This window comes from Streptomyces sp. NRRL S-378, assembly GCF_000720645.1.
Lineage (GTDB): Bacteria > Actinomycetota > Actinomycetes > Streptomycetales > Streptomycetaceae > Streptomyces.
Genome location: NZ_JOBX01000044.1, coordinates 1 through 55,384, shown reverse-complemented (window position 1 = coordinate 55,384; position 55,384 = coordinate 1). Strand labels below are relative to the sequence as shown.

The window sequence follows — 55,384 nt, the reverse complement described above, 5'->3', positions numbered from 1 at the left end:
ATCTCGTCGGTGGGGACGTCGAGGTCGAGGAGTTCGCGCAGTTCCAGGAGGCGGGCGTCGGCGGGGTCGCGGTCGTAGACGCCGACGGCGATGTGGTGGGGGCGGGTGCCGGTGCGGTCGACGGTGAGGGTCCAGCCGTTGGTGCCCTCGGGGGCCTCGATGCGGGGGGTGAGGGTGTCGGTGCCGGTGGTGCGCAGCCATGCGTCGGCCCAGCCGCGGACGTCGCGTTCGGTGTGGGCGGCGAGGGAGTCGATGAAGTCGGCGAGGGAGGCGTTGGCGAACTTGTGGCGGGCGAAATGGGTGTTGATGCCGGCGAGGAAGTCCTTCTCGCCGAGCCAGGCGACGAGCTGGCGCAGGGCGGAGGCGCCCTTGGCGTAGGAGATGCCGTCGAAGTTGAGGAGTGCCGAGGCGGTGTCGGGGACGTCGTCGGGGGCGACGGGGTGGGTGGAGGGGCGCTGGTCGGCGTCGTAGCCCCAGGGTTTGCGGGTGACGCCGAAGTCGGTCCAGGTGTCGGTGAAGCGGGTGGCTTCGGTGAGGGTCTGGTAGCCCATGTATTCGGCGAAGGACTCGTTGAGCCAGATGTCGTCGAACCACGCGAGGGTGACGAGGTCGCCGAACCACATGTGGGCCATCTCGTGGGCGATGACCATGGCGCGGGACTGGCGTTCGGTGTCGGTGACGGCGGAGCGGTAGATGAATTCGTCACGGAAGGTGACGAGGCCGGGGTTCTCCATGGCGCCGGCGTTGAATTCGGGGACGAAGGCCTGGTCGTAGGAATCGAAGGGATAGGGCTCGGTGAATTTGACCTGGTAGCGGTCGAAGCAGGCCTTGGTGATGGAGAGGATTTCGTCGGCGTCGGCGTCCATGTGGGGTGCGAGGGACTGGCGGCAGTGGATGCCGAAGGGCAGTCCGGCGTGGTGGGTGGTCACGCTGTGCCAGGGGCCTGCGGCGACGGCGGCGAGGTAGGTGGAGATGACGGGGGTGGGGGCGGACTGCCAGATGCCGGCGCCGTCGATGTCGCGGTCGGCGAGGCGGGTGGTGATGCCGTTGGCGAGGACGGTCCAGTCTGCGGGGACGGTGACGGTGAACTCGAAGACGGCCTTGAGGTCGGGCTGGTCGAAAGCCGGGAAGACCCTTTGGACGTCGTCGAGGAACATCTGGCTGTAGACGTACGTCTGGCCGTCCGCGGGGTCGGTGAAGCGGTGCAGGCCCTCGCCGGTGCGGGAGTAGCGCATGCGGGTGTCGAGGTGCAGCTCGTGGGGGCCCTGGGTGAGGCCGGTGAGCGGCAGCCGGTTGTCTTCGAGGGCGGCCGGGTCGAGGGGGCTGCCGTCGAGGGTCGCGGAGCGCAGGACGTCCGGCTTCAGCTCCACGAAGGTGTCGCCGGCGGTGCGGGCGGTGAACCGGATGACGGTGGTGGAGTCGAAGGTGTCGTCGTCGCCGGTGAGGTCGAGGGTGACGGCGTAGTGGTGGACGTCGAGGAGCTGGGCTCGGAGCTGCGCTTCGTTGCGCTTCAGTGCGGACATGGGGCCATGCTGCCGCAGTGGGCGGCCGGACCCCGGGCTACTGCTCTTCGCCGGCGGCGATCGTCTCGTGGTGGCGGATGACCTCGGCGATGATGAAGTTGAGGAGCTTTTCGGCGAAGGCGGGGTCGAGCTTGGCGTTCTCGGCGAGCTGGCGGAGCCGGGCGATCTGGCTGGCCTCGCGGCCGGGGTCGGCGGGGGGCAGCTGGTGGCGTGCCTTGAGGTGGCCGACCTGCTGGGTGCATTTGAAGCGTTCGGCGAGCATGTGGACGACGGCGGCGTCGATGTTGTCGATGCTGTCCCGCAGGCGGGCGAGTTCGGCGGTGACGTTCTCGTCGATGCCGTCGGCGGTGGCGTCCTGGCCGTTGCCCGTGCCGTTGTCGAGGTCGCTGATGTTCATGGTTGTCGAGAATACGTGGCGTGGGCCCGCAGGTCGCGGGGGTAGTCGGCCTGTGAGACGGGGGCGGGTCAGGAGGGGATGGCCGGCCAGGGGACGGGGCTGAGGCGGACGAGGATGCCGGAGGTCCACAGGGCGGCGTGGGGGAGGCTGGGGCGGCCGGCGAGGACGACGCCTTCGAAGGTGACGAGGGCGGGCAGGGTGAGGGTCAGCAGGAGGCGGAACCAGGGGGCGGCGTGCGGGTGGGTGCGGACCCATCCGTCGACGGGGTTCACGGGGTGACCCCCGTATGCCCGGCCGTGCCGCCGCCCCCGGGGCTCCGCCCCGCCTCCCGCGCTCCGATCGTCGGCGGGGCCGGTCGGCCGGGGCGCAGCCCCGGGGCGGAACGGCCGCCGGGCCAGGCTCGCCGCTCGGCGGCGGCACGGCGCAGCGGTAGGGCAACGCCTGCCCGGCCGGGGCGCAGCCTCAACCGGCGGGCCAGGCGCGCGGCGCGCGGTCGGCGCGGGCAGCGGTAGGGCAACGCCTGCCCGGCCGGGGCGCAGCCCCAGGGCGGAACGGCCGCCGGGCCGGGCGCGCGGTGGGCGGTGGGCGCGGCGCAGCGGCCGCCCAGGGCTTCGGGTGGGTCACGGTGGTGGCGGCCAGGGCGCTTCCCCAGGCCCGTGCGGTGATCTCGACGCGGTGGCGGGCGTCGAGTTCGGTCTGGACGGTGGCGAGGTGGGTCTTGACGGTGGAGAGGGAGACGCAGACGGCGTTGGTCATCCCGCGGGCGGGGCAGCGCACGACGTCGCGTTCGCGTTCTGTCAGGGGTTCGGCGGGGCGGCGGGCCCGGGCGGCGGCTGAGGTCTTCGGGGCCGGCTCGCGCAGCAGTCGCACGGTGATGGCGGGCGGGACGAGGGAGTCGCCGTCGGCTGCCGCCCGGGCGGCCTCAACCGGCATGGCCGGGCTCGCGTCCTTCAGGAGGAAGCCGGACGTTCCGCCGTGGAGCGCTGGGTGAACGTACCCGTCGAGGTCGAAGGTGGTGACGATGACGATGCGTGGCCGGTCGCTGCCGGACGGGCGGCGGGTGACTTCGAGGCCGTCGGGCTTCGGCATGCGGCTGTCGAGGGGCAGGACGTCGGGGTGGTGTTCGGCGACGGCGGCGAGGGCGGCTTCGCCGTCGACGACGTCGGCGAGGACCTCGATGTCCGGCTGGCTTTCGTGGATCATCCGGAAGCCGGGTCGGACCATTTCCTGGTCGTCCGCGATGACCACGCTGATCGCCGTGCGCCACCTGCGCCCCTGTCGCCCGCTGCCACCGGTTCCCGCCCGTGGGACCGGTGGGCGGGTGGGCCCGCCACCGCGGGACGGGCGGCCGGGTGGGTGTCGCGAGGCCCGGGCTGCGGTGTTCCGGCTTGGCGGTACGTCGGTCGACGGTACGGGGGCGGAAGGGGGTGCGCCTCGTCCTTCCGGCGGGTTCGCGGGTGGCCGGAAGGACGAGGCGGTGGGGGGACTACAGGGTCGCCGCGGCGCTCTTGATCTGGGCGGCGAAGGTGGAGACCTCGGTGTAGACGCCCGGGTAGTCGGGGCGGGCGCAGCCTATGCCCCAGCTGACGATGCCGACCTGGATCCAGGCTCCGGCGTTGTCGCGGCGGAACATGGGGCCGCCGGAGTCGCCCTGGCAGGTGTCGACGCCGCCCTGGTCGAGGTAGCCGGCGCAGATCTCCTCGCCGGGGACGAGGTCGCTGTAGGCGGCGTTGCAGTCGGCGTCGGAGACGAAGGGGACGGTGGCCTTCATGAGGTAGCGCTGCTGGCCGCCGCCTTCGCGGGTGGCGCCCCAGCCGGCGACGGTGAAGGTGCCGTTGTCGTAGGCCTTGGTCTCGGCGATCTTGAGGGTGGGCAGGTTGATGGGCTTGGCGAGCTTGATCAGGGCCCAGTCCTTGCCGGTGCCGTTGTAGCCGGGGGCACGCAGGACCTTGGTGGACTTGACCTTGATGGCGCTCGTGCTGTTGAGGTCGACGACTCCGGCGGTGGCGGTGATGGAAGTGTTGTTGCCGGAGCCGCTGACGCAGTGGGCGGCGGTGAGGACGATCTGCTGGGTGTAGAGGGCGCCGCCGCAGCCCATGGAGAGGCGCACCATGAAGGGGAACTCGCCCTGGGCGGCTCGGGTGCCGCCCACGACGGGTGCGGTGCCGGCGGTGGCGGTGCCGGGCTGGAGGCTGACGGCCGCGAGGGCGACGGCGCCGACGGCGAGGGTGCGCTTCATGAATCGCACAAGGCTGGACACAGTCAACACACTGCCTTTCGTGGGGGGTTGGGCCGTGCGTGTCATCGGGGAATGACGGGTCCATGACACATCAGGAGGATGGCGGCCAACAAGAACGCAGTTTCGGCCAACTCCCGTCACAGCAACAGGGATTGCGGTAAAGGGGCACCGGATGGAGAAGAACGGCGGGCGGGGCGGGACCATCGAGCACGGATTTCCGCACCTGGCGACCGTGCGCGCATCGATCACCGCGCTGTTCCGGCGCATGTCGGCCGACGGGGTCCGCGCCTACGCCACGAGCCTCTCCCCCGCCGACGCAGCCTTCGACGCCTCCGACGACCTGCACCTGGGAGCGCAGCGAGTGGCCTCGGCGGTCGTGCGCGCGCTGCGGCTGCCCGATGTGCGCACGGTGGTCGCGTTCCGCCCGATGGAGGAGGCGGCCGCGGTGGAACTGGCCGCGGGCCCGGAGTACTTCATCGAGGTCAACGACCGTTTCCGCACCCATCGGCGGGACCTGGCGGCGGCACTGTCGCACGAGATCGCCCACGTGCTGCTGCACCGGCTGGAACTGGCCTTCCCCGATCCGGCGGAGAACGAGATCCTCACCGACACCGCCGCCGCCTACCTGGGGGCGGGCTGGCTGCTTCTGGACGCCTACCGGGAGGACGCGCTCACCCACCAGAGGTTCGGCTACCTGACGCCGGAGGAGTTCGGTTACGTCCTGGCCAAGCGGGCCGCGCTGTTCGGCGAGGACCCGTCCGCCTGGTTCACCAGTCCCCAGGCGTACGAGGCCTACGTGCGCGGGAGCGCAGCGGCGGCCCGGGACCACCGCCGGGCGCCGCTCGCCGCGGCCGGGCCGCCGGCGCGGCGGCGGTACGCGAGGGCGCGGCGCGGCGGGGCCGCCCCGGCCGGCGCGGCGTACCGCTTCGAGCCCGAGGGCTCCGGCCCCGGACTGCGGGTCAGCTTCCCGTGCCCGGTGTGCGCGCAGCGGGTGCGGGTACCGGTGCGCGGCCGGCTGCGGGCGCGGTGCGGCCTGTGCGGCACGGTGCTGGACTGCGACACCTAACGGGTGTCCCGGTCCGCACGCATATGGCTTGATCATTCACCGGTCGGTCGCAAAAAGTTTCCTACCGGCCAGTAGACACGGGTGCGGTTCTCGCCAACTCTGGTCACGTCCATGCCAATTCGTGTCCGAGGAGCGCCCCCACATGCTCACTTTCCGCCGCACCCGAACGACCCGCACCGCCGCCGTCGGCGTGGCCGCAGCGGCCGCCGTCCTGACGCTCGTTCCGGCCACCGCCGCCCAGGCGGCCCCCGCCGCCGCACCCGCGCCCGTCACCGCCGCGGCGAACACGTCCGCGCCGGGCGGGAACGCGGCGATACTCGGCATCGACTACGCCACCTGGCAGCGGGAGGTGGCCGCCATCGTCGACGCGGCCCGTCCCGCCATCGAGCAGCGCATCGCGAACTCGCCCGCCGGCGAGAAGCCCGCCCTCGTCCTCGACATCGACAACACCTCGCTGGAGACGGACTTCCACTGGTTCTGGACCTACCCGACCCCCGCGATCGCCAAGGTCCGCGCGCTGACCCAGTACGCCCACGCGCGCGGCGTCGCCGTCTTCTTCGTCACGGCCCGTCCGGGGATCATCCACTCCCTCACCGAGTACAACCTCAAGGCCGTCGGCTACCCCGTGTCGGGGCTCTACGTCCGCGACTTGCCCGACCTCTTCGAGGCGGTCAGCAGGTACAAGACGGCCAAGCGCGCGGAGATCGAGGCGCGCGGCTACACGATCATCGCCAACATCGGGAACAGCCCGACCGACCTGGTCGGCGGCCACGCGGAGCGGACGGTCAAGCTCCCGGACTACGGCGGCAAGCTCTCCTGACGCACCGGGGGGGAACCCACCCGGTTCCCCTTCGCGCACGCCTCGCGCACGACCTGCGCCGCGACCTCGCGCGCAACATGATGGCCTGACTGCGGTTCAGCGGGTGGACCCAGCGGGTAGTCATACCTCAACGCACCGACGAAGACTCGGGCCCGACCCCTCGCCAGGGGGCCGGGCCCGCTTCCGTTTCCCGCCTCCCAGGGCGGGTCCACTCCGGGCCGCCGGCGGGGCAGGCATGGCCACAGAGCCATTCCCCTCCGTTAACTCCATGGTCGATAGCCCATTTCGTTTGCGTTAAAGGCGATCAACAGGGTCCTGACCTGGGTTTCCATCGTTACTAAACTCTGTTAAGTTTCCTTCCGCCGATAACTCCTGAGGAGGGGGACATGGCCACAACTCTGGGCCCAGCCAGGCCCGTACCCCGATCCGCATCCGCACCGCCGGACGATCTCCGGTCCGTGATGCGGCTGTTCCCGACGGGCGTCACCGTCCTGTCGTCCGGTCGGGGCGTCCACGCGGCGGCGATGACCGCGAACTCGTTCGTCTCGATCTCGCTCGCTCCGCCGCGCGTCCTGGTCTCCGTCATGAAGTCGTCCCGCACCTACCCGGCGATCGACGAGAGCGGGGAGTTCCAGGTCCACCTGCTCTCCGACCGCCAGGGCGACCTGGCACGGCTGTTCGCCTCCCGCGACAAGCCCTTCGGGCAGGAGCTGGCGGAGCACTTCGCCACCGACGGCGAGACCTCCCACCCGTACCTGCCCGGCGCCCTGGCCTCGCTCGGCTGCCGGATCGAGGAGCGGTTCCCCGGCGGGGACCACACGCTCTTCCTCGCCCGCGTGGAACACGTACGGCCCGGCGAGGACACCGGCGGCGCGCTCCTGTTCCACCGGGGCCGGCTGACGCCCGCCCCCGCGGCCGCGCAGTGAGCCCCGGCCCGCGCCCGGCGGCCGAACCGGCACCACCGGCAGCACCAGCACCACCGGCACCACCCGCAGTACCCGCAGTACGGGCCGTACGCGGGGCGATCACGGTCGCCGAGGACACCCCACGGCAGATCGCGGCCGCCACCCGCCGCCTCGTCGGCGAACTCCTCGTCCGCAACGGACTGGAACGCGACGCCGTCATCAGCCTGATGTTCACCTGCAGCCCGGACCTCACCAGCGACACCCCGGCCCTCGCGCTGCGCGAGCAGGGCTGGGAGGTGCCCGCGCTGTGCGCGGCCGACACCGCCTGGTCCGGCGCGCCCGCCCGCACCGTACGCGTCCTGGCCCACGTCACCTCGTGCGGCCCGCTCGCACCCGTCTACCTCGGCGACTCCGCGCCCACCCGTCCCGCGCAGTCCCCGGCGTAGTCCGCACCCACCAGTCGTCCACCTCACCGACCACCCACATCACGATCGAGGTCGAGACATGCAAGACCCGTCCCCGTACCCGGATCTCAAGGCCGTCCTGGAGGAACTCCAGGAGGCCCTCGGCGCGGAGCGCGTGCGGCACGACGCCACGGCGCCGCTGCCCCCGGCCCCCAACGTCTCCGCCTTCGCGGCCCGCGACACCCGCGCCGTGCTGCGCCCCGGCTCCGTCGCCGACGTACGCGCCCTCGTCGGCGCCTTCCACCACGCCAAGGCCTCCGGCGCGGGACTCCCCGGTCTGCAGGCCGTCTCCACCGGCCGCAACTGGGGGCTGGGCTCCAAGGAGCCGGCCTCCGGGCCCGTCGTACGCGTGGAACTGGACGGACTCGACGCCCTGCGCGAGCTCGACACCGAGGCCGGCTACGCCGTGGTCGAGCCGGGCGTCACGCAGAAGGCACTGTCCGAACGGCTCGACGGCACCGGCCGGATGCTGAACGTCACCGCGTCCTCCGGCCACACCAGCGTCCTGGGCAACACCGTCGACCGCGGTGTGGGACTGCGCCACCAGCGCACCGAGGACCTGCTGGGCCTGGAGGTCGTGCTGCCCGACGGCGGACTCGCGCACATCGGCTGGTGGCCCGGCGACACCACGCACGGCAAGGGCGACGGCTTCAACCCGCTCGGCCTCGGCCCCAGCCTGTTGCACCTGTTCACACAGTCCGACCTCGGGATCGTCACCGCCGCCGTGGTCCGGCTGCTGCCGCGCCCGCGGCGCCAGAGCACCGTCCGCGCCCGCTTCCGCCGCGAGGCGCTGGCCGAGGCGGTCGACGCGCTGCGCACGTGGAAGGCGAACGGCCTGGTCTCGGGCGTGATCAAGGTGTACGACACCGCCTCGACCGCGACCTACGGCGGCGGGGACACCGCCGGCGGCTACGTCGCCCACATGAGCGTGGAGGGCACCGACCGCTCGGCCGACGCCCTCAAGGCGGCCCTGCTGGCCGAGATGGCCGAAACGGGCCTGTTCACCTCCGTCGCTCCCGGCGACGAGCAGCCTCCCACGGACGACGACGTCGTCGCCCGCGTGGTGGACGCCGCCTACCGCGGTTCGGTCGCACACAACGAGCGCATGCTCGCCTCCGCGACCGGTGCGGCCGCCGACCGGGTGGACGCCGACGGCAACGGCTGGCTGTTCTTCCTGCCGTTCCTGCCCTTCGACGGCGCCTCGGTGGTACGGGCCCTGGACATCCTGGACCGCATCCACCTCGCGACCGGCATCCGGCCCGGCTCCACGGTCAACGCCCTGGACGCCGACGTCATCGACCTCGTCGTGTCCTTCCCCTTCGACCGGGCCACGCAGGCCGAGGCCGCCCACAGCGCCCTCGACCTCGCCCACACCTGGTTCGGCGAGGCCGGCCTGCGCCCCTACCGCCTCGACTCCGGGCACGCCCGCGCCGTCACGGGCGTCACGGGCGGCGCCGCCGCCGAGGCCGCCCTGCAGCGTGCCCTGCGCGCCGCCGTCGACCCCCTCGGGGTCATGGCCGCCGGACGCTACGCGTGAGCGCCGCCGCCCCGTCCCACCCGACCCGCACCCCTGATGAGAACGTGATGACGACGACGCCCTACGTACCCGACACCGCCGAGGCGATCCTGGACCGCGCCCGCGAGCTCGTCCCGGTCCTGCGGGAGAGCTCCGCGCGCATCGAGGCCGAGCGCCGGCTGCCCGAGGACGTCGTGGAACTGCTCCGCGGCGCCGGCGTGTTCCGTGCCGCCATGCCCAAGACCTGGGGCGGTCCGGAGCTGACCTCGATGCAGCAGGCCGAGCTCCTGGAGATCCTCTCCGCCGGTGACGTCTCCGTCGGCTGGTGCGCGATGATCGGCATGGACTCCGGCATCTACTCCGGCTACCTCGACGACGAGGTGGCCCGCGGGATGTGGCCGACCCTGGACATGGCCAACTCCGGCTGGATCTACCCGCAGGGCAAGGCAGTCCGGGTCCCCGGCGGCTTCCGCGTCACCGGCCGGTGGAAGTTCGGCTCCGGCTCCTCGCACTGCGACTGGCTGGGTGCCGGCGTGCACGTCTTCGACGAGGACGGCCGGCCGGAGGCCGACCCGGTCACGGGCGCCCCGCGGCACTGGCGGGTGATGATCGCCCGGCCCGGCGAGTACGCGTTCCACGACACCTGGCACACCACCGGCCTGGCCGGCTCCGGCTCGCAGGACTACTCCTGCACCGACCTGTTCGTACCGGAGGAGCGGTCCTTCTCCTTCTCCGACCCCAAGCGGACCGGGCCGCTGCACGCCACCCCGGACGCGATCCTGCGCAAGATGCCCGGCATCCCGCTCGGCATGGCGCGGGCCGCGCTGGACCACGTACGGGAACTGGCCGCGCAGCGCACCGACCGCGAGACCGGCACCCCGTGGCGGGACGACTACCGGATCCAGTCCACGATCGCGCGCCTGGAGGGTGAGCTGATCGCCGCCCGCGCCGGGGTGTTCAGCACGCTCCAGGTGCAGTGGGACGCGCTGGCCTCGGGCGACGTGCTCAGCGACGACGCCCGGGTGGCCACCGCGATCGCCCGGCGCCACGCCTTCCGCACGGCCCGGTCCATCGTCCACGAGCTCTTCGACCTCGTCGGCGGGTCGTCCGTCTACAAGCCGAACCCGCTGGACCGCTGGCTGCGCGACGCCAACACGATGTGCCAGCACGCCGTCGCCCAGGACTCGGTCCTGCAGCTGACCGGAAACGTCCTCCTGGGCGGTACGTCCGCCTCCCCCTTCTTCTAGAGACACAAGCGAGAGAAGCGTCCAACCGTCATGGATCCCATACGTGTTGTGCTGTTCACCGAAGTCAACTCCAAACTCGGATCACCGTTCCTGAGCATCCTGCACGGCCACCCGGACGTGGAACTGGCCGCCGTGGTCACCTCGCCGCCCGGGAAGCTGTGCTCGTACTTCACCGACGACGAGGAGGCCGTCGACGTCGCCGACCAGGCGCGCGCCCTGGGCGTGCGGGTCCTGCGCCCGCGCTCGGTCAACGACCCCGACACCGTGGAGGCGCTGGCCGCCCTGGAGGCCGACTACTTCCTCGTCGGCAATTTCCAGCAGCTGCTGGGAGCCCCGCTGCTGGACCTGCCGCGCCGCACCGCCGTCAACTTCCACCCCTCGCCGCTGCCGGAGTTCGCCGGGCTCGCGCCGTTCTACTGGATGGTCCGCGAGGGCGCCTCGGCCAGCTCCGTGTCCGCCATCGAGATGGGCCGCAAGCTCGACGACGGCGACCTGCTGATGCAGCACCACGTCCCGCTCTCGGGTCGCGAGACCGGGCTGGAACTGCGCACCATGCAGGAGCGCGCCAACGTGCTGATGCTGCTCGACCTGATCCCGCACCTGGTGGAGAACACCCTGGAGCGCACGCCCCAGGACCTCTCCCGCCGCTCCTATTACGGGCGGCCGCGGGACGAGCACTACCGGCTGGACTTCTCGCTCCCGGCCGCCGTCGTGGAGCGCCACGTCCGGGCCGCCTACCGCAGCCCGGGGGCCTGGTTCACCGCGCCCGGCGGGCAGCGCGTCCGGCTGCTGTCGGCGGCGTACGGCGAGGAGGACCGTCCGGCGCTCGGCGGGCGGCCGCCCGGCACGCTGGTGCGCGACGACGGCGGGCTGTACGTGGCGTGCGCGGACGGCGACTGGCTGCGGCTGGTCACGGTGGAATGCGGCGGACGCGAGGTGGCCGTGGACGATCCGGCGCTCGCGCTCCTCGGCGAAGCGATGACGGTGGGGTGACGGATGTCCTTGTTCGAAGCGACGCAGCAGGCGCAGGTGCCGACGGAGGTGCGGCGGGTGCTGCACGTGCCGGCCGGCGGCGGGAAGGCCACCTGGCTGTCGGGTGACGTCTACAGCGTCAAGGCGGGCGCGGCGGAGACCGGCGGGTCCATCGCCGTGCTGGAGGCCTCGGTACCGCCCGGTGGGGGGCCTCCCCCGCACCGGCACGCCGACGAGGACGAGGCGTTCTACGTCCTGGACGGACGGCTGACCATCCGGGTGGCCGAGAACACCTACGAGGCGGGCACGGGCGACTTCGTGTTCGTGCCGCGCGGGACGGCGCACCAGTTCCACAACCACTCGCTGCACCACGCGAAGCTGCTGCTCATCTTCACGCCGGGCGGTGTGGAGAACTTCTTCCTGGAGGCCGGTACGGAGCCCACCGCGGGCATGCCGGTGCCGGTGGAGGACCCGCCGGGCGTGGCCGAGGTGGGAGCGCGCCACGGTGTGATTCCGGCCGGTCTCGACTGATCGCGGACTCTCGCACCGTCTTTCTGAAACGACCGGTTGGGAATGGGGTAGCCTCGTGACCATGGCCAGGCCCAAGGAGTTCGACCCGCAGACCGCCCTGGTGGCGGCGATGGAACTCTTCCGCCGCCAGGGGTACGAGGCCACCTCGATCCAGGACCTGGTGGACGCGCTGGGCATCAACCGCTCCAGCATGTACTCCGCCTACGGGTCCAAGCACGACCTCTACCTCAAGGCGCTTGACCTGTACTGCGCCGTCGAGGCGGACCGGGCCCGGCAGAGCCTCGCCGAGTCCGACGCGGGCCCGGCGCTGCCGGTCCTGCGCGCCTTCCTCCTCTCCTACGTCGACTCGGCGCTGGCCGATCCGCTGCGCGGCGGGTGCATGGTCACGCACGGCGTGCTGGAGCGGCTGCCGGGGGACGAGAAGGCGGCGCGGCGGCTCGGCGGTGCGCTGGGCTCGCTGGAGGAGGCGTTCGCCTATCTCCTGCTGCGGGCCCGGGTCGCCGGTGAGCTGGCGCCCGGTACCGACGTACGGTCCACCGCCCGCTTCCTCGTCACCCTCACCCAGGGGCTGCGCGTGATGGAGCGGGCGGCGGACCGGGACTACCTGACCCAGGTCGTCGACCAGGCCCTGGGGGGCCTGTCCCGTACCGCCTGACACGCATCCGGCGGACGCTCCACCCTTGCGCACCGCACCCGGGTCACGCCTGCCCACGTTCTGGAACGATCGTTTATTTATAGAAAGGTTGTGACGGCCGTGCCCAAGGCCGTGTACGTCCTCGCCCTCGGCATCTTCGCCATGGTCACCAGCGAATTCGTGGTGGCCGGCCTGATGCCCCAGATCTCCGAGGGACTCGGGGCCACCATCCCCCAAGTCGGCTACCTGATCACGGCGTTCGCCGTCGCCATGGCCCTCGGCGGGCCGTTCCTGGCCACCGCCGTGCTGAGGCTCCCGCACAAGAGCGCCCTGATGGTCCTCTTCGCCGTCTTCCTCGGCGGCAACGTCCTGGCCGCGCTGTCCACCGACTACGTGACGATGGCCGTCGGCCGCGTCATCACCGGTGTCGCCTCCTCCGCCTTCTTCGGCGTGTCGCTCTCGGTCGTCGCCGAGATCACCAAGCCCGAGATGCGCGGCAAGGCCATCGGCGCCGCCATGAACGGCCTGATGCTCGGCACCCTGCTCGGCCTGCCCATCTCCACCTTCGTGGGGGGCCAGTTGGGCTGGCGGGCCGCGTTCTGGGCGATCTCCGCCCTGACCGTCGTCGCGGCCCTGGCCACGGTCTTCGGCGTGCCGTCCGTGACCGGCACCGGGGCGGAGGGCGCCTCCTCCGTCAAGGAGGAGATGCGCGCCTTCAAGAACCCGCGGCTGTGGCTGGTGTTCTCCACCTCCACGCTGATCATCGGCGCCACGTTCTCCGCGTTCAGCTACTTCACGCCGATCCTCACCGAGCTCACCGGCTTCAGCGAGGGCGCGGTGCCCTGGCTGCTGGTCGCCTACGGTGCCGCGACCGTGGTCGGCAACAACGTCGTGGGCCGCTTCGCCGACAAGCACACCATCGTGACCCAGCTCGTCGGGCTCGGCCTGAACATGGTCTTCCTCGCGGGCTTCGCCCTCTTCGCCGAGGTCACCGCGCCCGCGCTGATCTTCATGATGGGCATCGGCCTGGTCGGCGTCACGATGAACCCTTGCATGATCACCCGCGTCCAGCGCACCGCTAACGCCCGGCCGCTGGTCAACACCGTGCACTCCTCCTTCATCACGCTCGGCATCGTCATCGGCTCCTGGCTCGGCGGTGTCGGCATCAACGCCTACGGGCTCCGGGCCCCGCTCGTCCTGGGCGTGGTCATGGCCTTCCTCGGCCTGTTCACCCTCCTCCCGGACCTCCGGCGCACGAAGGGCGGCACCGGCGGATCCGCCTCCGCCGCCCCCGAGCCGGAGCCTGCCGCGGCCTGAGCCCGGCACGCTTTCCGGTTCACCCGACTCCCCAGCACAGAAAAGGAACCATTGTGACGACCACTCTCCACGGCGTGGCCCTGGTGACCGGCGGCTCCCGCGGCATCGGCGCCGAGATCGCCCGCACGCTCGCCGGGCACGGCGCCGACGTCGCGATCACCTACCGCGCGAACAAGGAACAGGCCGAGGAAGTCGCCGGCCAGGTACGGGCGCTGGGCCGGCGCGCCGTGGCCGTCGAGGCCGACGCCGCGGACGCGGAGGCCGTCACCGCGGCCGTCGACCGGGTCGTGCGCGAACTCGGCCCGGTGCGGATCCTCGTCAACAACGCCGGATACGCGGACATGACCTGCCCGCCGCTCGCCGAGGTGCCGCTGGCCACCCTCGACCGGACCCTGGACATCAACGTCCGCGGCGCCTTCCTCATGGCCCAGGCCGTCTCCCGGTGCATGCCCGACGGCGGCCGTATCGTGAACATCGGCTCCTGCCTCGCCACGCAGGTGCCCGCCCCGGGCTTCACCCCGTACGCCATGTCGAAGGCGGCGGTCCACGGCCTGACCGTGGGCCTCGCCCGTGACCTGGGCGAGCGCGCCATCACCGTCAACCAGGTGGCGCCCGGATCCATCGACACCGACATGAACCCGGCCGACGGACCGTCCGCCGACTTCCAGCGCGGCCTGAACATCTTCGGACGCTACGGCCGCGCCGAGGAGATCGCGAGCGCCGTCCTCTACCTGGCGAGCGACGAGGCCTCCTTCGTCACCGGCACCACGCTGACCGTGGACGGCGGCGCCAACGCCTGACGGCTCCGTCCCCTGAACGGCCGGGTCCCGGAGAGGCATCGAGCCCCCTGCTCCGCTCCGGGACCCGGCTCACCCTCCCCCACCGCACAGCCCCCACCACGTACCGCACTCGCGCCACGCAAGGGAACCTGTCATGCCGCATCTGGACCGCCGCGGATTCCTCGCCGCCTCCGCCGTCGCGGGGATAGCCGGCCCGCTCACCGCCACCGCCACCGACGCCGCCGCCGCCGCCGCACACGGCCCGGCCGGCCCGAAGATCCTGCCTGCCGACCCCCGCTACCCGTCTCTGCAGACGGGGATCAACCGGCGCTACGTGGCCCGCCCCGAGCACGTCAGGATGGTCCGCTCGGCCCGCGACGCCGAGGAGGCGCTGCGTGAGGCGATCAAGGGACGCAAGCGGGTCTCCGTGCGCTCCGGCGGCCACTGCCTCGCCGATTTCACCTGCAACCCCGAGGTCGAGGTCCTCCTCGACTTCTCCGGGATGACCGCCGTCGGCTACGACGAGCACCGGCGCGCCTTCCACGTCGAGCCCGGCGCCCACCTGATGGCCGTCTACGAGGCCCTCTACAAGGGAGGGGGGTGACCCTGCCGGGCGGCGTCTGCCACTCCGTCGGCGCCGGCGGCCACGTCAGCGGCGGCGGCTACGGGCTGCTCTCCCGGGACTTCGGCCTGGTCGTCGACCACCTGTACGCCGTCGAGGTGGTCGTCCCGGGCGCAGGCGGCCGCCCCCGCACGGTCGTGGCCACCCGCGAGCCCGGTGATCCGCACCGCGAGCTGTGGTGGGCCCACACAGGGGGCGGCGGCGGCAACTTCGGCCTCATCACCCGCTACTGGTTCCGCACCCCCGGCACCGAGCACGCACCCCCCGAGCGCCAGCTGCCCGCTCGGCACGAGCTGTTCTACAAGGGCAACTACGAGCGGTTGCGGGCGGTCAAGCGCGCCTACGACCCGCACGGCGTCTTCCGGCACAAGCTCTCGGTCGCGCCGTGACGAGCGACGGCGGGCAGGCGTTCCGGGGCCGCCACCTGACCATGATGGCCATGGGCGGCGCGGTCGGCACCGGTCTCTTCGTGGGCTCGGCCGAGACCATCCGCGCGGCCGGGCCGGCCGCGCTGGTCAGCTACGCGCTGGCGGGACTGCTGGTGCTGCTGGTCATGCGGATGCTCGGGGAGATGGTCGCGGCGCGGCCGATGGCGGGGTCCTTCGCGGACTACGCCCGGCTCGCCTTCGGCGACTGGGCGGGCTTCACGGTCGGCTGGCTCTACTGGTACGCCTTCGTCGCGATCGTGGCCATCGAGGCGATCGCGGGCGGGCAGATCGTGCACGGGTGGCTGCCGCAGGTGCCGGCGTGGACGTGCAGCCTGGTGCTGCTCGGGGCTCTGACGGCGGTGAACCTGCGCTCCAGCCGTTCCTTCGGGACCGCGGAGTTCTGGTTCGCCCTCGTCAAGATCGGCGCGATCGCCGCGTTCCTGGTGCTGGGCGGCGCGTACCTGCTGGGCGGCGGCCCGTCCGGTCCGGTGCTGGGGAACCTCACGGCGCACGGGGGTTTCGCCCCGCACGGGTTCGGTGCGGTCCTCACCGCGACCGTCGGCGTCGTCTTCGCCTTCGGCGGTACGGAGATCGTGGCGGTCGCCGCGGCCGAGTGCCCCGATCCGGGGCGGGCCGTGGCCCGGGCCACCCGTCAGATCGTCTGGCGGATCCTGGTGTTCTTCCTCGGCTCGGTGCTGCTGGTGGTCGCGATCGTGCCCTGGCCGCTGATCAGCGGCGAGGAGAGCCCGTACGTGACGGCGCTGGACCGGATGGGCGTGCCCTTCGCGGCGTCCGCGATGAGCATGGTGATCCTGACGGCGCTGCTGTCCGTACTGGGTTCCACGCTGTACGCCTCCTCGCGGATGCTGCACACGCTGGCCGGGCACGGGGACGCCCCGCGGTGGGCGGCCGTGCCGCGGCGGGCGGTCCTGCTCGGCACCGTGGTGGGCTGCGGGGCGGTCGTGGCGCAGGCGCTGAGCCCCGGGCGGACCTTCCCCTTCCTGCTCAACTCGACCGGTGCGGTGCTGGTCATCATGTATCTGGGGATCGCCCTCTCCCAGTTCGTGCTGCGGGTCCGGACCGAGCGCACCGAACCCGAGCGGCTGACGTTCCGGATGTGGGGATTCCCCCACCTGACCCTGTTGGTGGTGCTCGCTCTGTCGGCGATCCTGTGCTCCATGCTGTTCAGCGGACGGACGCGGCCCCAACTGCTGATGAGCCTGGGCAGTCTGGGCGTGGTGCTGGTGGCGGGCGTCCTGAGGAGGGTGTGGCGGCGTACCGGCGAGTTGCGGTTCGTCAACACGGTAAGGTAAGTAAACGGTGTTTGTACGGGGGGTGCGACACTCTCGCCGTGCCCTGAGGAGGAGCCCCCGCCATGCAGACCCTGTCCCGCCGTGAACGCCTTCGGATCGAGACCACCGCGCAGATCAAGGAGGTCGCGCTCGAACTGCTCGCCGCCGGTGACGTCGCGGGGATCACCCTGCGCGGCATCGCGCGTGAGATGGGCATGACGGCGGCGGCCCTGTACGGCTACTTCGACACCCGCGACGACCTGCTGGCGACGCTGGCCGCGGACACGTTCAACCGGCTCGCCGACCAGCAGGAGGCGGCCCGTGACGCGCTCCCGCAGGACGCGACCGCGGCCCGGCTGCTCGCGGTCGCGGGCACCTTCCGGGAGTGGGCCCGCACCCACCCGGCGGAGTTCCGCCTCACCTACGGGGACAGCTCCCCGGGGTACGCCCCGACGGCCGAGAACGTCGTGGCGGCGGCCCGCCGATGTTGCATGATCCTCCTCGGTCTGGTCGACGCGGCCTGGCCGCAGGCGCCCGAGCAGCTCAAGCGGGCCGAGGCGGAGTGGGCCGACTTCGTCCCCTCCCTGGCGGCGCTGGCCCGCGAGTGCTTCCCGCACCTCCCGCCGCAGGCGCTGCTGGCGTCGCTGCGGGTGTGGGGCCGCATGTACGGCCCCGTCGCGCTGGAGGTCTACCGCCAGTTCGGCCCCGACGCCAACCCCCGGGTGCTGTTCCAGGCGGAGATGGACTCGGCCCTGGAGATGCTCGGCCTGGACAAGCCGGCCGCGGCCGGGTGACGTGTGGGCCCGGAGCGGCGCCCGGCCGCGGGGCCGCGCCGGTACAGCGCTCTAGCGCGACCCGTACACCGGCAGTGGGGCCCCCGCCTCGGCCAGGAGCTTGACCGCCGTCTCACCCGCCTCCGCCGGGGTCCACCGCGCTCCGCGGTCGGCGGTGGGGCCCGGCCGCCAGCCCTCCATCACGGTGATCCGGCCGCCCTCGGTCTCGAAGACCCGCCCGGTGACCCCGGCCGAGGCGTCCGCGCCGAGCCAGACCACGAGCGGTGAGACGTTCTCGGGTGCCATGGCGTCGAAGCCGCCGTCGTCGGGGGCGGCCATGGTCTGCGCGAAGGTCCGTTCGGTCATGCGGGTCCGCGCGGCCGGGGCGATCGCGTTGACCTGGACCCCGTACGGGCGCATCTCGGCCGCCGCGACCAGGGTCAGGCCGAGGACGCCCGCCTTGGCCGCGCTGTAGTTGCCCTGTCCGACGGAGCCCAGCAGCCCCGCCCCGGAGGAGGTGTTGACCACCCGGGCGGCCACCGGGCGGCCCGCCTTCGCCTCCGTGCGCCACCATGCGGCCGCCGACCGCAAGGGCAGGAAGTGCCCCTTCAGGTGGACCCGTACGACCGCGTCCCAGTCGTCCTCGTCCAGGTTCACCAGCATCCGGTCGCGCAGGAAACCGGCGTTGTTGACCAGCGTGTCGAGGCGCCCGTAGGCGTCGAGGGCGGCCTCCACCAGGGAGCCCGCGCCCTGCGGGGTCGCGATGTCCCCGCCGTGCGCGACGGCTTCGCCGCCGAGCGCCTCGATCTCGCGGACCACCTGCGCCGCCGGGCCGTCCGGTCCGGGCAGCCCGTCCAGCCCCACGCCCAGGTCGTTGACGACGACCTTCGCCCCTTCCGCGGCGAAGGCCAGGGCGTGGGCCCTGCCCAGCCCCCGCCCCGCGCCCGTCACGATCACGACCCGGCCCTCGCACAGTCCCGCCATCTCAGCTCTCCTTGTTGACAGTTGCCGCATCCAGGAACGCCGGGCGCTCCCCGCCTCCGTGCACCAGCAGGCCGGCGCCGCTCACGTACCGCGCCCGGTCGGAGGCGAGGAAGACCGCCGCGTCCCCGACGTCGGCCGGTTCGGCGAGCCGCCCCAGCGGGACGGTCGCCCCCACCGCCTCGATCCCCGCCTCGTCCCCGTAGTGCAGGTGCGCGAGTTCGGTCCGCACCATGCCGAGGATCAGCGAGTTCACCCGCACCTCGGGCGCCCATTCGACGGCCATGGACCGGGCGAGGTTCTCCAGGCCGGCCTTGGCCGCCCCGTAGGCCGCCGTCCCCGGTGAGGGGCGGGTCCCGCTGACGCTGCCGATCATCACGACCGATCCGCGGGTCCGTCTGAGCCAGGGGTGGGCCGCCAGCGAGGCCGTCAGGGGGGCGAGCAGGTTGAGCTCGACGACCCGTGCGTGGCGTTCGGCGCCGCCCTCGCCGAGCAGCCGGTACGGGGTCCCGCCCGCGTTGTTGACCAGGCAGTCGAGCCGTCCGTACCGGTCGGCGACCGCGTCGAAGAAGTCCGGTACGGCGCCGGTGTCGCGCAGGTCGAGCGCGGTGAAGGACGCCTCGCGGCCGTCAGTCGAGACCGGTTCGTCCGGAGGCCGGCGGGCGCACACGACGACCTCCGCGCCGGCCGCGAGGAACGACCGGGCGATCCCGGCGCCGACGCCCCTGGTTCCGCCGGTGACGACGACAACCCTCCCGTCGAGCTCCATCGGCTGCTACCTTCCTCACCTAACAAATGTTTGGTGGAAAGGTAGCTGATCCTCTCATGGGTGTCTCCACCTCCCGCCCGGACAAGGGCGTCGCACTGGTCACGGTCGACTTCCCGCCCGTCAACGCGCTGCCCGTGCAGGGCTGGTACGACCTCGCCGATGCCCTGCGGGCCGCGGGCCGCGACCCCGAGGTCCGGTGCGTGGTCCTCGCCTCCGACGGCCGCGGTTTCAACGCGGGCGTCGACATCAAGGAGGTGCAGCGCGACACCGGACACACGGCCCTCATCGGCGCCAACCGGGGCTGCTACGAGGCCTTCGCCGCCGTCTACGAGTGCGAGGTCCCCGTCGTCGCGGCCGTGAACGGCTTCTGCCTGGGCGGCGGGATCGGCCTGGCCGGCAACGCCGACGCGATCGTCGCCTCCGACGACGCCGTCTTCGGCCTGCCCGAGCTCGACCGGGGCGCGCTGGGCGCCGCCACCCACCTGGCCCGACTGGTCCCCCAGCACCTGATGCGCGCCCTCTACTACACCTCGCGCACCGCGACCGCCGCCGAACTGCACGCCCACGGCTCGGTCTGGAAGGTGGTCCCGCCCGGAGCGCTGCGCGGCGCCGCCCTGGAACTGGCCGCCGAGATCGCGAAGAAGGACGGCTGCCTGATCCGGCTGGCGAAGGCCGCCATCAACGGCATCGACCCCGTGGACGTGCGCCGCAGCTACCGCTTCGAGCAGGGCTTCACCTTCGAGGCCAACCTCAGCGGTGTCGCGGACCGGGTCCGCGACACCTTCGGGAAGGGAGAGCGCTCATGAGCGACAAGACCATGACCGTCGACGAGGTGGTCGGGCAGCTGCGCAGCGGGATGACCCTCGGAATCGGCGGCTGGGGGTCCCGGCGCAAGCCGATGGCCCTGGTCAGAGCCCTGCTCCGGTCCGAGATCACCGATCTCACCGTGATCTCCTACGGTGGCCCGGACGTCGGCCTGCTGGCCGCCGCGGGCCGGATCCGCCGGCTCGTCGCCCCCTTCGCCACCCTCGACTCCATCGCGCTGGAGCCGCATTTCCGGGCCGCGCGCGAACGGGCCGCCTTCGCGCTCACCGAGTACGACGAGGCCATGTTCATGTGGGGCCTGCACGCCGCCGCCAACCGGCTGCCCTTCCTCCCGGTCCGGGCCGGCCTCGGCTCCGACGTGATGCGGGTCAACCCCGGACTGCGCACGGTCACCTCGCCCTACGGCGACGGCGAGGAGCTCGTCGCCGTCCCCGCCCTGCGCATGGACGCCGCCCTGGTCCACCTCAACCGCGCCGACCGCCTCGGCAACGCCCAGTACCTGGGACCGGACCCGTACTTCGACGACCTGTTCTGCGAGGCCGCCGACGCCGCCTACGTCTCCTGCGAGCAGCTCGTCGGGACCGCCGAGCTCGCCAAGGCCGGCCCCCCGCAGTCCCTCCTGGTCAGCCGGCACTCCGTCACCGGGGTGGTGGAGACCCCGAACGGCGCGCACTTCACCTCCTGCGCCCCCGACCACGGCCGCGACGAGGCCTTCCAGAAGCTCTACGCGAGCACCCCCTGGCCCGAGTTCTCGGCCCGCTTCCTGTCCGGAACGACCGAGCACGACTACCAGTCGGCCGTCCGGACCTGGCAGGAGGAGCAGCAGTGACCCCGACGACCGCCACCGGACCCACCGGGCCCACCGGGCCTACCGGACCCACCCGTGCCGAGTACTGCGTGATCGCGTGCGCCGAGGCCTGGCGGGGCGACGGCGAGGTGCTCGCCAGCCCGATGGGCCTGATCCCTTCCTTCGGGGCCCGGCTCGCGAAGCGGACCTTCTCCCCCGACCTGCTGCTGACGGACGGCGAGGCCCTGCTCGTCGGGCTGGACGGCACGCCCGAGGGCTGGCTGCCGTACCGCCGGCACCTGACCATGGTCACCGGCGGCAGGCGGCACGTGATGATGGGCGCGAGCCAGATCGACCGGTTCGGCAACCAGAACATCTCGTGCATCGGGGACTGGGAACGGCCGGCCCGCCAGCTGCTCGGTGTGCGCGGCGCACCCGTCAACACCCTGAACAATCCGGTGAGTTACTGGATCCCCAGGCACTCGACCCGGGTCTTCGTCGAGCGCGTCGACATGGTCAGCGGTGTCGGCTACGACCGGGCCGCCGAGGCCGGGGTGACCCGCTTCCACCGGCTGCCCCGGGTGGTCAGCGACCTCGGCGTCTTCGACTTCACCGGGCCCGAGAACGCGATGCGGCTGGCCTCCCTGCACCCGGGGGTCACCGTCGAGGAGGTCCGGTCGGCGACGGGCTTCGAGCTGGCGCTGCCCGAGGAGGTCCCGTACACGCGGGAGCCGACCGCGCACGAACTGCGGCTGATCCGCGAGGTGATCGATCCGAAGGGCCTGCGCAACCGGGAAGTGCGGGGCTGATCCGGTGGAGACGGCGTTCACGAAGCTGGTCGGGGTCGAGCACCCCCTCGTGCAGACGGGCATGGGCTGGGTCGCGGGACCCCGCCTGGTGTCGGCCGCGGCGCGCGCCGGCGCCCTGGGCATCCTGGCCTCGGCGACGATGACCACGGACCAGCTGCGGTCGGCGGTCCGCGAGGTCCGCTCCCGCGTCCCGGAGGGGACCCCCTTCGGCGTCAACCTGCGCGCGGACGCCGGGGACGCGCCCGAGCGCGTCCGGCTGATCATCGACGAGGGGGTGAAGGTCGCCTCCTTCGCGCTCGCGCCCTCCAGGGAGCTGATCGCCCGGCTGAAGGACGCGGGCGTGGTGGTCATCCCGTCGATCGGGGCCCGGCGGCACGCCGAGAAGGTGGCGGCCTGGGGCGCCGACGCGGTGATCGTGCAGGGCGGCGAGGGCGGCGGCCACACCGGTGACGTGGCCACCACCGTGCTGCTGCCGCAGGTCGTGGACGCCGTGGACATCCCGGTGGTCGCGGCGGGCGGCTTCGCCGACGGCCGCGGTCTGGTCGCGGCCCTGGCGTACGGGGCGGCGGGCATCGCGATGGGCACGCGGTTCCTGCTGACCTCGGATTCGACCGTCCCGGACGCGGTGAAGGCCGAGTACCTGAGGGCGACGGTCCGGGACGTCACCGTCACCACGGCCGTCGACGGGCTCCCGCACCGCATGCTCCGAACGGAGCTGGTCGACTCCCTGGAGCGGGCCGGACGGGCCCGGGCGCTGGTCCGGGCGGTCCGGCACGCGGCGGGCTTCCGGAAGCTGTCCGGCCTGGGCTGGCCGCAGATGGTCCGCGACGGCCTGGCGATGAAACACGGCAAGGACCTGTCCTGGAGCCAGGTCCTGCTGGCCGCGAACACTCCCATGCTCCTCAAGGCGTCCATGGTCGAGGGCCGTACGGACCTCGGCGTCATGGCATCGGGCCAGGTCGCGGGGGTGATCGACGATCTCCCGTCCTGTGCGGAGCTCGTCTCCCGCGTCATGGCCGAGGCCCACTCCGTGCTGGACCGGCTCCATGGGTCGCACGGAGCGCACGCGCCCGACACCCTGCCACCACCAGGGTGATCCCCCTTCTCCGTCACAGGAGTCGCTCCCATGAGCCGTGTCAGAATCCGCAGAGGGGCCGCGGCGGCCGTCGCCGCCTTCGCCCTCGCCGCCCTGCCGACCGCCGCGCACGCGGCGTCGGCACCCGGAGCCGGGGTCGGCGCCCGGCACCAGCAGCAGCAAGCTGAACCGATTCGTCAGATCGTCCTCCAGGGCGCCGTCAACGTCCGTGACCTCGGCGGCTACCGCACCTGGACCGGCGGTCAGGTCCGCCAGGGACTCGTCTACCGCTCCGACGCACTGAGCAAGCTGACCGACGCCGACGTCACCACCGTCTCCGGTCTCGGCCTCACGAAGGTCATCGACTTCCGCATCCCGATGGAGGTCCAGTACGACGGCGCCGACCGGCTGCCCGCCGGACTCTCCCCCACCGCACGCCCGGTGAGCGACCTCGGCCTCTACGGGACGCTCGTCGGAGCGATCGGCAGCGGGGACCCGGTCACCCAGGAGCAGATGCTCGGCGGCGGCCGCGCCGAGGCCTACATGCGCGACATCTACCGCACGTTCGTGACCGGCCCCGAGAACCGGGCGCAGTTCGCGGCGACCCTGCGGGAGCTCGCGGACGGCCGGCAGGGGCCGGTCCTGTACCACTGCACGTCCGGCAAGGACCGGACCGGCTGGGTGAGTTACGTGCTGCTGCGCGCCCTCGCCGTGCCCGAGGAGACCGCCGAGCGCGACTACCTGGCGTCGAACACCTTCCGCGCCGCCTACGACGCCAGGGTGCGGGCGGGGCTGAAGCAGTCGGGCCGGATGCAGAACCCCGACCTGCTGATCCCGCTCCAGGAGGTCCGCCAGGACTACCTGGACTCGGCGACGGCTCAGATGGAGGCCGACTACGGCAGCTTCTACGGCTACCTGACGCAGGGCCTCGGCCTGGACCTGCGGACGCTGGCGAAGCTCCAGGGCAAGCTGGTCCGGTAGCGCGTACGACGACGGGCAGTGCGCGAGGCACTGCCCGTCGTCGTACGCCGCGGGGATCCGGTCAGACCGTGCGGCGGCGGCCCTGGCCGCCGGTGCCGACGCGGCTGCGCGCGGAGGCCGCTGCGGCGCCGCCGCCGGAGCCGCCCGTGCCGCGTCGGCCGCGCTCGCCGGAGCCGCCGGCCGAGCCGCCCTGACCGCCCTGACCGCCGCGGCGGGCCTGGCCCGCGCCGGAGGCAGCCGGAGCCTGCCCGGAGCCACCGCCGGAACGGCGGCCGCGGCCGCCGGCCGCCGGGGCGCCGCCCGTGGCGGAGCCGGTGCGCGGGCCGCCCGAGCGGCGGCGCGAGCCGGAGCCCGAACCGGAGCCGCTGCGCGCCTTCGGCGCGGGCTGCTGCGGCACCTCCAGCACCACCGGGATGCCCGAGGGCTCCTTGGCGCCGGTCAGCCGGGCCAGTTCCTCGTCGGAGGACTTGATCTGCGCGGTGCGCGGGGAGATCCCGGCGTCCGACATCAGCCGGGTCATGTCCCGCTTCTGGTCGGGCAGGACCAGGGTGACCACGCTGCCGGACTCGCCGGCGCGGGCGGTACGGCCGCCGCGGTGCAGGTAGTCCTTGTGGTCGGTGGGCGGGTCGATGTTGACGACGAGGTCGAGGTCGTCGATGTGGATGCCGCGGGCCGCCACGTTGGTGGCGATCAGCGCGGTGACCTCGCCCGTCTTGAACCAGTCCAGGGTGCGGTTGCGCTGCGGCTGCGAGCGGCCGCCGTGCAGGCCGGAGGCGCGCACGCCCTCCGCCAGGAGCTTCTTGACCATGCGGTCCACACCGCGCTTGGTGTCCACGAACATGATCACCCGGCCGTCGCGGGCTGCTATGCGCGTCGCCACGGCCTTCTTGTCGGTCTCGTCCAGGACGTACAGGACGTGGTGCTCCATGGTGGTGACCGCGCCGGCCGACGGGTCGACGGAGTGGCCGACCGGGTCGGTCAGGAACATCTTGACGAGCTTGTCGATGTTCTTGTCGAGGGTCGCCGAGAAGAGCATGGTCTGGCCCCCGGGCTCGACCTGCTTGAGCAGCGCGGTGACCTGCGGCATGAAGCCCATGTCGGTCATCTGGTCGGCCTCGTCGAGGACGGTGATCGACACCTGCGAGAGGTCCGCGTCACCGCGGTCGATGAGGTCCTTCAGGCGGCCGGGGGTCGCGACGAGCACCTCGGCGCCACGGCGCAGGGCGCCCGACTGCCGGTTGATCGACATGCCGCCGACGACGGTGGCGATGCGCAGGTTGACGGCCGTGGCGTAGGGGGCCAGGGAGTCGGTCACCTGCTGCGCGAGCTCGCGGGTCGGTACGAGGACCATCGCGAGCGGCGCCTTCGGCTGCGCGCGGCGGCCGGCGGTACGGGCCAGCAGCGCCAGGCCGAAGGCCAGCGTCTTGCCGGAGCCGGTGCGGCCGCGGCCGAGCAGGTCACGGCCGGCGAGCGAGTTCGGCAGGGTCGCGGCCTGGATCGGGAACGGCTCGGTGACGCCCTGGGCGGCGAGGGTCTTCAGCAGCGCCTCGGGCATGTCCATGTCCTCGAACGCGGCGACCGGCGGCAGCGCCGGGACGGTCGGCTCGGGCATGGTGAATTCCTGCGGCCGGGGGGCGGGCGGGGCGGACTTCTGGCGTCCCGCGCCAGCCTTCGGACGCCCCTGGGCCGCTCCTCGTCCCCGGGTGGGGCGGCGGCTGGGTCGTGCGGAGCTGGAGCTGGTCATGCGAGAAAGCCCTCCTGAAACCGGCAGGTGAAACAAAGGTCGAGACAGCAGACAAGCCGGGGCCCGCACCTCTCGGTGCGGACCCCGGCATGCTGAAGGAATTAGGCGGGGAGGATGTTCTCCGCCTGGGGGCCCTTCTGGCCCTGCGTCACGTCGAAGGACACGCGCTGGCCCTCGGTGAGCTCACGGAAGCCCTGGGTGGCGATGTTCGAGTAGTGGGCGAACACGTCCGGACCGCCACCGTCCTGCTCGATGAAGCCGAAGCCCTTTTCCGAGTTGAACCACTTCACGGTGCCAAGTGCCATTTTAAATCTCCTGAATAGGCGGCAAAGGGCCCCATCCGGAGATTCCGGCAAAAAAACAATAAAAGCGCCTGAGGAACATTCCCGTCAGGCGCACATAAAGTTCATGGGTACCACAACTGCAACGACCCCTAAGCTAGCACACCTCGGTCCCGGGGTGCGGACGGGCGGGTGTGATCTCCACCCCCCGAGGTACCGGAAGCCCCTGGTGGCGGGCTCCCCCGCCTGGTTTGATCATGGGATGGCAGCGATCAGAGAGCCCTGGGGGCTCAGTGTGCTCGGCGCGGGCAGCGTGTCCGCCGAACCCAGTCTCGCCTTCGTGGACCTCGCGGTCGACCTCGTCGCCCCGACGCCGAAGGTGGCCTTCGCCGAGGCGGGGGCGGCGGTGGCCCGGCTGCGGGAGACCCTGCGGGAGCACGGGATACCGGACGGGGACGTCTCCGGCTCCCGGCTCCGGCTGACCTCGCAGTACAGCGGGTACGGCGCGGAGCGGACCTTCCTCGGCTACAGCTGCGAGGCGAAGTACACGGTGGAGACGGAGGCGCTCGACCGGCTCGAGCTGCTGATCGAGGACGCCGTGACGGCCGGTGCGAACCGTGTCGACGACGTCCGCTTCGAGGTCCGGGACAAGCCCGCCATGCGCGACGAGGCGCGGGCCCGCGCGGTCGAGGCCGCCCGCCGCAAGGCCGAGGTGTACGCGGAGGCCTGCGGGATCGAACTGGGGGCGGTGATCCACATCCAGGACGTGAACCCGGAGTCGGTGGGCGGCCACGGCCGCAGCGCCGGGCGGGCGGACCACGAGCACGACGGCACGCTCTCGCCGGGCTCGGTGCGCGTCGACGCCGCGGTCCTCCTCGGCTTCGCCCTGCTGCCCGCCTCCTGACGCCCGCTGCGGGGGCGGCCGGCCGTCGGCTACAGGCGTTCGATGATCGTCACGTTGGCCTGGCCGCCGCCCTCGCACATCGTCTGGAGGCCGAACCGGCCGCCGGTGCGCTCCAGTTCGTGCAGGAGGGTGGTCATCAGCCGGACCCCGGTCGCGCCCAGCGGGTGGCCGAGCGCGATGGCGCCGCCGTTGACGTTGACGCGCTCCGGGTCGGCCCCGGTCTCCTTCAGCCAGGCCAGCACCACCGGCGCGAACGCTTCGTTGATCTCCACCAGGTCGATGTCGGCCAGGGTCATGCCGGTCTTCTTCAGCGCGTACGCCGTCGCCGGGACGGGCGCGGACAGCATGCGGATGGGGTCCTCGCCCCGGACCGACAGGTGGTGGATGCGGGCCCGCGGCCGCAGTCCGTGTTCGCGCACCGCCCGCTCGGAGGCGATCAGCATGGCCGCCGCGCCGTCGGAGACCTGGGAGGAGACCGCGGCGGTGATGGTGCCGCCCTCGACGACCGGTTTCAGGCCCGCCATCTTCTCCAGGGTGGTGTCCCGGCGCGGGCCCTCGTCCGCGGTGACGTCGCCGTGGGGCACGATCTCGCGGTCGAAGCGGCCCTCGTCGACGGCGCGCACGGCCCGCTGGTGGGAGCGGAGCGCGTACTCCTCCATGTCGCGGCGCGAGATCCCCCACTTCTGGGCGATGAGCTGGGCGCCGTGGAACTGGTTGACCGGGGCGTCACCGTACCGGGCGCGCCAGCCGGCGGAGCCCGCGTAGGGGCCCTCGGTGAGGCCGAGGGGTTCGGCCGCCTGCCGTGAGGCGAAGGCGATGGGGATCATCGACATGTTCTGGGTGCCGCCGGCGACCACGAGGTCCTGGGTGCCGGAGAGGACGCCCTGCGCGGCGAAGTGCACGGCCTGCTGGGAGGAGCCGCACTGGCGGTCGACGGTGACGCCGGGGACCTCCTCGGGCAGGCCGGCGGCGAGCCATGCGGTGCGGGCGATGTCCCCGGCCTGCGGGCCGACGGTGTCGAGGCAGCCGAAGACCACGTCCTCCACGGCGGCCGGGTCCACCCCGGACCGTGCGACCAGTTCCCCCAGGACGTGGGCGCCGAGGTCGGCCGGGTGGACGGCGGACAGGCCGCCTCCGCGCCGTCCCACGGGGGTGCGTACGGCGTCGACTATGTAGGCCTCGGGCATCGGGACTCCTCGGACGTCGGGGCTGTCAGGTGGGGCGCAGGGCGATCCCGTCCAGGACCATCGACAGGTACTGGCGGGCGATCTCGTCGGGGCTGTGCTGTCCGCCCGGCCGGTACCAGGAGGCCGCCACCCACACCGTGTCGCGCACGAAGCGGTAGGTGAGGCGGATGTCGAGGTCGGCGCGGAAGACCTCGGCGGCGACCCCGCGTTCCAGCGTCCCCAGCCAGGCCTTCTCGAACTTCACTTGCGAGTCGGACAGGTAGTGGAAACGGGGCTGCGCGGAGAGGGTGCGGGCTTCCTTCTGGTAGATCGCGACGGCGGCGCGGTGACGGTCGATCTCGCGGAAGGATTCGGTGACGAGGGCCTCGATGGTCTCCCGGGGGCCGAGTCCGGCGGCGAGGACGGCGTCGTAGCCGTCCCACAGCTCGGTCAGGAAGGCGGAGAGGATCTCGTCGAGCATCGATTCCTTGGAATCGAAGTGGTAGTAGAGGCTGCCGGCGAGCATCCCGGCGGCGTCGGCGATCTTGCGGACGGTGGTGGCGTTGTAGCCCTGGGCGGCGAAGACTTCGGCGGCGGTGTCGAGGAGTTCGCGGCGCCGCTCGGGCGAGGGCGTCACCTGCGGCTTCTTCGTGGCTGCGGGCTGGGCTGCGGGCTTGTTCGTGGGCACGCGTCCATTGTCGGGCTACGGGTGCTGGCTGCTGACGGAGACCGTCTCGCCCGTCATGTACGACGAATAGCCGCTGGCCAGGAAGACCATGACGTTGGCGACCTCCCACGGCTCGGCGTACCGGCCGAAGGCCTCGCGGGCGGTGAGGTCGGCGAGGAGCTCCTCGCTGGTGACCTTCACCAGGTGCGGGTGCATGGCCAGGCTGGGGGCGACCGCGTTGACGCGTACGCCGAACTCCGCGGCCTCCAGTGCCGCGCACCGGGTCAGTGCCATGACCCCGGCCTTGGCCGCGGCGTAGTGGGCCTGGCCGGCCTGGGCGCGCCAGCCGACGACGGAGGCGTTGTTGACGACGACTCCGCCCGTGCCGGAGGCCCTGAAGGAGCGCAGGGCCGCGCGGGTGCAGCGGAAGGTGCCGTTCAGAGTGACGTCGAGGACGCGGGTCCACTGCTCGTCGGTCATGTCGACGAGGGCCGCCGTGCCGCCGAGTCCGGCGTTGTTGACGACGACGTCGAGGCGGCCGTGGGTCTCTTCGGCGAGCGCGAACAGGGCCCGGATCTGGTCCTCGTCGGTGACGTCGCAGGGCAGCGAGGTGACGCGGCCGGCTCCGAACTCGGTGGTGAGCGCGTCCTCGGTCTCCTTCAGCCGGCGGGCGTGGGCGTCGCTGATGACCACGCGGGCGCCCTCCTCCAGGAAGCGGCGGGCGGTGGCCCCGCCGATGCCGGCCCCGGCGGCGGCGGTGATGACGGCGGTGCGGTCCTGCAGCAGGTGGTGGCCGGCGGTGTACCGGGGCTCGTTCATGCGAACTCCTCGACGCTGCTCATGGCCGTACGTTAACCTACCAAACACTTGTTAGGGAAGTGACGGCGGTCGAGGAGGCGGGCAACCGATGGACCTGACCCACACGGCGGAGACGGCGGCCTTCCGGGCCGAGGCGCGCGCCTGGCTGGCCGACCACGTCCCCGCCTCCCCGCTGCCCTCGCTGGAGACGCGCGAGGGCTTCGCCGCGCACCGTGAGTGGGAGGCCCGGCTGCACGCGGACCGCTGGTCGGTGGTGTCCTGGCCCGAGGAGTACGGCGGCCGGGGCGTCGACCTGGTGCACTGGCTGGTCTTCGAGGAGGAGTACTGGGCGGCCGGTGCACCCGGCCGGGTCTCGCAGAACGGCATCAGCCTCCTCGCACCGACGCTCCTCGACCACGCCACGGCCGAGCAGCGGGCGCGCGTGCTGCCGCCGATGGCGAGCGGCGAGGTGATCTGGGCGCAGGCCTGGTCCGAGCCGGAGGCGGGCTCCGACCTGGCCTCGCTGACCTCGCGGGCGGTCCGGACGGAGGGCGGCTGGCTGCTGTCCGGACAGAAGACCTGGTCCTCGCGGGCGGCGTTCGCGGACCGGGCCTTCGGCATCTTCCGCACCGACCCGGACACCCCGAAACCGCACCAGGGGCTGACGTACCTGATGTTCGACCTGCGGGCGCCCGGGGTCACGGTGCGGCCCATCGGCCGTCTCGACGGCAAGCCCGCCTTCGCGGAGCTCTTCCTCGACGAGGTCTTCGTAGCGGACGAGGACGTGATCGGGGAGCCCGGGCAGGGCTGGCGCATCGCGATGTCGACCACCGGCAACGAACGCGGACTGACCCTGCGCTCCCCCGGCCGGTTCCTGGCGACGGCCGGCCGGCTGTCCGCGCTGTGGCACGCGCAGGGGGACCCGGCCGACACGGCACTGCGCGACCGGGTGGCCGACGCGGTGGTCGGGGCGCGCGCCTACGAGCTGTTCACCTGGGCCGCCGCCGCCCGCTTCGCCGCGGGCGGGGCCGCCGGCGCCGAGTCCAGCCTGAACAAGGTGTTCTGGTCGGAGTACGACATCGCCCTGCACGAGACGGCGCTGGACCTGCTGGGCGCGGACGCGGAACTCGCGGACGGGGAGTGGGCCGAGCCGTGGATCTTCGCGCTGGCCGGGCCGATCTACGCGGGGACGAACGAGATCCAGCGCGACATCATCGCCGAGCGGCTGCTCGGCCTGCCGAAGGGCCGCCGCTGATGCGTTTCCTGCCGACCGACGAGCAGTCGGATTTCGCCCGTACGCTGCGCTCCCTGCTGGGCACGGCGCACGTCCCGGCGGTGGTGCGGGCCTGGGCGGACGGCGAGCCCGGGCCCGGCCACGAGCTGCGGTCGCGGCTGGCGGCGACGGGCCTGTTCGCGCTGGCCGCACCCGAGGCGTACGAGGGGGCCGGCCTGCTCCCGACGGAGCTGTCACTCGGCTTCGTGGAGCTGGGCCGGGCGGGGATGCCGGGGCCGGTGGTGGAGAGCGCCGCCGTATCGGTGCTGCTGTCGGAGCTGGGGGACGAGGCGCTCGCCAAGCGGTTCCTGCCCGGCCTGGTCGCGGGCGAGGCCTGGGCCACGCTGACGCTGCCGGGCGGGAGCGGCGGGAGCCCGTACGCCCTGGACGCGGACGCGGCGGCGCACTGCTTCGCCGTGTCGGCGGCGGGCGAGCTGCGGCTGGCCGCCCCCGGGGAGGTACTGCGGTCGACGGACCCCGCACGGCGGCTGTCGCGGCCCTCGACGGCCGGGGGCGAACTCCTCGCCGCGGGACCTTCGGTGGCGCGCGCGGCCGCCGTGGCCGGGCGCTGGGCCCGGCTGCTGACGGCGGCCCAGTGCCTGGGCGTCGGCGAGGCCCTGCTGGCACGGACGGTCGGGTACGTGAAGCAGCGCACGCAGTTCGGGGCGCCGATCGGCTCCTTCCAGGCGGTCAAGCACCGGCTGGCGGACACCCTCCTGGCCCTGGAGTTCGCCCGCCCACTGCTGTGGGCGGCGGCGCTGTCGACGGCCCCCGGCGACGTGGCCGCGGCGAAGCTGCGCTGCGGCGAGGCGGCGTACCGCGCGGCCATGACGGCGCTCCGGCTCCACGGCGCGGTCGGCTACACCGAGGAGCTGGACCTGTCGCTGTGGCTGCGCAAGGCACGCCCGCTGCGGGACGCCTGGGGCACGCCGTCGGCCTGCCGGGCGGAGGTCCTGCGGTCGGTCACACCCGGGTGACGTGGAGGCCGACCACGTACTTCTCCTCGACCGTGCCGTCGGGGAAGAGCGGGGCCAGCCGCTCCCGTTCCGCGGCGACATACTCGCGCGTGCCGGCCTCTCCCAGCATCAGGAAGGCGGAATGGCTGGCGAGGTTGGCCAGGTGTGCGTCCAGCGGGATGCGCCGGGACCACCGCACGGAGCGGGTGGTGAACCCGCCGAGCCCGCGGGGCAGCGTACGGAAACCGCCGCCCTCGGCTTCCCCGAAGAACTCCGCCAGGCGCGCCTCCTGCTCGGCGATCCAGGGCACGGTGAGGTCCGCGTCGTTCCACCAGATGCAGAGCGCGCCGCCGGGCCGCAGCACGCGGCGGGCCTCGGGGACCGAGCGGGCCGGGTCGGTCCAGTGCCAGGCCTGGGCGTAGGTGAGGAGGTCGAACGCGCCGGTGGCCAGCGGCAGTCGGTCTCCGTCCCCGCGCACGACCGGGATCCCGGGGTGCGCCCTGCGCAGCTGGGCGGCCATCCCGTCCCCGGGCTCCACGGCGAGGACCTCGGCGCCGCGCTCGTGCAGCAGGGCGGTGGCGATCCCGGTGCCCGCCCCTACGTCGGCCACGCGCGCCCCGGCGAGCGGGCGTCCGGTGAGCTCCTCGAGGGCGCCGAAGAGGGCCGCCGGGTAGCCGGGCCGGTGGGCGGCGTAGGAAGCGGCTGCGGCGTCGAAGGAACGGGCGCGTGTCGTCATGCGTCCATTGTTTTCGATCACACGTTTTCGATCACACGTACCAGGCAACAAGATCGAGGTATCAGGACATGCGCAGGACCATCTCCGCCATGACGCTGTGCGCCGCGGCGGCACTGCTGCTCACCGGCTGCGGGAGCGCGGACCCGAAGCCCGCTCCGGAGGGCGGGAAGCAGCAGCCGCAGCCCGCGGCCTCCCAGCAGCAGGGACAGAGCCCCTCGTCGGCTCCGGCCGGCTCGGGCGGGGGCGCGAAGCACGAGGTGACCCTGGAGGTCGGCGGCACGGGCAAGACGGCCGTCATGTACAGCGGTCTCGGCAGCGGCTTCGAGCAGCAGACCCTGCCGTGGACGAAGTCGGGTACCGCCGAACTGACCGCGGCGGAGCAGAAGGTGGGCTACCTGGTGAGCGTGGTCCCGGGCACGATCACGGGCGCCGACGGCAAGCTCCAGCAGGCCCCCTGCACCATCAAGGTCGACGGCAAGGTGGTCGCGGAGAGCGACGGCGTCACGAACGCCAAGGGCTGCTCCTACAAGATCAAGCAGTAGTCGGCGGACCTTTGCGGGCCCCTGCGCCGCCAGGCCCGGCTGTCAGGTCCGGGAGCGGCGCAGGGAGATCCGGACCAGGAGCGTGGTCTGGAGCAGAAGGAGGGCGCCGGTGCCGGCCGCCTGCCACAGCGGCCGTTCGGGGCGGCCGCCCGGGGCCCAGGCCGGCCCGTGGGGGTCCACCGTCACCGTCAGCCGTGCGCCGACCGCGAGGTCGAGGGTGACCGGCCCGGGCAGGTCGCGGCCCGCCTCGGTGCGCAGGCGCAGGGACGGGGACAGTCCTGCACCGTCCTCCACCATCGTCCGCTGCGCGACCACCGCGGTCTCCTCCCGGCCCCGGTCGTGCAGGACGTGCCGGTCCCAGGTGATCCCGCCGAGCACGGCGATCCCGACGGCGGTGAGGGCGACGACGGTGCGGGCCACGAACTCGGCGTCGGTGCCGTGCGGTACGGCCGCGCCGGCGACGAAGACGGCCAGCAGGACCGGGACCCAGAGCCCCTCCGGGCCGCGCAGCAGCCAGATCGCGCCGAACTCCACTGCCAGGAGCAGGCAGTTGCGCAGGACCGCTCCCGCCGCTCTCCGCGTCAGATCGGCCATGGACACATCATGCACGGGCCCGGCGGGCTGGCGTCGTCGTGTCCGTCAGGCGGTCGTCATCCCGCCGTCGACCGTGAATTCGGCGCCCGTCACGTACGAGGACGCGTCCGAGCAGAGGAAGAGGACGAGTTCGGCGACCTCCTCGGGCCGCCCGATCCTGCCCAGGGGCAGGTGCGAGAAGTCCCGGCCCGCGACGGCTCCGGCGACCATCGGGGTGTCGATGGCCCCGGGGTGCACCGAGTTCACCCGGATCCGGTCCCCGGCGAGATCGAGCGCCGCCGACCGGGTCAGTCCGCGCAGCCCGAACTTGGTGGAGCCGTAGGCCGCGTGGCCGGGTATCCCGACCAGCCCGGCGGTGGAGGAGACGTTGACGACGGAGCCGCCGCCGGCCGCCCGCAGTACGGGGGCGAGCGCCTGGATGCCGAGGAAGGGCCCCAGCAGGTTGACGCGCAGCAGGGCCTCGAAGTCGTCGAGCCGCTGCTCCTCCACGTGGGCGGTGAGCCACAGGGCGGCGTTGTTGACCAGCGCCGACACCGTGCCGAAGGCCCGGACCGACGCGGTGACCACCGCCGCCCAGCTCGCGGGGTCCGCGACGTCGTGGCGCACGAAGAGCCCGTCACGGCCCAGCTCGGCGGCGACGGCCCGGCCCTCGTCCTCCCGTACGTCGGTGACGACGACCCGCGCCCCGGCCGCCGCGAACAGCCGGGCCCCGGCGGCCCCCTGCCCGCGCCCGGCGCCGGTGATGACGACGACCTTCCCGTCGAGCCCGGTGCGCGCCATGGAGCCCCTCCCCCGTATGACTACCAGTCATATCTCTAGCAGTCGTATCCCTCGGGTGGAAGGGCGCCGCGGGCGCGGGTGGGCATCGGGCGGGGGCCAGCGGCGGGGCGCGGGGCGGGTCAGTCGATCGGCTCGCCGTCGTACATGCCGTCGACGCAGACCCATGAATCCCGGGTGGACTCGTACTCCACAGACCCCTTGCCCTGGATGCACTTATCACCGTCTATGGCGGGCACGGTGGCAGCGTGCGCTGCAGGAGCCAGGGCACCGAACACGGTAAGGACTAGGGCAGCGGTGATCTCGAGAAGTCGTGTACGCATCAGAATCTCCGATACAGGGACGAGCGACACGGTCACCTCCAGCCTCGCCCCGCACCTGCCCGGGTGGGCACCTTGCTACTCCATTCGGGTGACGGCCGCGCCCCCTGCGTGGCAAGGAAGGCCCTTCTGGGAAACGTGCCCCGGCGGCGTTCGGCCGAGTGCGGGCGCAGGCTGGCGCCATGGAGAACAAAGCCACTGTGGTCGTAGGACCACCGGATGATGTCGGCCTGCGGAAAGTCGTGGTGGACGGCAGGCCCCACGGCAAGGTGTGGAGCCCCCGCGAACTACAGAAGGTCCTGCACCGCGCCGGCGTGACCTCCGAGTACAACATCGAATGGCGCGGCGGAGACGGCACTGCCTGGCCAGCTCAAAGTTGGGGCCGACGGATCACCGGCGCCGTGATGGCCGTCGGGTTCCTGGCCACCGCCGCGATATGCACCTGGATAGGCCTGAAAGATTCTTTTGACGCCCTGACCTTCGCCGGTCGAGTGACGGGATTCTTCTTCCTTTTCATGGCCGCCGTGGAACTGATCGCCTTCGCGGCCGTTTTCGACTATTGGCGGAAGCGGAGAACGAGGCACTCGGGGCCGGCTCTGCTGTTCGGCGCACTGGTCCAGTTCTTCGTCGGATCGGTGCTGTTGCTGATGTACGTGGCCAACAGGGGCACGCCGTCGGACCCCCAGTGCCTGGCGCTCTACATCGGCCTCGTGCTCTGCTCCTCGTGGAGCCTGTGGGTGCTGTGCCGTCGCCGGGTCTGGAAGGTGCTGCACAACCCCGGCCGCATCGCCATCGGGGCGATCGTTTCCACCCTCCTCGTCGTCACCAACCTGGCGTACACCCAGGTCTACCTGCCCTCCGTATCGCGCCCTCTGGTGCAGGGCGTGTCAGAGATCGGCTTCCCGAGCCTGAACCGGGACGGGACGAAGATGTTCGTGCGGGTCCGTATGCGCCTCAAGAACTCCGGCGAGGTTCCGGTTCACATACTCGGCAGCATCTACTGGATCCATGTCAAGCTCGCGAGTGACCCGAAGGACAAGTTCAAACTGATCAAACCCGGCGAGCTGATCAAACCGCCCGGGCGGGAGCTGAACCCCGAGGAGGAGATCACGGAGGACGTGGTCGTCGAAATAAAGAATCCCCTGAAGCTCAACTACGAGGCGGTCACGGCCCAGATATCTGCCTACGCGTTCAGGCAGGACAGAATGACCATGGATGCCGATTACGGAAGGTCCGGGAAGTGGCGGGGGAAGCTGAAGAAGGAGGGAAAGGACGACGACCCCCCAGGGCCCCTGCCGGCCAACAAGGAATACTTCCGATACCAGTCGGACATCTCCCAGAGCAGCGAACTCCTGAACATGACTCGCGGCCGGGAGCGTGTGACCGTCTGGTGGCTGTACCGCCGCAAGCCGGTCGTCTACGTGGATGTCACAAGCCCGGGCGAGAAGAAGGCCTTCAATCTGAACGACCCCAAGGAACAGAGGCGGGCCGTCGATCGCTACGGTCTGGCATTCGTTCGCGGCTCCATGGCCCAGACGCCGTACCCGCAACTCCTCAAGGAGGCCCAGGTACGACGCCCGAAGTGACCGGGGCCCGCGGCCTTCCCCGTACCCTCGCCCCATGACGAGCAGCGCCATCAGCCTCCGCAAGGTCGAGGAGTCGGCTCCGGCCCTCGTGAACCTCTACAAGAGCGCCGGGATATCCCTGCGCAAGCACGGCATGGAGGGCGGACGTGCCGCCGTCTACCTGGTCCTGGACTACTCCGGGTCGATGCGCCCGTACTACCAGGACGGCAGCGTGCAGGCCCTCGCGGACCGGGTGCTGGGACTGTCCGCGCACCTGGACGACGACGCCCGCGTACCGGTGGTGTTCTTCTCCACCGAGGTCGACGCGGTGGAGGAGATCTCCCTGGCCGGGCACGAGGGCCGGGTCACCGAGATCGCGTCCCGCCTCGGCCACATGGGCAAGACCGCCTACCACGCGGCGATGGACGCGGTGATCGACCACTATCTCGACTCGGGCTCCACGACACCCGCCCTCGTCGTCTTCCAGACCGACGGCGGGCCGATCAACAAGCTCGCCGCCGAGAAGTACCTGTGCAAGGCGGCCCGGTTGCCGCTCTTCTGGCAGTTCGTCGGCTTCGGCAACACGCGCAGCACGCAGTTCGACTTCCTGCGCCGGCTGGACGAGCTGCCCGTGCCCGCGAAGCGGGCCGTGGACAACGCGGGGTACTTCCACGCCGGTGAGGACCCCCGCGCGGTGCCGGACGGCGAACTGTACGACCGTCTCGTCGGCGAGTTCCCGGCCTGGCTGGCGGCGGCCCGCGGTGCGGGCATCGTGCGCGCCTGACCCCGGCCCGCCGGTGCCCGCGCTTTGATGGACGTATGACGCACACCAGCTGGGCAGTCTTCGAGAAGGCGGAACCGGATTTCGCGGCGGCCGTCCGGGCCCGTTTCGCGCAGTACCCGCACCACGTACTGGCCACCCTGCGCAAGGACGGCTCCCCCCGGGTGGCCGGGCTGAAGGTCGACATCCGGGGCGGGGAGCTGTGGCTCGGGATGATGGCCGGGTCGATGAAGGCCAGGGACCTCCAGCGCGACCCGCGTTTCGCCCTGCACACCAATCCGGGCGAGGGCGAGACGATGCCGGACGGGGACGTACGGATCTCCGGGCGCGCGGTGGAGCTCGTGGACCCGCCGGAACTGCACCGGTACGCGGAGGAGACGGAGACCCCGCACCCCTTCCACCTCTTCTACGCGGACCTGACGGAGGTCGTCCACATCGGCGTCGACGGCGACGACCTGGTGGTGCGGACGTGGCTCCCCGACCACGGACTGCGCACCCAGCGCCGCGGCAACGACGACGAACCACCGCGCGAGGACCCGGCGCCGGCGGCCCCATGACGGGAGCGTGGCCTTCATATGCGCGACCTGTAACGATCCCCCGTGTGGCGTGAATCCGATGCCACGCCGGGCATCCTGACCGCACCGGGCTGAACCCATGTCAGCCGGTCGGCCGATCGCTCGGCCAGACACCCAGCAGAGCCGCCACGGGGGATCATGATGCACACCTACCGCCACCGCACGACAGCCGCACGTACCCGGACGCTCGCCTTCCTGAGCCTGACGGCCGCCGCGCTCCTCGCGACGACCACGGCCTGCGGACCCGGAGCCGACGACAAGGCGGGTGCCACGGCGCCTCCGAAGCCCGCCGGGTCCACGCCGGGAGCCGCCTCCGGGGCCCCCTCCCCCTCGGCCAGCTCCTCCCCCGTCCCCCGGCCGGGCGAAGCGGAGGGCGAGCCGGTGGGCAAGAACAACAACTGCTCCGACGAGTACGCCCACGTGTCCGTCGAGTGGGCCGTCCCGCCGGCGAAGGACGACTCGAAGCTCCTGCTCACCGTGGTCAACACGGGCCCCAGGGCCTGCCTGCTGACCACCTATCCGGTGCTCCGGATCAAAGACGGGCACGGCCGGCTGGTGGCCGTCTTCGAGAACAGCAGGCCCCAGACCCCGGTGGTCCTCGGCCCCGGCAAGGAGGCGTACGCAGGGCTTCTCGCCCGGCAGGGCAGCAAGGCAGCCAGCACGCTCACGACCGACCTCGCGCTCGCCCCGCACGGCCAGAGCCCCGAGGAGAACACGGGTGAGGGAACGCTCCTGCAACTGCCCTCCGGCGGCGTGTACATGGACGCCAAGGCGCGCGTGACGTACTGGCAGAGCACCTCGGAGAACGCGGCGTCCCCCCTGTTCACCCGCTGAGCCCGGCCGCCGGGGCCGTGTCCGCCTGAGTACGCGTACTCAGGCGGGCGTCAGTACCTCTGGGTAGCGTCACGACCGACCGACGTACTGACCGACACGACCAACTGGGGGACACATGAAGAAGCGTACGACCGCCCTCGCAGCCCTGGCCCCGGCATTCGCCCTGGCCCTGGCAGCCGCCCCGGCCCAGGCCGCGCCGACGGGCGAGATCATCGGCTACCCGGGCCCAGACGGCCTGATCTGGATCGCCGACCAGGCCGGTTCCAGCGGCTTCGTCTCGGGCGGCCTCTCCTCGCGCCTGGACACGTTCATCACGTTCGGATGCGCCGGAGGCGGGAGCATCGAGGTGTCGTTCAAGCTCCAGGAGCACCCCGACCGCGACCCGGCCCCCTTCACCGTCGACTGCCCCGGCACGGACCCGACCGTCGTCACGGTCCCCCTCGGCACCGGCCTCCACGGCGGATTCGTCGCCTGGGTGACCGCCTCGACCCCGACCACCCACTGGGGCGCCACGGTCACCCAGCCCGAGTAAGGCGGAGCCGCCCCACCGCCCGCCGCCCCTGGTCAGCACGCGGCGGGCGGCGCGCCCGCGCCTCCGCTCAGCCGCTCACGGTCTTGAACCCCGCGCGGGCCGACTTCCCAACCCCCTCGTCGTGGACCTCGAACTCGTCCGCCAGCGTCGTGACCAGCCACAGGCCGCGACCCCGCTGGGCCTCGGGGCCGGGGCGCTCCACGACCGGACTGCCCGGGCCGCTGTCACGCACCTCGATCCACAGCAACTCCTCGTCCAGTGACAGCCGCACGCAGAACTCGCGCCCCTCCGGCACCCGTGCAACACGGCGTTCGCCGCCAGTTCGGAGACACAGAGGCGTATGTCGTCCCGGCGCTCGGAAACGCCCCACTCCGCGAGTGCGTCACCTGCGAACTGCCGAGCAGCACGAACCGAGGCGCGCGCCCGGGGAAACCGCTGCTGACGGATGACGGGCACAGCCCCCACCCCCTTCACTCTGAGTTTCCGAGAACACACAGAACGTATCGCTATTCGCGAAAAGCAGCAAGGTTCTAGGAGTGGGTTCCGTCGCCGGATTCACCTAACGTGGTTACGGACAGCGGGAATCGGGACGGGTGGGAGTCATCGTGAATGGCAGCGGGTGGACCAGCACGTCGATGCCGTACCTGACTCCACGCGCGGCGGGAACGGGGGACGCGTGGGCCGAGGAGGCCACCAGGGCGGGGCGCCGTGGCACCCAGCGCATCGTGCACGCGGGCGAGGTGGCGGCCACGGCCGGCGTCTCCGCGATGCTCGGCCTGACGGAGGGCCACCCAGTGGTGGTGCGCCGCAGGATTATCGAACTCGACGACGAGCCGACCGAACTGACCGACACCTACTACCCAGTGGAGATCGCCGCGGGTACCGCGCTGGCAGAAACGGCGAAGATCCCCGGCGGCGCCGTGACCCTGCTGGCGGCCCTCGGGCACACCGGGGTACGGGTCGTCGAGAACGTCACGGCCCGTCCGCCGAGCGCCGAGGAACGCGAACAACTCCGCCTCGGCGCGAGCGAACCGGTCCTCCAGCTGGCCCGCACCACGTACGACGCGGCGGATCGAGCGATCCAGGCCGACGTGATGCTCATGCCCTCCGGACGCCAGCAGTTGCAGTACGAGATCAGGATCGGATGACCGTGCCCAGCCAGGAAGCCGACGGCGCCGACCCGCGGCCGCTCCACGCCCGCATCGCGGCCGATCTCCGCGAGGAGATCATGAACGGGGACCTCGCAGTAGGGGGCAATCTGCCGTCGACGGCGCAATTGAAGACGCGCTTCGACGCGTCCAACGCCACCATCCAGAAGGCAGTGCATCTACTCAAGGCCGAGGGGCTGGCCGTGGGGCGAGCCGGAGCGGCCGTGACCGTACGCGAGAACCGGCAGCGGACCGTGCACCCGGAGCGCTCGCTCGCCCCGGCCCCGGCCGGTGCCGCCCACCCGTGGCTGGCCGACATGGCGGAGGGACACCCTGCCGCACGCAGTACGTTGCTGTCCGTCGCGGAGGTCCGGGTGACCGGTGACGTGAGTGCGGCGCTCCGTCTGCCGGAGGGCGGTTCGGCAGTCTGCCGCCGCCAGTTGATCAGCATCGACGGTGAGCCCGCGGAGCTGGTGAGCTCGTACTATCCCGTGGACATCGCCCGCGGCACCGCACTCGCCGAACCCCGCAGGATCAGGGGCGGCACACCCACCCTGCTGCCGGAGCTCGGCCACCCGCCCCGCCGTAGCGTGGACCGGGTCTCGGCCCGCATCGCCACGCAGGAGCAGTACGCGGCACTGCGGCTGCCCGGCGACCTGCCCGTCCTGCGGACGCTCCGCACGGTGTACGGCGACGGTGACCGGCCCATCGAAGTCACCGTCATGGTGAAGGCGGGCCACCTCTATGAGCTGTGCTACGAGTTCACGCCCGATGCCTGACCCGGACACGCCACGGCGCCCGCCACCCCTGGTCGGGGACGTGGCGGGCGCCGTGCCGGGTGCTCCGTACGCCGTTGTACGGACCGTATGAGGGGTCCCGCCCTTCGCGGGGCGGGCGGGCTGCCGGTGGCTACACCGTCAGCGAGCGGTCCGTCGGCTTGACCGGGTACGGGAGGGTGCTGCTGCCGGTCAGGAAGCGGTCCACGCCGCGGGCGGCCGAGCGGCCCTCCGCGATGGCCCAGACGATGAGCGACTGGCCGCGGCCCGCGTCGCCGGCGACGAAGACGCCGTCGACGTTGGTCGCGTAGGACGCGTCGCGGTCGATGTTGCCGCGGGCGTCCAGCTCCACGCCGAACTGCTGGACCAGGCCGTTCGCCTGGTCGGTGCCGGTGAAGCCCATCGCCAGGGTCACCAGCTGCGCGGGGAGGACGCGCTCGGTGCCGGGCTTCTGGACGAGCTTGCCGTCGACGAACTCGACCTCGACCAGGTGGAGGGCCTGGACGTTGCCGTCCTCGTCGCCCTCGAAGTGGGTGGTGGAGACGGAGTAGACCCGCTCGCCGCCCTCCTCGTGGGCCGAGGTGACCTTGTAGAGCATCGGGAAGGTCGGCCACGGCTGGTTGGCGCTGCGCTCCTCGCCCGGCTTCGGCATGATCTCCAGCTGCGTGACCGAGGCCGCGCCCTGGCGGTGGGCGGTGCCCACGCAGTCCGCGCCGGTGTCGCCGCCGCCGATGACGACCACGTGCTTGCCCTCGGCCGTGATCGGCGGGGCCAGGAAGTCGCCCTCCTGCACCTTGTTCGCGAGCGGCAGGTACTCCATCGCGAAGTGGATGCCGTTCAGCTCGCGGCCCGGGACCGGCAGGTCGCGCGAGACGGTGGCACCGGCCGCGACGACCACCGCGTCGAACCGCTTGCGCAGGTCGGTGGCCGTGATGTCGCGGCCGACCTCGACGCCGGTGCGGAACTTGGTGCCCTCCGCGCGCATCTGCTCGATGCGGCGGTTGATGTGCACCTTCTCCATCTTGAACTCGGGGATGCCGTAGCGCAGCAGGCCGCCGATGCGGTCGGCGCGCTCGTACACGACCACGGTGTGGCCGGCGCGGGTCAGCTGCTGGGCGGCGGCCAGACCGGCCGGGCCCGAGCCGATCACGGCGACGGTCTTGCCGGACAGGCGCTCGGGGGCCTGCGGGGTGACGTCCCCGTTGTCCCACGCCTTGTCGATGATCGAGACCTCGACGTTCTTGATGGTGACGGCCGGCTGGTTGATGCCGAGCACGCACGCCGACTCGCACGGGGCCGGGCACAGGCGGCCCGTGAACTCCGGGAAGTTGTTCGTCGCGTGCAGCCGCTCCGACGCCGCCGCCCAGTCGTCGCGGTAGGCGTAGTCGTTCCACTCGGGGATCAGGTTCCCCAGCGGGCAGCCGTTGTGGCAGAACGGGATGCCGCAGTCCATGCAGCGGCCGGCCTGCTTGCTGATGATCGGCAGCAGCGAGCCCGGGACGTAGACCTCGTTCCAGTCCTTCAGCCGGTCGGCGACGGGACGGGAGCAGGCGGTCTCGCGGGTGGTGGTGAGGAAGCCCTTCGGGTCAGCCATGGGTCGCCGCCTCCATCATCTTCTCCGTGGTCTCGGATTCCGAGAGTCCGGCGAGCTCAGCGGCGTCCTTGGCGGCGAGCACTGCCTTGTACGTGGTGGGGATGATCTTGCTGAAGCGGTCCACCGCGGTGGACCAGTCAGCCAGGAGCTTCGCGGCCACGGTCGAGCCGGTCTCCTCCTCGTGGCGGCGCACCACATCGTGCAGCCACTGCTCGTCCGCGTCGGACAGGGCCTCGACCGCGCCCGCGTTGCCGACGTTGACGTTGTTCGGGTCGAGGTCGATGACGTACGCGACGCCACCCGACATGCCGGCCGCGAAGTTGCGGCCCGTCTCGCCCAGGACGACCGCCGTGCCGCCGGTCATGTACTCGCAGCCGTGGTCGCCCACGCCCTCCGAGACGACCAGGGCACCGGAGTTGCGGACGCAGAAGCGCTCGCCGGTGCGGCCGCGCAGGAACATCTCGCCGCCGGTGGCCCCGTAGCCGATGGTGTTGCCGGCGATGGTGGAGTACTCGGCGAGGTGGTCGGCGCCGCGGTCCGGGCGGACCACGATCCGGCCGCCGGAGAGGCCCTTGCCGACGTAGTCGTTGGCGTCGCCCTCCAGGCGGAGGGTGATGCCCTTGGGGACGAAGGCGCCGAAGGACTGGCCGGCGCTGCCGGTGAAGGTCAGGTCGATGGTGTTGTCGGGCAGGCCCGCACCGCCGAACTTCTTGGTGACGTGGTGGCCGAGCATCGTGCCGACGGTCCGGTTGATGTTCCGGATGGCGACCTGGGCGCGGACCGGCTGGGCCGCCTCGGCGGACTCGGCGTTCAGCGCGTCGGCCGCGAGCTCGATCAGCTCGTTGTCGAGGGCCTTCTCCAGACCGTGGTCCTGCTCGATCAGGGCGTGGCGGACCGCGCCCTCGGGCAGCTCGGGCACGTAGAAGAGCGGCTCCAGGTCGAGACCCTGCGCCTTCCAGTGCGAGACGGCCTTGGTGGTGTCGAGGAGCTCGGCGTGGCCGACGGCCTCCTCGATCGTGCGGAAGCCCAGCTCGGCGAGGAGCTCGCGCACCTCCTCCGCGATGAACTCGAAGAAGTTCACGACGAATTCGGGCTTGCCGGAGAAGCGGTCGCGCAGGACCGGGTTCTGGGTGGCGATGCCGACCGGGCAGGTGTCCAGGTGGCAGACGCGCATCATGACGCAGCCGGAGACGACGAGCGGCGCGGTCGCGAAACCGAACTCCTCGGCGCCGAGCAGCGCGGCGATGACGACGTCGCGGCCGGTCTTGAGCTGGCCGTCGGTCTGGACGACGATGCGGTCGCGCAGGCCGTTGAGCAGCAGGGTCTGCTGGGTCTCGGCGAGGCCGAGCTCCCAGGGGCCGCCCGCGTGCTTGAGGGAGGTGAGCGGGGAGGCGCCCGTACCGCCGTCGTGGCCGGAGATCAGGACGACGTCCGCGTGGGCCTTGGAGACGCCCGCCGCGACCGTGCCGACGCCGACTTCGGAGACCAGCTTCACGTGGATGCGGGCGACCGGGTTGGCGTTCTTGAGGTCGTGGATCAGCTGGGCCAGGTCCTCGATGGAGTAGATGTCGTGGTGCGGCGGCGGGGAGATCAGGCCGACGCCCGGGGTGGAGTGCCGGGTCTTGGCGACCCACGGGTAGACCTTGTGGCCGGGCAGCTGGCCGCCCTCGCCGGGCTTGGCGCCCTGCGCCATCTTGATCTGGATGTCGTCCGCGTTGACCAGGTACTCGCTCGTGACACCGAAGCGGCCGGAGGCGACCTGCTTGATGGAGGAGCGGCGCGCCGGGTCGTACAGGCGCTCCGGGTCCTCGCCGCCCTCACCGGTGTTGGACTTGGCGCCCAGCTGGTTCATGGCGATGGCGAGGGTCTCGTGCGCCTCCTTGGAGATGGAGCCGTACGACATGGCGCCGGTGGAGAAGCGCTTGACGATCTCGGAGACCGGCTCGACCTCGTCGATGGAGATCGACGGGCGGTCGGACTTGAAGCCGAACAGGCCGCGGAGCGTCATCAGGCGCTCGGACTGCTCGTTCACGCGGTCCGTGTACTGCCGGAAGATGTCGTACCGGCGGTTGCGGGTGGCGTGCTGGAGGCGGAAGACCGTCTCCGGGTCGAACAGGTGGGGCTCGCCCTCGCGGCGCCACTGGTACTCGCCGCCGATGTCCAGGGCGCGGTGCGTGGCCGCGACGCCGGAGACCGGGTACGCCTTGGCGTGGCGGGCGGCCACTTCCTTGGCGATGACGTCCAGGCCGGCGCCGCCGATCTTGGTGGCGGTGCCGTTGAAGTAGGTCTCGACGAACTCGTCGTTCAGGCCGACGGCCTCGAAGACCTGGGCTCCTCGGTAGGAGGCGACGGTGGAGATGCCCATCTTGGACATGACCTTCAGGACGCCCTTGCCGAGCGCGTAGATCAGGTTCCTGATGGCCTGCTCGGGCTCGATGCCCTCGATGAACGTGCCGGCGCGCAGCAGGTCCTCGACGGACTCCATGGCGAGGTACGGGTTGACCGCGGCGGCGCCGTAGCCGATGAGCAGGGCGACGTGGTGGACCTCGCGGACGTCGCCGGCCTCGACGAGCAGGCCCACCTGGGTGCGCTGCTTGGTGGCGATGAGGTGGTGGTGCACGGCGGCGGTGAGGAGCAGCGACGGGATCGGCGCGTGCTCGGCGTCCGAGTGGCGGTCCGAGAGGACGATGAGGCGGGCGCCGTTGGCGATGGCCGCGTCGGCCTCGGCGCGGATCTCCTCGATGCGGGCGGCGAGTGCCTCGCCGCCGCCGGAGACCCGGTAGAGGCCCGAGAGGGTGGCGGCCTTCATGCCCGGCATGTCGCCGTCGGCGTTGATGTGGATGAGCTTGGCCAGCTCGTCGTTGTCGATCACCGGGAAGGGCAGGGTGACGCTGCGGCAGGACGCGGCGGTCGGCTCCAGCAGGTTGGACTGCGGACCGATCGAGGACAGCAGCGAGGTGACGAGCTCCTCGCGGATGGCGTCCAGCGGCGGGTTGGTGACCTGCGCGAACAGCTGGGTGAAGTAGTCGAAGAGCAGCCGGGGGCGCTCGGACAGGGCCGCGATCGGGGAGTCCGTGCCCATGGAGCCGAGCGGCTCGCCGCCGGTACGGGCCATCGGCGCGAGGATGACGCGCAGCTCTTCCTCGGTGTAGCCGAAGGTCTGCTGGCGGCGGGTGACCGAGGCGTGGGTGTGCACGATGTGCTCGCGCTCGGGCAGGTCCGTCAGCTCGATCTCGCCGGTCTCCAGCCATTCGGCGTACGGGGCGGCGGAGGCGAGTTCGTTCTTGATCTCGTCGTCCTCGACGATCCGCTTCTGGGCGGTGTCGACGAGGAACATCTTGCCGGGCTGCAGGCGGCCCTTGCGGACGACCTTGGCCGGGTCGATGTCGAGGACGCCGACCTCGGAGCCGAGGACGACGAGGCCGTCGTCGGTGACCCAGTAGCGGCCGGGGCGCAGGCCGTTGCGGTCGAGGACCGCGCCGACCTGGGTGCCGTCGGTGAAGGTGACGCAGGCCGGGCCGTCCCAGGGCTCCATCAGCGTGGAGTGGTACTGGTAGAAGGCGCGGCGGGCCGGGTCCATGGAGGCGTGGTTCTCCCACGCCTCCGGGATCATCATCAGCACGCTGTGCGGCAGCGACCGGCCGCCGAGGTGGAGCAGCTCCAGGACCTCGTCGAAGGAGGCCGAGTCGGAGGCGTCCGGGGTGCAGATCGGGAAGATGCGGTCGAGCGCGGCGTCACCGAAGACGGTGGACGCCAGCTGGGACTCGCGGGCCTTCATCCAGTTCCGGTTGCCCTTGACCGTGTTGATCTCGCCGTTGTGCGCGACGAAGCGGTACGGGTGGGCGAGCGGCCAGGACGGGAAGGTGTTCGTGGAGAAGCGCGAGTGGACCAGGGCGAGCGCCGACGCGAAGCGGCGGTCGGAGAGGTCCGGGAAGAAGGGCTCCAGCTGGCCGGTGGTCAGCATGCCCTTGTAGACGATGGTGCGGGCGGAGAGCGACGGGAAGTACACGCCGGCCTCGCGCTCGGCGCGCTTGCGCAGCACGAACGCCTTGCGGTCCAGCTCGATGCCCGTGGTGCCGTTGCTGACGAAGAGCTGGCGGAAGGCGGGCATGGTGGCGCGGGCGCCGTTGCCGAGCAGGTCGGGGGTGACCGGGACCTCGCGCCAGCCGAGGACCGTGAGGTCCTCCTCGGCGGCGAGGGCCTCGATGTGCTCCGCGGCGACGGCCTGTGCGGTGCCGTCGGCGGGGAGGAAGGCGATGCCGACGGCGTACGCGCCGGCCTCGGGGAGCTCGAATCCGGCGACCTCGCGCAGGAAGGCGTCCGGCACCTGGGACAGGATTCCCGCGCCGTCGCCGGAGTCCGGCTCGGAGCCGGTGGCGCCACGGTGCTCGAGGTTCCGCAGAACGGTCAGGGCCTGCTCAACGAGGGTGTGGGTGGCCTCGCCGGTGAGGTTCGCCACGAATCCGACGCCGCAGGCGTCCTTCTCGTTGCGCGGGTCGTACATGCCCTGCTGGGCGGGGCGACCGTCCATGGGCGACCAGGCGGTGTTCAGGCCGGTCGCGGAGTGCGTGGATGCGGAACGCATCGGCTCTCCCGTCGTCGTCGTGGCATATGTGCATAGCCGAGGGACGACGTTGGCCCTCTGCGAAATTTCGTGCAGATTACATGATGACGACAATCCCGAGAAGCGGATATGCCATTCCAGCATGCGGACACTGCGCGAGGCAGAAAGAGGGGACTTTCGCGGCGCTCTGCGGGCGGGTCGCGGGGTGGCGCCGGGCAATCCCGGCGCGTTCCCGCGCATCCCCGCACAGGCGTGGGGCGAAGGTCCCGGTACAGGGCGAGCATCGTTGCCCGCCCGGAGTCCTGGAGTGATGCCCGGCGGACACGGGATCGAAACCGCCGAGTAACGGACTACTTATGTTGCGTACTGCATAGTGTCTCACTCCGAGGGCGGTCAGCCTATGGCTGCGCCGATCCAGGTTCCCAGGACGTACGTCACACCGGCCGCCGCGCCACCGAGGAGCAGCTGGCGCAGGCCGCTGTACCACCACGACCGGGCGGTGACCCGGGCGACGACGGCGCCGCAGGCGAAGAGCCCGGCCAGCGCGAGCAGCACCGCCGGCCACAGGGCCGTGGCACCGAGCAGGTAGGGCAGTACGGGCAGCAGCGCGCCCAGCGCGAACGAGCCGAAGGACGAGACGGCGGCGACCATCGGCGACGGCAGGTCGTCGGGGTCGATGCCGAGCTCCTCACGGGCGTGGATCTCCAGCGCCTGCTCGGGGTCCCGGGACAGCTGCATGGCGACCTCGCGGGCGAGTGCCGGCTCGACGCCGCGGGATACGTAGAGCTCGGCCAGCTCCTCCATCTCGTCGACGGGGTGCTTGCGCAGCTGCTGCCGCTCGATGTCGAGCTCGGCGAGGACCAGCTCGCGCTGCGAGGCCACGGAGGTGTACTCACCGGCGGCCATCGAGAAGGCTCCGGCGGCGAGTCCGGCGAGGCCCGTGATCACGACGGTCTGCGGGGCGACGGCACCACCGGCCACACCGGTCATGAGGGCGAGGTTGGAGACGAGCCCGTCCATCGCACCGAAGACGGCCGGCCGCAGCCATCCACCGTTGACGTCGCGGTGGGTGTGGTTGTCGCGGTGCGCGGTGTGCAGCGGCGCTTCGATGTCGATGATGGACATGCGCGGTATCTCCCCTTGTCTCCCCATTGGTCGAACGGACGCCATGACGCGTCCCGCTCCCCCTGGACACCTCGAAACTACGCACGATTTTCCTGGCCCGCCAGCAAGGAAGGCCGTACTTACCTGCGGTTTTGCGCCTCGGCGACCGGGTGACGCGGGAGTTCCGGGGGTGTTTCGCGGCGCGCGACAAACCGCATGACATGGCACAAATCCCCCAAGGGCTCATGATGAGCCCATCCAAGTGGGAGAGGCGCGCCAATGGAACCGGTGAAGCTGATCGCATGCAATCCGCAGGTCATCCTCGAACGGGCCAGGGGCGCTCTTCTGGGGCTCGCGGTGGGCGACGCGCTCGGCGCCCCCGCGGAGAACATGAAGCCGTCGGAGATCCGGGCGAAGTGGGGCCGTATCGAAGGCTTCGTGTCGCAGGACCCGGCCGGTACCGACGACACCGAGTACGCGATCTTCTCGGGGCTGCTCCTGGCCCGCCACGGCTCGGCACTCACCGTCTCCCACGTCGAACGGGCCTGGCACCACTGGATCGCGGACCTCGACGAGGGCCCCTTCCGGGGCGCCGGCTTCTCGGAGCGCGGCACGCTGGAGAACCTCCGCCGGGGCCTGGCGGCGCCCATCTCCGCCCAGCACCGGCACGCCTGGTCGGACGGACTGGCCATGCGGGCCGCGCCGTTCGGCGTCTTCGCGGCGGGCCGGCCCGCCGAGGCGGCGCGGCTCGTCGCCATCGACGGCACGGTCAGCCACGACGGCGAGGGCATCTACGGCGGCCAGGCGGTCGCGGCGGGCGTGGCGGTGGCCATGGCGGGCGGCAGCCCGGCGTCCGTGGTCTCCGCCGCGCTCTCGGTGATCCCGTCCGACTCGTGGACGGCCCGCTCCCTGCGCCGGGCGGTCACCGCCGCCCCGCGCGGGGAACGTGCGGTGCGCTCGGCGGTGGTCATCGGCGGCTACCCGTGGACGGACCTGGCTCCGGAGGCGGTGGGCCTCGCCTTCGGCGCCTTCGCCGCCTCCGGCGGGGACTTCGCCTGCTCCGTCCTCACCGCCGTGAACATGGGCCGCGACGCCGACACCACGGCCGCGGTGGCGGGCGCCCTGGCCGGTGCGATGTCGGGAGCCGCGGCGATCCCCACCGCGTGGGGCTCGGCCATCGGCCCGGTGCGCGGCAGCTGCCTCCCTTCGATGCGGGGCTACCACGTCCTGGACATCGCGGACCTCCTCACCCCGGAATACGAGGCCCCCCGATGACCGTCCACTCCCCCGACGGAACCACCCCGCCCCCCACGGCCCCCGAGCCACCCGGCCACGCGGGTCCCCTCGCCGCCGCTCCCGCGGAGCGCACACCGAGCGGTCAGCCGCACCGCACCGCCCCGGCGGCGGACGCGGCCGCGGCGGACCATGGTCCGAAAGGCCGGCCGCAGCCCGTACCGGGCCCCGGGCCGGCGTCACCGCTGCAGCCGGTTCCGGCCAACCGCAAGGCGGCCCCCGCGGACCACGGGCCGCTCGGCGGCACGAACCGGAACCCGGGGGCCCGGGGGACCGTACCGGCGGAACGCGCGTCGGCCGACGGCGACGAGACGGACCCGGGCGGGAAGGCCCGGGGGGCCCTACCGGTCGGCCTGCCGGAGTGGTCCGTACCGGCGGCCCCGGCGGCGCTCGGGACGGGGGCACCGCTGCAGCCCCTTCCAGCCGACCCGGGGACGGGCCCCGCGGAGCAGGGGCCGGGCGGCGGCGCAGACGGGGGCCTCGGGGCACCGGGGGCGGCAGCGGCAGGCGTGGCCGTGCCGGACCGCGGGCCGGAGACCTGGCCGCAGGCCGTACCGGCGGGCCCCGGAACCAAGCCGCAGCTCCGTCCCGTACCGGGCGACCGGATGGCAGGCACGGCCCTCGTCGCGGAACGCGGACAGGGTGGGCAGCCGCGCCCCCTGCCGGACGGTCCGGCCGGGCTCCTGGCCGGGTCCGGCAACCGGGCCGACGCCCCGCAGCGGGCCGTGGTGCCGGTCGGGCCGGGACGGGCCGCCCCCGCCCCGCTGCGGGCCGTGATCCGGTCCGCAGCACAGTCCGGCGAGGTACGGACTTGGCCGGACGTGGAGGACCGGCGTCCCATCGAGGGCCTTCTCCTCGGGCTCGCCGCAGGCGACGCGGCCGGCTGGCCCGCGGCCCGCCACCGCGCCAGCCGGATGCCCGAGTGGACCCGCCGCCTCACCCGCGAGCTCGACACCTTCGCCGAGCGGAACGCCACCACCACCCTCCCCGTCCCCATCGCCCTCAACCAGCCCCCCGAGCCACTGCGCCTCGGGCCGTCCGACGACGCCGAATGGGCGGCCTTCGTCGCCGAGTCCGTCCTCACCGCCGCCGGCGTCCTCCTCAGCGACCTCTCCCGTTCCCGCCGCATGCGCGCCGCCATCGACCTCGCCTGGAACGCCCTCGCCTCCGAGGTCGCCGCCGCCGCGGAACGCGCCCCCGAGGTCGAGTCCGCCGTACTCCCCCTCCGCGCCCGCATCTCCGTCCGCGCCGGCCTCGGCAATCTCGCCGCCGGCCTGCGCCCGCCGGCCACCGGCCACGACAACCCGCACTACTTCGACGACGCCGCCTGCGTCCGCGCCTGCGTCCTCGCCGTCGTCCACCCCGGCGACGCGCAGGCCGCCGCCGACCTCGCCGAGTTCGACGCCCGCTACACGCAGGACGGCGACGGCGTGCACGGCGCCCGGGCCATGGCGGCCGCCGTCGCCACCGCCCTCACCACCGCGGACGTCGACGCGGCCGTGGACGCCGCACTCGCCCTGCTCCCCGGGTCCACCGAGATCGGCCGCAACGCCCGACACGCCGTCGGACTGGCCCGCGCCCACGCGGACGGCGGCGCGTTCGCCATCGTCCCGACCCTCGAACACGAGATCGTGGACCACGTGTACAGCTACGGCATCGCCGCCGCCGAGACCGTCCCCGTGGCCCTCGCCCTCGCGACCGCCGCCCGCGGCAGGGCGACCGAGGCCGTCCCGGCCGCCGCCTGCCTGTCCCGCGTCGCGGACTCCGCCCCCGCCCTCGCAGGCGCGCTCACCGGCGCGATCGGCGGCGGCGACTCGATCCCCGCCGCCTGGCGCGAGGCCTGCCGCACCCTCTCCGGCTGCGCCCTCCCCCGCCTCGCCGGCACCGACCTCGTGGAACTCGCCGCGCTCCTCGCGCACACGGAACTCACCTCACCCAAGGGATGATTCGGACATGACGCTCACGTTGGAGGACCGGGCCTGCGGGGCCCTCGTCGGCGCCGCCGTCGGTGACGCGCTCGGCGGCCCGGTCGAGGGCTGGACCCCGGACCAGATCGTCGAACGGCACGGCGGCCGCGTCCACGGCATCGTCGGCCCGTGGCACGAGAACTGGCGCACCGCCCGCCCCATCGCCCCATACCACAAGGGCGACGGACACGTCACGGACGACACTCTGATGACGCACGCGCTGGTACGGGTCTACAAGGCCGTACGCGACCACCTCGACGCGTACGCCGTCGCCGAGCACCTGGTGCCCGACCTGATGTCCGTCCCGCGCTGGATCCCCGAACTGGAGGCCGAGGCGCTGCCGTTGCAGCGGGTCTTCCTCGCGGAGAAGTGGATGGTGACCCGCCTGCACTACGCGCACGCGGACCCGCGCGAGGCCGGCACCGGCAACATCGTCAACTGCGGCGCGGCCATGTACATGGCTCCGGTGGGCATCGCCAACGCGGGCAACCCGGCGGGTGCCTACGCGGAGGCCCTCGACATCGCCGGCGCGCACCAGTCGTCGTACGGGCGGGAGGCGGCGGGCGTGTTCGCGGCGGCCGTGGCGGCGGCGTGCGTACCGGGGGCGACGGCCGCCTCGGTGGTGGAGGCGGCCCTGTCCCTGGCCAAGGACGGCACGCGCGCGGCGATCTCGGCCGTCTGCGAAGTGGCGGCCGGATACCGGGACTTCGAGTCGGCGCTGGCCCCGCTGCGGGCGGCGGTGGCCCCCTACGACTCGGTCGGCCCGGACTACCGCAACCCGTCACTGGACGCCCGCCGCCCGTCCCGGCTCCACGCCATCGAGGAGCTGCCGATCGCACTCGGGATGCTGCTCGTGGCGGACGGACGGTACGACGCGGCCGTGCTCGGCGCGGTCAACTACGGGCGGGACTGCGACTCCATCGCCACCATGGCGGGGGCGATCGCCGGGGCGCTGGGCGGCGAGGCCGTGGTCCCTGCGGTCTGGGCGAAGCAGGTCGCCGAGGCGAGCCGCCTCGACCTGCACGCCCCTGCCGTCGCGGTGGCGGCCGTGGCCCGGGAGATCTTCGCCCGCGACCGGGCCCGACGGCGCGCCCACGAATCGGCCTTCGCCGAGATCGCAACCCCCCGATGACCCCCACCCCGACGGACCCCGGCCCCGCCACCACCACGGCCCCGACCCGCCCGAACGCCCGCGACGCCGCGCCACCGCCGCACGCAACCGCAGGCCCAACGGCTGCCCACCCGGTGACCGGCCCCGCCACCCCGTGCCCGGACCCGACCCGCCCGAACGCCCGCCACGCGGCCGCACCGTTGAGGGCGGCGCACCGCGCAACCCGCACGCCGGCGGCCCCCGGGCCGAGTGCCCCCACCCCGAACGCTGCCCCGGCCTGCGAACGGCCCGACGTGCGGTCGGCGGGAACGCCCCGCGCGGACGGACGGTCCGACGGGGCCGGCCCCGGACCGGCAGATGACGTGCGCCTGACCTGGGCGCAGCCCGAGGATCTCGTCGGGCACGAGTTGCGCCAGGCGGCCGAGGACGGCCGGGACCCCGGTCCCGCCCTGCGGGCCTGGTCCGCCGCGGGCGGCCACCCGGCACCCGAGCGCGCCGGGGCCTCCGCCACCCCGGCGCCCCCGCACCTGCGTGCGCTGGCCACGCGCCTGCTGGACGACCTGGCCCGGCTCCCCTCCCCGTTGTCCGCCGGGGAACCCACCTCCTGGGCAGCCATCGTCGCGGCCTGTCCGCAGGCGGCCCCCCTCCCGGACGCAACCTCCACCCCGCCCGTACACCAGCAGCCCCACCCGGAAGCCCCGCCCGGGGCACCGCCCGCCCGCCCCCACACCGGTACCGGCCGCGCGGCCGTCGGCCGGGGCGCCGGGAGCGGTGTGCGGGAGCGGCTGGAGGCCGCGTGGGTCGGGCGGGCCGTCGGGTGTCTGCTCGGAAAGCCCGTCGAGAAGCTGCCGCTCGACGGGATCCGCGCCCTCGCCCGCGCCGCCGGCAACTGGCCGCTGGACGACTGGTTCAGCGCACGCGGCGTCCCGCCCGAGCTGCTGGCCGCCCACCCCTGGAACCGCCGCTCCGCCCCCACCTCACTCGCCGAGAACATCGACGGCATGCCCGAGGACGACGACCTCAACTACCCCCTCCTGGGCCTCCTCCTGCTCCAGCGCCACGGCAAGGCCTTCACCACGGCCGACGTCGCCCGCCTGTGGCTCGACGAGCTGCCCGCCGGACGTACGTTCACCGCCGAACGGATCGCCTACCGCAACCTCCTCCTCGGGCTGGAACCCCCCGCCACCGCCACCCACCACAACCCCTTCCGCGAGTGGATCGGCGCCCTCATCCGGGCCGACGTCCACGGCTGGACCAACCCCGGCGACCCGGCCGCCGCCGCGGCCCAGGCGTACCGGGACGCCGCCCTGACCCACACCGGCAACGGCGTCTACGCCGCCCTCTTCGTCGCCGCCGCCACCGCCGCGGCCGCCACCGGCCGCGCCGACGTGCACACCGCGCTGCGCACCGGGCTGGCCGCCGTACCGCCCCGCTCCCGCCTCGCCGAAGCCGTCCGCTTCGCAATCCGCACGGCCGCCGAGGAGACCGGCTTCGACGTCGTCGTCGACCGGCTGCACGCCCGCTACGGCCACTACCACTGGGTCCACGCCGTCCCGAACACCGCCCTGATCGCCGCCGCCCTGACCCACGCCGACGGCGACTTCACCCACTCCGTCTGCCGTGCCGTCTCCGGCGGCTGGGACACGGACTCCAACGGGGCCACCGCCGGCGCCCTCGCCGGCCTGCTCACCGGCTCGCCCCAGCGGATCCCGCACCGCTGGACCGCCCCCCTCAAGAACCGCCTCGCCACCACCGTCCCCGGCTTCGACGGCATCGGCTTCGACACCCTCGCCCACCTCACCGCACAGGAGGCAGCACGCTCATGACGGCCATCGCCGTGCTCGGCAGCACCAACATGGACCTCGTCGCCTACGTCCCCAAGGCCCCCCTCCCCGGGGAAACGGTCACCGGCCGCGCGTTCCGGACCGTCCCCGGCGGCAAGGGCGCCAACCAGGCCGTCGCCGCAGCCCGCTCCGGCGGGAAGGTGGTGATGATCGGCGCGGTCGGGGCCGACGAGTTCGGCGTACGGCTGCGCTCCGCGCTCACCGCCGCCGGGGTCGAGACGGCGGCCCTGCGCACCGTCGAGGGCGCGAGCGGCACCGCGCACATCACCGTGGACGACGAGGGCGGCAACCGCATCGTCGTCATCCCCGGTGCGAACGGCAGCGTCACCGGCCTGGAAGCGGGCGACGAGGCCCGGATCGCCGCCGCCGGCGCCCTGCTCCTCCAGCTCGAACTGCCCCTGCCCGCCGTACTCGCCGGGGCCCGCGCGGCCCGTGCGCACGGCGTCCGTACGGTGCTCACCCCGGCCCCCGTCCAGCCGCTGCCCGCCGAGCTCCTCGCCGCCACCGACCTCCTCGTGCCCAACGAGCACGAGGCGGCCGCCCTGACCGGCCTCACCGACCCCCGGCAGGCCGCCGAGGCACTGCTGGCCACCGTGCCGGAGGTGGTGATCACCCTCGGCGCGGCCGGAGTCCTCTACGCGGCACGCGGCCGCGACCCGCTGAGCGTGCCCGCGCCCCGGGTCCGGGCCGTGGACACCACAGCGGCCGGGGACACCTTCGTCGGTGCGCTGGCCGTGGCCCTCGGCGAGGGCCGCCCCATGCCGGAGGCGCTGCGCTGGGCCTCGGCGGCGGCCGCGCTCTCCGTCCAGCGCCACGGCGCCCAGGACTCGATGCCGACCCGCGCCGAGACCGACGCCTTCGCCCTGGCCGGCTGGCAGGCGGACCACCGCTCCGACGACGCCGAAACCGGAGCCGCCTCATGACCCCCGCCGCGCCTTCCGGCCCCACCCGGGCCGGAAATGCACAGGGGCGATCCCCGCAGCGCGCCGAACGCACCACGGCCGCGCCTTCCGGCCCCACCGGGGCCGGGAGTGCACCGGGGCGATCCCCGCAGGGCGCCGAACGCACCACGGCCGCGCTGTCCACCCCCGGGAACCGTTCGACGCCCGAGGAGACGCCCCGGCGCGCGCCCGGCCCCACCGAAGCCACCCCGGCCCCGGCCGAAGCCACCGGCACGGAACCCACG

General features: G+C 72.7%; 54 protein-coding genes and 2 pseudogenes (1 of these 56 cut by a window edge). 36 read left to right on the top strand and 20 right to left on the bottom strand.

Annotated elements, in window-relative coordinates:
* The 5 genes and pseudogenes from pepN to IH80_RS0126890 all read right to left on the bottom strand — a co-directional run.
* Positions 1-1,523, bottom strand: partial view of an aminopeptidase N gene (gene pepN / locus IH80_RS0126910; RefSeq protein ID WP_030963938.1) — the 5' portion only. The gene continues 982 nt to the left of window position 1, outside the view; 1,523 of the gene's 2,505 nt are visible here — the first part of the coding sequence; it begins with the start codon at positions 1,521-1,523; the stop codon falls past the left edge of the window.
* A gap of 37 nt (positions 1,524-1,560) precedes the next feature.
* Entirely contained in the window at positions 1,561-1,920 is a 360-nt protein-coding gene (locus IH80_RS0126905) for a chorismate mutase (protein WP_051809974.1), read from the bottom strand.
* 68 nt (positions 1,921-1,988) lie between these two features.
* Positions 1,989-2,192 carry a hypothetical protein gene (locus IH80_RS0126900; RefSeq protein WP_030963936.1) on the bottom strand — a complete coding sequence of 68 codons (204 nt, stop codon included), beginning with the start codon at positions 2,190-2,192 and terminating at the stop codon, positions 1,989-1,991.
* A gap of 358 nt (positions 2,193-2,550) precedes the next feature.
* Positions 2,551-3,174, bottom strand: a pseudogene (locus IH80_RS0126895) (response regulator); the annotation flags it as partial.
* A 232-nt stretch (positions 3,175-3,406) separates the two neighbouring features.
* Complete coding sequence (locus tag IH80_RS0126890) at positions 3,407-4,159, bottom strand: S1 family peptidase (protein ID WP_030963933.1); 753 nt, start codon at positions 4,157-4,159, stop codon at positions 3,407-3,409.
* 172 nt (positions 4,160-4,331) lie between these two features.
* Here IH80_RS0126890 and IH80_RS0126885 point away from each other — a divergent pair, with 172 nt between their 5' ends.
* The 15 genes from IH80_RS0126885 (at position 4,332) to IH80_RS0126820 (ending at position 17,546) form a co-directional block, all read left to right on the top strand.
* Positions 4,332-5,225, top strand: a complete 894-nt coding sequence (locus IH80_RS0126885) for a hypothetical protein (protein ID WP_030963931.1) — start codon at positions 4,332-4,334, stop codon at positions 5,223-5,225.
* Between the two features lie 142 nt (positions 5,226-5,367).
* Entirely contained in the window at positions 5,368-6,045 is a 678-nt protein-coding gene (locus tag IH80_RS0126880; RefSeq protein WP_030963930.1) for an HAD family acid phosphatase, read from the top strand.
* Between the two features lie 461 nt (positions 6,046-6,506).
* Positions 6,507-6,971 carry a flavin reductase family protein gene (locus IH80_RS0126875; RefSeq protein WP_051809972.1) on the top strand — a complete coding sequence of 155 codons (465 nt, stop codon included), beginning with the start codon at positions 6,507-6,509 and terminating at the stop codon, positions 6,969-6,971.
* Entirely contained in the window at positions 6,968-7,396 is a 429-nt protein-coding gene (locus tag IH80_RS0126870) for a chorismate mutase (RefSeq protein WP_078906761.1), read from the top strand. The genes IH80_RS0126875 and IH80_RS0126870 overlap by 4 nt, the downstream gene beginning before the upstream one ends.
* Positions 7,397-7,454: 58 nt before the next feature.
* Positions 7,455-8,951, top strand: coding sequence for an FAD-binding oxidoreductase (locus tag IH80_RS45425; RefSeq protein WP_063757341.1), 1,497 nt, complete (start codon positions 7,455-7,457; stop codon positions 8,949-8,951).
* Positions 8,952-8,998: 47 nt separating this feature from the next.
* Positions 8,999-10,177, top strand: a complete 1,179-nt coding sequence (locus IH80_RS0126860) for an acyl-CoA dehydrogenase family protein (RefSeq protein WP_030963924.1) — start codon at positions 8,999-9,001, stop codon at positions 10,175-10,177.
* A 30-nt stretch (positions 10,178-10,207) separates the two neighbouring features.
* Entirely contained in the window at positions 10,208-11,170 is a 963-nt protein-coding gene (locus IH80_RS0126855) for a methionyl-tRNA formyltransferase (protein ID WP_030963923.1), read from the top strand.
* Positions 11,171-11,173: 3 nt separating this feature from the next.
* Positions 11,174-11,680 (top strand): cupin domain-containing protein, encoded by a 507-nt coding sequence (locus tag IH80_RS0126850; RefSeq protein ID WP_030963922.1) that lies wholly within the window; start codon positions 11,174-11,176, stop codon positions 11,678-11,680.
* Positions 11,681-11,741: 61 nt separating this feature from the next.
* The gene (locus IH80_RS0126845) at positions 11,742-12,335 is read left to right on the top strand and encodes a TetR/AcrR family transcriptional regulator (RefSeq protein ID WP_030963921.1); all 594 of its coding nucleotides are present in this window, start codon (positions 11,742-11,744) and stop codon (positions 12,333-12,335) included.
* Positions 12,336-12,434: 99 nt separating this feature from the next.
* A complete protein-coding gene (locus tag IH80_RS0126840) occupies positions 12,435-13,631 on the top strand; it encodes an MFS transporter (RefSeq protein ID WP_030963919.1) in 1,197 nt (398 codons plus the stop codon).
* A gap of 53 nt (positions 13,632-13,684) precedes the next feature.
* The gene (locus tag IH80_RS0126835) at positions 13,685-14,431 is read left to right on the top strand and encodes an SDR family NAD(P)-dependent oxidoreductase (protein WP_030963918.1); all 747 of its coding nucleotides are present in this window, start codon (positions 13,685-13,687) and stop codon (positions 14,429-14,431) included.
* 133 nt (positions 14,432-14,564) lie between these two features.
* A complete protein-coding gene (locus IH80_RS47430) occupies positions 14,565-15,014 on the top strand; it encodes an FAD-binding protein (protein WP_420708864.1) in 450 nt (149 codons plus the stop codon).
* Positions 15,011-15,421, top strand: a complete 411-nt coding sequence (locus tag IH80_RS47425; protein ID WP_420708863.1) for a BBE domain-containing protein — start codon at positions 15,011-15,013, stop codon at positions 15,419-15,421. Before IH80_RS47430 ends, IH80_RS47425 begins: the two co-directional genes overlap by 4 nt.
* The gene (locus tag IH80_RS0126825; RefSeq protein WP_037881191.1) at positions 15,418-16,773 is read left to right on the top strand and encodes an amino acid permease; all 1,356 of its coding nucleotides are present in this window, start codon (positions 15,418-15,420) and stop codon (positions 16,771-16,773) included. The genes IH80_RS47425 and IH80_RS0126825 overlap by 4 nt, the downstream gene beginning before the upstream one ends.
* 62 nt (positions 16,774-16,835) lie before the next feature.
* Positions 16,836-17,546, top strand: a complete 711-nt coding sequence (locus IH80_RS0126820) for a TetR/AcrR family transcriptional regulator (RefSeq protein WP_030963915.1) — start codon at positions 16,836-16,838, stop codon at positions 17,544-17,546.
* Between the two features lie 51 nt (positions 17,547-17,597).
* On the opposite strand, the gene IH80_RS0126815 is transcribed toward IH80_RS0126820, so the two are convergent.
* Both IH80_RS0126815 and IH80_RS0126810 read right to left on the bottom strand, forming a co-directional pair.
* Positions 17,598-18,509, bottom strand: coding sequence for an SDR family oxidoreductase (locus IH80_RS0126815; RefSeq protein WP_030963913.1), 912 nt, complete (start codon positions 18,507-18,509; stop codon positions 17,598-17,600).
* Position 18,510: 1 nt separating this feature from the next.
* Positions 18,511-19,275 (bottom strand): SDR family oxidoreductase, encoded by a 765-nt coding sequence (locus IH80_RS0126810; protein WP_030963912.1) that lies wholly within the window; start codon positions 19,273-19,275, stop codon positions 18,511-18,513.
* Between the two features lie 56 nt (positions 19,276-19,331).
* Here IH80_RS0126810 and IH80_RS0126805 point away from each other — a divergent pair, with 56 nt between their 5' ends.
* From IH80_RS0126805 to IH80_RS0126785, 5 genes are read left to right on the top strand one after another with little or no spacing between them, the layout of a single operon-like run.
* Positions 19,332-20,081, top strand: coding sequence for an enoyl-CoA hydratase family protein (locus tag IH80_RS0126805; RefSeq protein ID WP_037881188.1), 750 nt, complete (start codon positions 19,332-19,334; stop codon positions 20,079-20,081).
* Positions 20,078-20,929 carry a CoA transferase subunit A gene (locus IH80_RS0126800; protein ID WP_030963910.1) on the top strand — a complete coding sequence of 284 codons (852 nt, stop codon included), beginning with the start codon at positions 20,078-20,080 and terminating at the stop codon, positions 20,927-20,929. The genes IH80_RS0126805 and IH80_RS0126800 overlap by 4 nt, the downstream gene beginning before the upstream one ends.
* Positions 20,926-21,696, top strand: coding sequence for a CoA-transferase subunit beta (locus tag IH80_RS0126795; protein WP_051809970.1), 771 nt, complete (start codon positions 20,926-20,928; stop codon positions 21,694-21,696). Before IH80_RS0126800 ends, IH80_RS0126795 begins: the two co-directional genes overlap by 4 nt.
* A gap of 4 nt (positions 21,697-21,700) precedes the next feature.
* A complete protein-coding gene (locus tag IH80_RS0126790) occupies positions 21,701-22,792 on the top strand; it encodes an NAD(P)H-dependent flavin oxidoreductase (RefSeq protein ID WP_030963907.1) in 1,092 nt (363 codons plus the stop codon).
* Positions 22,793-22,822: 30 nt separating this feature from the next.
* Positions 22,823-23,752, top strand: a complete 930-nt coding sequence (locus IH80_RS0126785; protein WP_030963906.1) for a tyrosine-protein phosphatase — start codon at positions 22,823-22,825, stop codon at positions 23,750-23,752.
* A 61-nt stretch (positions 23,753-23,813) separates the two neighbouring features.
* Here IH80_RS0126785 and IH80_RS0126780 read toward each other — a convergent pair whose 3' ends face one another.
* Both IH80_RS0126780 and IH80_RS0126775 read right to left on the bottom strand, forming a co-directional pair.
* Positions 23,814-25,496 carry a DEAD/DEAH box helicase gene (locus tag IH80_RS0126780; protein WP_030963904.1) on the bottom strand — a complete coding sequence of 561 codons (1,683 nt, stop codon included), beginning with the start codon at positions 25,494-25,496 and terminating at the stop codon, positions 23,814-23,816.
* Between the two features lie 101 nt (positions 25,497-25,597).
* Positions 25,598-25,801: a cold-shock protein gene (locus tag IH80_RS0126775; RefSeq protein ID WP_008743912.1), complete on the bottom strand. Its 204-nt coding sequence runs from the start codon at positions 25,799-25,801 to the stop codon at positions 25,598-25,600.
* A 238-nt stretch (positions 25,802-26,039) separates the two neighbouring features.
* On the opposite strand from IH80_RS0126775, the gene IH80_RS0126770 reads away from it, so the two are divergent.
* Positions 26,040-26,681 (top strand): SIMPL domain-containing protein, encoded by a 642-nt coding sequence (locus tag IH80_RS0126770; protein ID WP_030963903.1) that lies wholly within the window; start codon positions 26,040-26,042, stop codon positions 26,679-26,681.
* Positions 26,682-26,710: 29 nt separating this feature from the next.
* Here IH80_RS0126770 and IH80_RS0126765 read toward each other — a convergent pair whose 3' ends face one another.
* From IH80_RS0126765 to IH80_RS0126755, 3 genes are read right to left on the bottom strand one after another with little or no spacing between them, the layout of a single operon-like run.
* Positions 26,711-27,868 (bottom strand): acetyl-CoA C-acetyltransferase, encoded by a 1,158-nt coding sequence (locus IH80_RS0126765; RefSeq protein WP_030963901.1) that lies wholly within the window; start codon positions 27,866-27,868, stop codon positions 26,711-26,713.
* 25 nt (positions 27,869-27,893) lie between these two features.
* Positions 27,894-28,535, bottom strand: coding sequence for a TetR/AcrR family transcriptional regulator (locus IH80_RS0126760; RefSeq protein WP_051809968.1), 642 nt, complete (start codon positions 28,533-28,535; stop codon positions 27,894-27,896).
* Positions 28,536-28,550: 15 nt separating this feature from the next.
* Entirely contained in the window at positions 28,551-29,333 is a 783-nt protein-coding gene (locus IH80_RS0126755) for an SDR family oxidoreductase (protein ID WP_030963897.1), read from the bottom strand.
* An 88-nt stretch (positions 29,334-29,421) separates the two neighbouring features.
* On the opposite strand from IH80_RS0126755, the gene IH80_RS0126750 reads away from it, so the two are divergent.
* Both IH80_RS0126750 and IH80_RS0126745 read left to right on the top strand, forming a co-directional pair.
* Complete coding sequence (locus IH80_RS0126750; RefSeq protein ID WP_030963896.1) at positions 29,422-30,567, top strand: acyl-CoA dehydrogenase family protein; 1,146 nt, start codon at positions 29,422-29,424, stop codon at positions 30,565-30,567.
* Positions 30,567-31,562, top strand: coding sequence for an acyl-CoA dehydrogenase family protein (locus IH80_RS0126745; RefSeq protein WP_030963895.1), 996 nt, complete (start codon positions 30,567-30,569; stop codon positions 31,560-31,562). The genes IH80_RS0126750 and IH80_RS0126745 overlap by 1 nt, the downstream gene beginning before the upstream one ends.
* Here IH80_RS0126745 and IH80_RS0126740 read toward each other — a convergent pair.
* Entirely contained in the window at positions 31,549-32,277 is a 729-nt protein-coding gene (locus tag IH80_RS0126740; protein WP_051809966.1) for a class I SAM-dependent methyltransferase, read from the bottom strand. The two genes, IH80_RS0126745 and IH80_RS0126740, sit on opposite strands and share 14 nt — an antisense overlap.
* A 68-nt stretch (positions 32,278-32,345) precedes the next feature.
* Here IH80_RS0126740 and IH80_RS0126735 point away from each other — a divergent pair, with 68 nt between their 5' ends.
* Positions 32,346-32,819, top strand: a complete 474-nt coding sequence (locus IH80_RS0126735) for a hypothetical protein (protein WP_030963892.1) — start codon at positions 32,346-32,348, stop codon at positions 32,817-32,819.
* A 42-nt stretch (positions 32,820-32,861) separates the two neighbouring features.
* Here IH80_RS0126735 and IH80_RS0126730 read toward each other — a convergent pair whose 3' ends face one another.
* From IH80_RS0126730 to IH80_RS0126720, 3 genes are all read right to left on the bottom strand, one after another.
* Positions 32,862-33,413, bottom strand: coding sequence for a hypothetical protein (locus IH80_RS0126730; protein WP_030963891.1), 552 nt, complete (start codon positions 33,411-33,413; stop codon positions 32,862-32,864).
* Positions 33,414-33,458: 45 nt separating this feature from the next.
* Positions 33,459-34,193, bottom strand: a complete 735-nt coding sequence (locus IH80_RS0126725; RefSeq protein WP_030963890.1) for a glucose 1-dehydrogenase — start codon at positions 34,191-34,193, stop codon at positions 33,459-33,461.
* Between the two features lie 119 nt (positions 34,194-34,312).
* Positions 34,313-34,543: a hypothetical protein gene (locus IH80_RS0126720; RefSeq protein WP_158943626.1), complete on the bottom strand. Its 231-nt coding sequence runs from the start codon at positions 34,541-34,543 to the stop codon at positions 34,313-34,315.
* Between the two features lie 149 nt (positions 34,544-34,692).
* Here IH80_RS0126720 and IH80_RS0126715 point away from each other — a divergent pair, with 149 nt between their 5' ends.
* The 5 genes from IH80_RS0126715 (at position 34,693) to IH80_RS0126695 (ending at position 38,797) form a co-directional block, all read left to right on the top strand.
* Positions 34,693-36,096 (top strand): hypothetical protein, encoded by a 1,404-nt coding sequence (locus tag IH80_RS0126715; RefSeq protein ID WP_158943624.1) that lies wholly within the window; start codon positions 34,693-34,695, stop codon positions 36,094-36,096.
* Positions 36,097-36,130: 34 nt separating this feature from the next.
* Positions 36,131-36,859 carry a vWA domain-containing protein gene (locus IH80_RS0126710; RefSeq protein WP_030963885.1) on the top strand — a complete coding sequence of 243 codons (729 nt, stop codon included), beginning with the start codon at positions 36,131-36,133 and terminating at the stop codon, positions 36,857-36,859.
* 35 nt (positions 36,860-36,894) lie between these two features.
* Entirely contained in the window at positions 36,895-37,413 is a 519-nt protein-coding gene (locus IH80_RS0126705) for a pyridoxamine 5'-phosphate oxidase family protein (protein WP_030963884.1), read from the top strand.
* Positions 37,414-37,569: 156 nt separating this feature from the next.
* Entirely contained in the window at positions 37,570-38,265 is a 696-nt protein-coding gene (locus IH80_RS41020) for a DUF4232 domain-containing protein (RefSeq protein ID WP_051809965.1), read from the top strand.
* A 115-nt stretch (positions 38,266-38,380) separates the two neighbouring features.
* The gene (locus IH80_RS0126695) at positions 38,381-38,797 is read left to right on the top strand and encodes a hypothetical protein (RefSeq protein ID WP_051809962.1); all 417 of its coding nucleotides are present in this window, start codon (positions 38,381-38,383) and stop codon (positions 38,795-38,797) included.
* A 67-nt stretch (positions 38,798-38,864) separates the two neighbouring features.
* Here IH80_RS0126695 and IH80_RS39725 read toward each other — a convergent pair.
* Positions 38,865-39,253, bottom strand: a pseudogene (locus IH80_RS39725) (ATP-binding protein).
* Positions 39,254-39,402: 149 nt separating this feature from the next.
* Between IH80_RS39725 and IH80_RS0126685 the strand changes: the two are divergent.
* Together IH80_RS0126685 and IH80_RS0126680 are read left to right on the top strand one after the other, a co-directional pair.
* Positions 39,403-39,945, top strand: coding sequence for a GntR family transcriptional regulator (locus IH80_RS0126685; protein ID WP_030963880.1), 543 nt, complete (start codon positions 39,403-39,405; stop codon positions 39,943-39,945).
* Positions 39,942-40,724, top strand: coding sequence for a GntR family transcriptional regulator (locus IH80_RS0126680; RefSeq protein ID WP_030963878.1), 783 nt, complete (start codon positions 39,942-39,944; stop codon positions 40,722-40,724). Before IH80_RS0126685 ends, IH80_RS0126680 begins: the two co-directional genes overlap by 4 nt.
* 130 nt (positions 40,725-40,854) lie before the next feature.
* On the opposite strand, the gene IH80_RS0126675 is transcribed toward IH80_RS0126680, so the two are convergent.
* The 3 genes from IH80_RS0126675 to IH80_RS0126665 all read right to left on the bottom strand — a co-directional run bounded on the left by IH80_RS0126675 (position 40,855) and on the right by IH80_RS0126665 (position 48,004).
* Positions 40,855-42,315 (bottom strand): glutamate synthase subunit beta, encoded by a 1,461-nt coding sequence (locus tag IH80_RS0126675; RefSeq protein WP_030963877.1) that lies wholly within the window; start codon positions 42,313-42,315, stop codon positions 40,855-40,857.
* On the bottom strand, positions 42,308-46,846 hold the full coding sequence (gltB, locus tag IH80_RS0126670; RefSeq protein WP_030963876.1) for a glutamate synthase large subunit: 4,539 nt from the start codon (positions 46,844-46,846) through the stop codon (positions 42,308-42,310). Before gltB ends, IH80_RS0126675 begins: the two co-directional genes overlap by 8 nt.
* A gap of 426 nt (positions 46,847-47,272) precedes the next feature.
* On the bottom strand, positions 47,273-48,004 hold the full coding sequence (locus IH80_RS0126665; protein ID WP_030963875.1) for a VIT1/CCC1 transporter family protein: 732 nt from the start codon (positions 48,002-48,004) through the stop codon (positions 47,273-47,275).
* 258 nt (positions 48,005-48,262) lie between these two features.
* On the opposite strand from IH80_RS0126665, the gene IH80_RS0126660 reads away from it, so the two are divergent.
* The 5 genes from IH80_RS0126660 to rbsK all read left to right on the top strand — a co-directional run bounded on the left by IH80_RS0126660 (position 48,263) and on the right by rbsK (position 55,121).
* Positions 48,263-49,258, top strand: coding sequence for an ADP-ribosylglycohydrolase family protein (locus tag IH80_RS0126660; protein ID WP_051809957.1), 996 nt, complete (start codon positions 48,263-48,265; stop codon positions 49,256-49,258).
* Positions 49,259-49,881: 623 nt separating this feature from the next.
* Entirely contained in the window at positions 49,882-51,222 is a 1,341-nt protein-coding gene (locus IH80_RS0126655; protein ID WP_078906762.1) for an ADP-ribosylglycohydrolase family protein, read from the top strand.
* A gap of 7 nt (positions 51,223-51,229) precedes the next feature.
* Positions 51,230-52,375 carry an ADP-ribosylglycohydrolase family protein gene (locus IH80_RS0126650; protein WP_030963871.1) on the top strand — a complete coding sequence of 382 codons (1,146 nt, stop codon included), beginning with the start codon at positions 51,230-51,232 and terminating at the stop codon, positions 52,373-52,375.
* 341 nt (positions 52,376-52,716) lie between these two features.
* Positions 52,717-54,180 (top strand): ADP-ribosylglycohydrolase family protein, encoded by a 1,464-nt coding sequence (locus IH80_RS0126645; RefSeq protein WP_030963870.1) that lies wholly within the window; start codon positions 52,717-52,719, stop codon positions 54,178-54,180.
* Positions 54,177-55,121, top strand: a complete 945-nt coding sequence (gene rbsK / locus IH80_RS0126640; protein WP_051809955.1) for a ribokinase — start codon at positions 54,177-54,179, stop codon at positions 55,119-55,121. The genes IH80_RS0126645 and rbsK overlap by 4 nt, the downstream gene beginning before the upstream one ends.
* The last annotated feature ends 263 nt before the right edge of the window (positions 55,122-55,384 follow it).

What these genes read in the sequence shown, in the direction of transcription:
- IH80_RS0126905 (WP_051809974.1), bottom strand. Translation starts at nt 1,920, where the DNA reads ATGAACATCAGCGACCTCGACAACGGCACGGGCAACGGCCAGGACGCC.
- IH80_RS0126890 (WP_030963933.1), bottom strand. Translation starts at nt 4,159, where the DNA reads ATGAAGCGCACCCTCGCCGTCGGCGCCGTCGCCCTCGCGGCCGTCAGC.
- IH80_RS0126885 (WP_030963931.1), top strand. Translation starts at nt 4,332, where the DNA reads ATGGAGAAGAACGGCGGGCGGGGCGGGACCATCGAGCACGGATTTCCG.
- IH80_RS0126880 (WP_030963930.1), top strand. Translation starts at nt 5,368, where the DNA reads ATGCTCACTTTCCGCCGCACCCGAACGACCCGCACCGCCGCCGTCGGC.
- IH80_RS0126875 (WP_051809972.1), top strand. Translation starts at nt 6,507, where the DNA reads ATGCGGCTGTTCCCGACGGGCGTCACCGTCCTGTCGTCCGGTCGGGGC.
- IH80_RS45425 (WP_063757341.1), top strand. Translation starts at nt 7,455, where the DNA reads ATGCAAGACCCGTCCCCGTACCCGGATCTCAAGGCCGTCCTGGAGGAA.
- IH80_RS0126860 (WP_030963924.1), top strand. Translation starts at nt 8,999, where the DNA reads ATGACGACGACGCCCTACGTACCCGACACCGCCGAGGCGATCCTGGAC.
- IH80_RS0126855 (WP_030963923.1), top strand. Translation starts at nt 10,208, where the DNA reads ATGGATCCCATACGTGTTGTGCTGTTCACCGAAGTCAACTCCAAACTC.
- IH80_RS0126850 (WP_030963922.1), top strand. Translation starts at nt 11,174, where the DNA reads ATGTCCTTGTTCGAAGCGACGCAGCAGGCGCAGGTGCCGACGGAGGTG.
- IH80_RS0126845 (WP_030963921.1), top strand. Translation starts at nt 11,742, where the DNA reads ATGGCCAGGCCCAAGGAGTTCGACCCGCAGACCGCCCTGGTGGCGGCG.
- IH80_RS47430 (WP_420708864.1), top strand. Translation starts at nt 14,565, where the DNA reads ATGCCGCATCTGGACCGCCGCGGATTCCTCGCCGCCTCCGCCGTCGCG.
- IH80_RS0126820 (WP_030963915.1), top strand. Translation starts at nt 16,836, where the DNA reads ATGCAGACCCTGTCCCGCCGTGAACGCCTTCGGATCGAGACCACCGCG.
- IH80_RS0126815 (WP_030963913.1), bottom strand. Translation starts at nt 18,509, where the DNA reads ATGGCGGGACTGTGCGAGGGCCGGGTCGTGATCGTGACGGGCGCGGGG.
- IH80_RS0126810 (WP_030963912.1), bottom strand. Translation starts at nt 19,275, where the DNA reads ATGGAGCTCGACGGGAGGGTTGTCGTCGTCACCGGCGGAACCAGGGGC.
- IH80_RS0126805 (WP_037881188.1), top strand. Translation starts at nt 19,332, where the DNA reads ATGGGTGTCTCCACCTCCCGCCCGGACAAGGGCGTCGCACTGGTCACG.
- IH80_RS0126800 (WP_030963910.1), top strand. Translation starts at nt 20,078, where the DNA reads ATGAGCGACAAGACCATGACCGTCGACGAGGTGGTCGGGCAGCTGCGC.
- IH80_RS0126785 (WP_030963906.1), top strand. Translation starts at nt 22,823, where the DNA reads ATGAGCCGTGTCAGAATCCGCAGAGGGGCCGCGGCGGCCGTCGCCGCC.
- IH80_RS0126780 (WP_030963904.1), bottom strand. Translation starts at nt 25,496, where the DNA reads ATGACCAGCTCCAGCTCCGCACGACCCAGCCGCCGCCCCACCCGGGGA.
- IH80_RS0126775 (WP_008743912.1), bottom strand. Translation starts at nt 25,801, where the DNA reads ATGGCACTTGGCACCGTGAAGTGGTTCAACTCGGAAAAGGGCTTCGGC.
- IH80_RS0126770 (WP_030963903.1), top strand. Translation starts at nt 26,040, where the DNA reads ATGGCAGCGATCAGAGAGCCCTGGGGGCTCAGTGTGCTCGGCGCGGGC.
- IH80_RS0126765 (WP_030963901.1), bottom strand. Translation starts at nt 27,868, where the DNA reads ATGCCCGAGGCCTACATAGTCGACGCCGTACGCACCCCCGTGGGACGG.
- IH80_RS0126755 (WP_030963897.1), bottom strand. Translation starts at nt 29,333, where the DNA reads ATGAACGAGCCCCGGTACACCGCCGGCCACCACCTGCTGCAGGACCGC.
- IH80_RS0126750 (WP_030963896.1), top strand. Translation starts at nt 29,422, where the DNA reads ATGGACCTGACCCACACGGCGGAGACGGCGGCCTTCCGGGCCGAGGCG.
- IH80_RS0126745 (WP_030963895.1), top strand. Translation starts at nt 30,567, where the DNA reads ATGCGTTTCCTGCCGACCGACGAGCAGTCGGATTTCGCCCGTACGCTG.
- IH80_RS0126740 (WP_051809966.1), bottom strand. Translation starts at nt 32,277, where the DNA reads ATGACGACACGCGCCCGTTCCTTCGACGCCGCAGCCGCTTCCTACGCC.
- IH80_RS0126735 (WP_030963892.1), top strand. Translation starts at nt 32,346, where the DNA reads ATGCGCAGGACCATCTCCGCCATGACGCTGTGCGCCGCGGCGGCACTG.
- IH80_RS0126730 (WP_030963891.1), bottom strand. Translation starts at nt 33,413, where the DNA reads ATGGCCGATCTGACGCGGAGAGCGGCGGGAGCGGTCCTGCGCAACTGC.
- IH80_RS0126725 (WP_030963890.1), bottom strand. Translation starts at nt 34,193, where the DNA reads ATGGCGCGCACCGGGCTCGACGGGAAGGTCGTCGTCATCACCGGCGCC.
- IH80_RS0126715 (WP_158943624.1), top strand. Translation starts at nt 34,693, where the DNA reads ATGGAGAACAAAGCCACTGTGGTCGTAGGACCACCGGATGATGTCGGC.
- IH80_RS0126710 (WP_030963885.1), top strand. Translation starts at nt 36,131, where the DNA reads ATGACGAGCAGCGCCATCAGCCTCCGCAAGGTCGAGGAGTCGGCTCCG.
- IH80_RS0126705 (WP_030963884.1), top strand. Translation starts at nt 36,895, where the DNA reads ATGACGCACACCAGCTGGGCAGTCTTCGAGAAGGCGGAACCGGATTTC.
- IH80_RS41020 (WP_051809965.1), top strand. Translation starts at nt 37,570, where the DNA reads ATGATGCACACCTACCGCCACCGCACGACAGCCGCACGTACCCGGACG.
- IH80_RS0126695 (WP_051809962.1), top strand. Translation starts at nt 38,381, where the DNA reads ATGAAGAAGCGTACGACCGCCCTCGCAGCCCTGGCCCCGGCATTCGCC.
- IH80_RS0126680 (WP_030963878.1), top strand. Translation starts at nt 39,942, where the DNA reads ATGACCGTGCCCAGCCAGGAAGCCGACGGCGCCGACCCGCGGCCGCTC.
- IH80_RS0126675 (WP_030963877.1), bottom strand. Translation starts at nt 42,315, where the DNA reads ATGGCTGACCCGAAGGGCTTCCTCACCACCACCCGCGAGACCGCCTGC.
- gltB (WP_030963876.1), bottom strand. Translation starts at nt 46,846, where the DNA reads ATGGACGGTCGCCCCGCCCAGCAGGGCATGTACGACCCGCGCAACGAG.
- IH80_RS0126665 (WP_030963875.1), bottom strand. Translation starts at nt 48,004, where the DNA reads ATGTCCATCATCGACATCGAAGCGCCGCTGCACACCGCGCACCGCGAC.
- IH80_RS0126660 (WP_051809957.1), top strand. Translation starts at nt 48,263, where the DNA reads ATGGAACCGGTGAAGCTGATCGCATGCAATCCGCAGGTCATCCTCGAA.
- IH80_RS0126655 (WP_078906762.1), top strand. Translation starts at nt 49,882, where the DNA reads ATGGCAGGCACGGCCCTCGTCGCGGAACGCGGACAGGGTGGGCAGCCG.
- IH80_RS0126650 (WP_030963871.1), top strand. Translation starts at nt 51,230, where the DNA reads ATGACGCTCACGTTGGAGGACCGGGCCTGCGGGGCCCTCGTCGGCGCC.
- rbsK (WP_051809955.1), top strand. Translation starts at nt 54,177, where the DNA reads ATGACGGCCATCGCCGTGCTCGGCAGCACCAACATGGACCTCGTCGCC.